Annotated in this window: 89 protein-coding genes and 4 tRNA genes (2 of these 93 only partly in view); 68 read left to right on the forward strand and 25 right to left on the reverse strand. The window is 65.8% G+C overall.

Features of this window, described 5'->3' with window-relative positions; genetic code table 11:
- The 12 genes from RXV79_RS16270 to RXV79_RS16325 all read right to left on the reverse strand — a co-directional run.
- Positions 1-366: the beginning of a terminase large subunit gene (locus tag RXV79_RS16270; protein WP_316698937.1), read on the reverse strand. It extends 1,167 nt beyond the left edge of the window; 366 of the gene's 1,533 nt are visible here — the first part of the coding sequence; it begins with the start codon at positions 364-366; the stop codon falls past the left edge of the window.
- The gene (locus RXV79_RS16275) at positions 359-994 is read right to left on the reverse strand and encodes a hypothetical protein (RefSeq protein WP_316698939.1); all 636 of its coding nucleotides are present in this window, start codon (positions 992-994) and stop codon (positions 359-361) included. Before RXV79_RS16275 ends, RXV79_RS16270 begins: the two co-directional genes overlap by 8 nt.
- Positions 991-1,173 carry a hypothetical protein gene (locus tag RXV79_RS16280; protein ID WP_316698941.1) on the reverse strand — a complete coding sequence of 61 codons (183 nt, stop codon included), beginning with the start codon at positions 1,171-1,173 and terminating at the stop codon, positions 991-993. The genes RXV79_RS16275 and RXV79_RS16280 overlap by 4 nt, the downstream gene beginning before the upstream one ends.
- Positions 1,173-1,568: a phage protein NinX family protein gene (locus RXV79_RS16285; RefSeq protein WP_316698942.1), complete on the reverse strand. Its 396-nt coding sequence runs from the start codon at positions 1,566-1,568 to the stop codon at positions 1,173-1,175. The genes RXV79_RS16280 and RXV79_RS16285 overlap by 1 nt, the downstream gene beginning before the upstream one ends.
- Positions 1,565-1,843: a hypothetical protein gene (locus RXV79_RS16290; protein WP_316698944.1), complete on the reverse strand. Its 279-nt coding sequence runs from the start codon at positions 1,841-1,843 to the stop codon at positions 1,565-1,567. The genes RXV79_RS16285 and RXV79_RS16290 overlap by 4 nt, the downstream gene beginning before the upstream one ends.
- On the reverse strand, positions 1,840-2,379 hold the full coding sequence (locus RXV79_RS16295; RefSeq protein WP_316698946.1) for a hypothetical protein: 540 nt from the start codon (positions 2,377-2,379) through the stop codon (positions 1,840-1,842). Before RXV79_RS16295 ends, RXV79_RS16290 begins: the two co-directional genes overlap by 4 nt.
- Positions 2,379-3,116, reverse strand: coding sequence for a DUF2829 domain-containing protein (locus tag RXV79_RS16300; protein WP_316698947.1), 738 nt, complete (start codon positions 3,114-3,116; stop codon positions 2,379-2,381). Before RXV79_RS16300 ends, RXV79_RS16295 begins: the two co-directional genes overlap by 1 nt.
- Entirely contained in the window at positions 3,113-3,496 is a 384-nt protein-coding gene (locus RXV79_RS16305; RefSeq protein ID WP_316698948.1) for a DUF1353 domain-containing protein, read from the reverse strand. The genes RXV79_RS16300 and RXV79_RS16305 overlap by 4 nt, the downstream gene beginning before the upstream one ends.
- Positions 3,497-3,548: 52 nt before the next feature.
- A complete protein-coding gene (locus RXV79_RS16310) occupies positions 3,549-3,770 on the reverse strand; it encodes a hypothetical protein (RefSeq protein ID WP_316698950.1) in 222 nt (73 codons plus the stop codon).
- Positions 3,767-4,147 (reverse strand): hypothetical protein, encoded by a 381-nt coding sequence (locus RXV79_RS16315; RefSeq protein WP_316698951.1) that lies wholly within the window; start codon positions 4,145-4,147, stop codon positions 3,767-3,769. The genes RXV79_RS16310 and RXV79_RS16315 overlap by 4 nt, the downstream gene beginning before the upstream one ends.
- Before the next feature lie 99 nt (positions 4,148-4,246).
- A complete protein-coding gene (locus RXV79_RS16320) occupies positions 4,247-4,732 on the reverse strand; it encodes a TIGR02594 family protein (RefSeq protein WP_316698952.1) in 486 nt (161 codons plus the stop codon).
- 2 nt (positions 4,733-4,734) lie between these two features.
- Positions 4,735-5,139, reverse strand: a complete 405-nt coding sequence (locus RXV79_RS16325; RefSeq protein WP_316698954.1) for a phage holin family protein — start codon at positions 5,137-5,139, stop codon at positions 4,735-4,737.
- A 701-nt stretch (positions 5,140-5,840) separates the two neighbouring features.
- Between RXV79_RS16325 and RXV79_RS16330 the strand changes: the two genes are divergently transcribed.
- The 32 genes from RXV79_RS16330 (at position 5,841) to RXV79_RS16485 (ending at position 21,285) form a co-directional block, all read left to right on the forward strand.
- Positions 5,841-6,284 carry a hypothetical protein gene (locus RXV79_RS16330; RefSeq protein WP_316698955.1) on the forward strand — a complete coding sequence of 148 codons (444 nt, stop codon included), beginning with the start codon at positions 5,841-5,843 and terminating at the stop codon, positions 6,282-6,284.
- A gap of 311 nt (positions 6,285-6,595) precedes the next feature.
- Entirely contained in the window at positions 6,596-7,024 is a 429-nt protein-coding gene (locus RXV79_RS16335; RefSeq protein ID WP_316698956.1) for a hypothetical protein, read from the forward strand.
- The gene (locus RXV79_RS16340; protein WP_316698957.1) at positions 7,021-7,851 is read left to right on the forward strand and encodes a phosphoadenosine phosphosulfate reductase domain-containing protein; all 831 of its coding nucleotides are present in this window, start codon (positions 7,021-7,023) and stop codon (positions 7,849-7,851) included. The genes RXV79_RS16335 and RXV79_RS16340 overlap by 4 nt, the downstream gene beginning before the upstream one ends.
- Positions 7,848-8,363, forward strand: coding sequence for a hypothetical protein (locus RXV79_RS16345; RefSeq protein WP_316698958.1), 516 nt, complete (start codon positions 7,848-7,850; stop codon positions 8,361-8,363). Before RXV79_RS16340 ends, RXV79_RS16345 begins: the two co-directional genes overlap by 4 nt.
- On the forward strand, positions 8,360-8,557 hold the full coding sequence (locus tag RXV79_RS16350) for a hypothetical protein (protein ID WP_316698959.1): 198 nt from the start codon (positions 8,360-8,362) through the stop codon (positions 8,555-8,557). Before RXV79_RS16345 ends, RXV79_RS16350 begins: the two co-directional genes overlap by 4 nt.
- Positions 8,554-8,760, forward strand: a complete 207-nt coding sequence (locus RXV79_RS16355; protein WP_316698960.1) for a hypothetical protein — start codon at positions 8,554-8,556, stop codon at positions 8,758-8,760. Before RXV79_RS16350 ends, RXV79_RS16355 begins: the two co-directional genes overlap by 4 nt.
- Entirely contained in the window at positions 8,757-9,086 is a 330-nt protein-coding gene (locus RXV79_RS16360; RefSeq protein ID WP_316698962.1) for a hypothetical protein, read from the forward strand. The genes RXV79_RS16355 and RXV79_RS16360 overlap by 4 nt, the downstream gene beginning before the upstream one ends.
- Positions 9,087-9,088: 2 nt before the next feature.
- Positions 9,089-9,340, forward strand: a complete 252-nt coding sequence (locus tag RXV79_RS16365) for a hypothetical protein (protein WP_316698963.1) — start codon at positions 9,089-9,091, stop codon at positions 9,338-9,340.
- Positions 9,337-9,879, forward strand: a complete 543-nt coding sequence (locus RXV79_RS16370; RefSeq protein ID WP_316698964.1) for an alpha-ketoglutarate-dependent dioxygenase AlkB — start codon at positions 9,337-9,339, stop codon at positions 9,877-9,879. The genes RXV79_RS16365 and RXV79_RS16370 overlap by 4 nt, the downstream gene beginning before the upstream one ends.
- The gene (locus RXV79_RS16375; RefSeq protein WP_316698965.1) at positions 9,876-10,142 is read left to right on the forward strand and encodes a hypothetical protein; all 267 of its coding nucleotides are present in this window, start codon (positions 9,876-9,878) and stop codon (positions 10,140-10,142) included. The genes RXV79_RS16370 and RXV79_RS16375 overlap by 4 nt, the downstream gene beginning before the upstream one ends.
- Complete coding sequence (locus tag RXV79_RS16380) at positions 10,139-10,630, forward strand: hypothetical protein (protein ID WP_316698966.1); 492 nt, start codon at positions 10,139-10,141, stop codon at positions 10,628-10,630. The genes RXV79_RS16375 and RXV79_RS16380 overlap by 4 nt, the downstream gene beginning before the upstream one ends.
- 32 nt (positions 10,631-10,662) lie before the next feature.
- Positions 10,663-12,225: a hypothetical protein gene (locus tag RXV79_RS16385; protein ID WP_316698967.1), complete on the forward strand. Its 1,563-nt coding sequence runs from the start codon at positions 10,663-10,665 to the stop codon at positions 12,223-12,225.
- A gap of 94 nt (positions 12,226-12,319) precedes the next feature.
- Positions 12,320-12,631 carry a hypothetical protein gene (locus RXV79_RS16390; protein WP_316698968.1) on the forward strand — a complete coding sequence of 104 codons (312 nt, stop codon included), beginning with the start codon at positions 12,320-12,322 and terminating at the stop codon, positions 12,629-12,631.
- Positions 12,632-12,701: 70 nt separating this feature from the next.
- Positions 12,702-13,058 carry a hypothetical protein gene (locus tag RXV79_RS16395; RefSeq protein WP_316698970.1) on the forward strand — a complete coding sequence of 119 codons (357 nt, stop codon included), beginning with the start codon at positions 12,702-12,704 and terminating at the stop codon, positions 13,056-13,058.
- Complete coding sequence (locus RXV79_RS16400; protein ID WP_316698971.1) at positions 13,055-13,264, forward strand: hypothetical protein; 210 nt, start codon at positions 13,055-13,057, stop codon at positions 13,262-13,264. Before RXV79_RS16395 ends, RXV79_RS16400 begins: the two co-directional genes overlap by 4 nt.
- On the forward strand, positions 13,261-13,494 hold the full coding sequence (locus tag RXV79_RS16405; protein ID WP_316698973.1) for a hypothetical protein: 234 nt from the start codon (positions 13,261-13,263) through the stop codon (positions 13,492-13,494). Before RXV79_RS16400 ends, RXV79_RS16405 begins: the two co-directional genes overlap by 4 nt.
- Positions 13,491-13,661, forward strand: coding sequence for a hypothetical protein (locus RXV79_RS16410; RefSeq protein WP_316698974.1), 171 nt, complete (start codon positions 13,491-13,493; stop codon positions 13,659-13,661). The genes RXV79_RS16405 and RXV79_RS16410 overlap by 4 nt, the downstream gene beginning before the upstream one ends.
- Positions 13,658-14,008: a hypothetical protein gene (locus tag RXV79_RS16415; protein WP_316698976.1), complete on the forward strand. Its 351-nt coding sequence runs from the start codon at positions 13,658-13,660 to the stop codon at positions 14,006-14,008. The genes RXV79_RS16410 and RXV79_RS16415 overlap by 4 nt, the downstream gene beginning before the upstream one ends.
- Positions 14,005-14,229, forward strand: coding sequence for a hypothetical protein (locus RXV79_RS16420; RefSeq protein ID WP_316698978.1), 225 nt, complete (start codon positions 14,005-14,007; stop codon positions 14,227-14,229). The genes RXV79_RS16415 and RXV79_RS16420 overlap by 4 nt, the downstream gene beginning before the upstream one ends.
- The gene (locus RXV79_RS16425) at positions 14,226-14,459 is read left to right on the forward strand and encodes a hypothetical protein (RefSeq protein ID WP_316698980.1); all 234 of its coding nucleotides are present in this window, start codon (positions 14,226-14,228) and stop codon (positions 14,457-14,459) included. Before RXV79_RS16420 ends, RXV79_RS16425 begins: the two co-directional genes overlap by 4 nt.
- Entirely contained in the window at positions 14,456-14,710 is a 255-nt protein-coding gene (locus RXV79_RS16430; RefSeq protein ID WP_316698982.1) for a hypothetical protein, read from the forward strand. Before RXV79_RS16425 ends, RXV79_RS16430 begins: the two co-directional genes overlap by 4 nt.
- On the forward strand, positions 14,707-14,919 hold the full coding sequence (locus tag RXV79_RS16435) for a hypothetical protein (RefSeq protein WP_316698984.1): 213 nt from the start codon (positions 14,707-14,709) through the stop codon (positions 14,917-14,919). Before RXV79_RS16430 ends, RXV79_RS16435 begins: the two co-directional genes overlap by 4 nt.
- A gap of 5 nt (positions 14,920-14,924) precedes the next feature.
- A complete protein-coding gene (locus RXV79_RS16440) occupies positions 14,925-15,251 on the forward strand; it encodes a hypothetical protein (RefSeq protein WP_316698986.1) in 327 nt (108 codons plus the stop codon).
- Complete coding sequence (locus tag RXV79_RS16445; RefSeq protein ID WP_316698988.1) at positions 15,248-16,108, forward strand: RNase H family protein; 861 nt, start codon at positions 15,248-15,250, stop codon at positions 16,106-16,108. Before RXV79_RS16440 ends, RXV79_RS16445 begins: the two co-directional genes overlap by 4 nt.
- A gap of 55 nt (positions 16,109-16,163) precedes the next feature.
- Complete coding sequence (locus RXV79_RS16450) at positions 16,164-16,673, forward strand: hypothetical protein (protein WP_316698990.1); 510 nt, start codon at positions 16,164-16,166, stop codon at positions 16,671-16,673.
- Positions 16,674-16,676: 3 nt separating this feature from the next.
- Positions 16,677-17,609, forward strand: coding sequence for a hypothetical protein (locus RXV79_RS16455; protein ID WP_316698992.1), 933 nt, complete (start codon positions 16,677-16,679; stop codon positions 17,607-17,609).
- A complete protein-coding gene (locus RXV79_RS16460) occupies positions 17,606-18,481 on the forward strand; it encodes a hypothetical protein (RefSeq protein WP_316698994.1) in 876 nt (291 codons plus the stop codon). The genes RXV79_RS16455 and RXV79_RS16460 overlap by 4 nt, the downstream gene beginning before the upstream one ends.
- Positions 18,478-18,819, forward strand: coding sequence for a hypothetical protein (locus tag RXV79_RS16465; protein WP_316698996.1), 342 nt, complete (start codon positions 18,478-18,480; stop codon positions 18,817-18,819). Before RXV79_RS16460 ends, RXV79_RS16465 begins: the two co-directional genes overlap by 4 nt.
- A 1-nt stretch (position 18,820) precedes the next feature.
- The gene (locus RXV79_RS16470; protein WP_316698997.1) at positions 18,821-20,206 is read left to right on the forward strand and encodes a hypothetical protein; all 1,386 of its coding nucleotides are present in this window, start codon (positions 18,821-18,823) and stop codon (positions 20,204-20,206) included.
- Positions 20,199-20,549, forward strand: a complete 351-nt coding sequence (locus RXV79_RS16475) for a hypothetical protein (protein ID WP_316698998.1) — start codon at positions 20,199-20,201, stop codon at positions 20,547-20,549. Before RXV79_RS16470 ends, RXV79_RS16475 begins: the two co-directional genes overlap by 8 nt.
- 10 nt (positions 20,550-20,559) lie before the next feature.
- The gene (locus tag RXV79_RS16480) at positions 20,560-20,796 is read left to right on the forward strand and encodes a hypothetical protein (protein ID WP_316698999.1); all 237 of its coding nucleotides are present in this window, start codon (positions 20,560-20,562) and stop codon (positions 20,794-20,796) included.
- Between the two features lie 165 nt (positions 20,797-20,961).
- The gene (locus RXV79_RS16485; protein WP_316699001.1) at positions 20,962-21,285 is read left to right on the forward strand and encodes a hypothetical protein; all 324 of its coding nucleotides are present in this window, start codon (positions 20,962-20,964) and stop codon (positions 21,283-21,285) included.
- Here the strand turns inward: RXV79_RS16485 and RXV79_RS16490 are convergent.
- From RXV79_RS16490 to RXV79_RS16550, 13 genes are all read right to left on the reverse strand, one after another.
- Positions 21,282-21,794 (reverse strand): nuclease domain-containing protein, encoded by a 513-nt coding sequence (locus RXV79_RS16490; protein ID WP_316699003.1) that lies wholly within the window; start codon positions 21,792-21,794, stop codon positions 21,282-21,284. The two genes, RXV79_RS16485 and RXV79_RS16490, sit on opposite strands and share 4 nt — an antisense overlap.
- Positions 21,794-22,225 (reverse strand): Ntn hydrolase family protein, encoded by a 432-nt coding sequence (locus RXV79_RS16495; RefSeq protein ID WP_316699005.1) that lies wholly within the window; start codon positions 22,223-22,225, stop codon positions 21,794-21,796. The genes RXV79_RS16490 and RXV79_RS16495 overlap by 1 nt, the downstream gene beginning before the upstream one ends.
- A complete protein-coding gene (locus RXV79_RS16500; protein ID WP_316699007.1) occupies positions 22,222-22,776 on the reverse strand; it encodes a hypothetical protein in 555 nt (184 codons plus the stop codon). Before RXV79_RS16500 ends, RXV79_RS16495 begins: the two co-directional genes overlap by 4 nt.
- On the reverse strand, positions 22,773-23,153 hold the full coding sequence (locus RXV79_RS16505) for a DUF1064 domain-containing protein (protein WP_316699009.1): 381 nt from the start codon (positions 23,151-23,153) through the stop codon (positions 22,773-22,775). Before RXV79_RS16505 ends, RXV79_RS16500 begins: the two co-directional genes overlap by 4 nt.
- Positions 23,150-23,293: a hypothetical protein gene (locus RXV79_RS16510; protein ID WP_316699010.1), complete on the reverse strand. Its 144-nt coding sequence runs from the start codon at positions 23,291-23,293 to the stop codon at positions 23,150-23,152. The genes RXV79_RS16505 and RXV79_RS16510 overlap by 4 nt, the downstream gene beginning before the upstream one ends.
- The gene (locus tag RXV79_RS16515) at positions 23,277-23,561 is read right to left on the reverse strand and encodes an HU family DNA-binding protein (protein ID WP_316699012.1); all 285 of its coding nucleotides are present in this window, start codon (positions 23,559-23,561) and stop codon (positions 23,277-23,279) included. The genes RXV79_RS16510 and RXV79_RS16515 overlap by 17 nt, the downstream gene beginning before the upstream one ends.
- Positions 23,562-23,625: 64 nt before the next feature.
- Complete coding sequence (locus RXV79_RS16520) at positions 23,626-24,099, reverse strand: DUF1367 family protein (protein ID WP_316699013.1); 474 nt, start codon at positions 24,097-24,099, stop codon at positions 23,626-23,628.
- Positions 24,099-24,419, reverse strand: a complete 321-nt coding sequence (locus RXV79_RS16525) for a hypothetical protein (protein ID WP_316699015.1) — start codon at positions 24,417-24,419, stop codon at positions 24,099-24,101. The genes RXV79_RS16520 and RXV79_RS16525 overlap by 1 nt, the downstream gene beginning before the upstream one ends.
- Complete coding sequence (locus tag RXV79_RS16530; RefSeq protein ID WP_316699016.1) at positions 24,419-25,336, reverse strand: ATP-binding protein; 918 nt, start codon at positions 25,334-25,336, stop codon at positions 24,419-24,421. Before RXV79_RS16530 ends, RXV79_RS16525 begins: the two co-directional genes overlap by 1 nt.
- On the reverse strand, positions 25,333-26,187 hold the full coding sequence (locus tag RXV79_RS16535) for a helix-turn-helix domain-containing protein (RefSeq protein ID WP_316699018.1): 855 nt from the start codon (positions 26,185-26,187) through the stop codon (positions 25,333-25,335). Before RXV79_RS16535 ends, RXV79_RS16530 begins: the two co-directional genes overlap by 4 nt.
- Complete coding sequence (locus tag RXV79_RS16540) at positions 26,184-26,654, reverse strand: GIY-YIG nuclease family protein (protein ID WP_316699019.1); 471 nt, start codon at positions 26,652-26,654, stop codon at positions 26,184-26,186. Before RXV79_RS16540 ends, RXV79_RS16535 begins: the two co-directional genes overlap by 4 nt.
- Before the next feature lie 146 nt (positions 26,655-26,800).
- Positions 26,801-27,367 carry a hypothetical protein gene (locus RXV79_RS16545; RefSeq protein ID WP_316699020.1) on the reverse strand — a complete coding sequence of 189 codons (567 nt, stop codon included), beginning with the start codon at positions 27,365-27,367 and terminating at the stop codon, positions 26,801-26,803.
- On the reverse strand, positions 27,364-27,705 hold the full coding sequence (locus RXV79_RS16550; RefSeq protein ID WP_316699022.1) for a hypothetical protein: 342 nt from the start codon (positions 27,703-27,705) through the stop codon (positions 27,364-27,366). The genes RXV79_RS16545 and RXV79_RS16550 overlap by 4 nt, the downstream gene beginning before the upstream one ends.
- Before the next feature lie 141 nt (positions 27,706-27,846).
- On the opposite strand from RXV79_RS16550, the gene RXV79_RS16555 reads away from it, so the two are divergent.
- The 36 genes from RXV79_RS16555 to RXV79_RS16730 all read left to right on the forward strand — a co-directional run.
- Positions 27,847-28,284 carry a helix-turn-helix transcriptional regulator gene (locus tag RXV79_RS16555; RefSeq protein ID WP_316699023.1) on the forward strand — a complete coding sequence of 146 codons (438 nt, stop codon included), beginning with the start codon at positions 27,847-27,849 and terminating at the stop codon, positions 28,282-28,284.
- Positions 28,285-28,849: 565 nt separating this feature from the next.
- Positions 28,850-28,924, forward strand: a tRNA-His gene (locus RXV79_RS16560).
- A 592-nt stretch (positions 28,925-29,516) separates the two neighbouring features.
- Positions 29,517-29,585: transfer RNA gene (locus RXV79_RS16565), tRNA-His, on the forward strand.
- Between the two features lie 95 nt (positions 29,586-29,680).
- Positions 29,681-29,756: transfer RNA gene (locus RXV79_RS16570), tRNA-Arg, on the forward strand.
- A gap of 46 nt (positions 29,757-29,802) precedes the next feature.
- A complete protein-coding gene (locus RXV79_RS16575) occupies positions 29,803-30,096 on the forward strand; it encodes a hypothetical protein (RefSeq protein WP_316699025.1) in 294 nt (97 codons plus the stop codon).
- Positions 30,093-30,548 carry a hypothetical protein gene (locus tag RXV79_RS16580; RefSeq protein ID WP_316699026.1) on the forward strand — a complete coding sequence of 152 codons (456 nt, stop codon included), beginning with the start codon at positions 30,093-30,095 and terminating at the stop codon, positions 30,546-30,548. Before RXV79_RS16575 ends, RXV79_RS16580 begins: the two co-directional genes overlap by 4 nt.
- Positions 30,545-30,955 carry a hypothetical protein gene (locus tag RXV79_RS16585; RefSeq protein ID WP_316699027.1) on the forward strand — a complete coding sequence of 137 codons (411 nt, stop codon included), beginning with the start codon at positions 30,545-30,547 and terminating at the stop codon, positions 30,953-30,955. Before RXV79_RS16580 ends, RXV79_RS16585 begins: the two co-directional genes overlap by 4 nt.
- Positions 30,956-30,975: 20 nt before the next feature.
- Complete coding sequence (locus RXV79_RS16590; RefSeq protein WP_316699029.1) at positions 30,976-31,368, forward strand: winged helix-turn-helix domain-containing protein; 393 nt, start codon at positions 30,976-30,978, stop codon at positions 31,366-31,368.
- Positions 31,369-31,391: 23 nt separating this feature from the next.
- Positions 31,392-32,288: a recombination-associated protein RdgC gene (locus tag RXV79_RS16595; protein WP_316699030.1), complete on the forward strand. Its 897-nt coding sequence runs from the start codon at positions 31,392-31,394 to the stop codon at positions 32,286-32,288.
- Between the two features lie 12 nt (positions 32,289-32,300).
- Complete coding sequence (locus RXV79_RS16600; protein ID WP_316699031.1) at positions 32,301-32,492, forward strand: hypothetical protein; 192 nt, start codon at positions 32,301-32,303, stop codon at positions 32,490-32,492.
- An 8-nt stretch (positions 32,493-32,500) separates the two neighbouring features.
- Entirely contained in the window at positions 32,501-33,316 is an 816-nt protein-coding gene (locus tag RXV79_RS16605) for an SPFH domain-containing protein (RefSeq protein ID WP_316699033.1), read from the forward strand.
- A 40-nt stretch (positions 33,317-33,356) separates the two neighbouring features.
- Positions 33,357-34,154, forward strand: a complete 798-nt coding sequence (locus tag RXV79_RS16610) for a hypothetical protein (RefSeq protein WP_316699035.1) — start codon at positions 33,357-33,359, stop codon at positions 34,152-34,154.
- Positions 34,151-34,444 carry a hypothetical protein gene (locus RXV79_RS16615; protein ID WP_316699037.1) on the forward strand — a complete coding sequence of 98 codons (294 nt, stop codon included), beginning with the start codon at positions 34,151-34,153 and terminating at the stop codon, positions 34,442-34,444. The genes RXV79_RS16610 and RXV79_RS16615 overlap by 4 nt, the downstream gene beginning before the upstream one ends.
- Positions 34,445-34,451: 7 nt before the next feature.
- Positions 34,452-34,862, forward strand: a complete 411-nt coding sequence (locus tag RXV79_RS16620; RefSeq protein ID WP_316699039.1) for a hypothetical protein — start codon at positions 34,452-34,454, stop codon at positions 34,860-34,862.
- The gene (locus RXV79_RS16625) at positions 34,859-35,434 is read left to right on the forward strand and encodes a hypothetical protein (protein ID WP_316699041.1); all 576 of its coding nucleotides are present in this window, start codon (positions 34,859-34,861) and stop codon (positions 35,432-35,434) included. The genes RXV79_RS16620 and RXV79_RS16625 overlap by 4 nt, the downstream gene beginning before the upstream one ends.
- On the forward strand, positions 35,431-35,712 hold the full coding sequence (locus tag RXV79_RS16630; RefSeq protein ID WP_316699043.1) for a hypothetical protein: 282 nt from the start codon (positions 35,431-35,433) through the stop codon (positions 35,710-35,712). The genes RXV79_RS16625 and RXV79_RS16630 overlap by 4 nt, the downstream gene beginning before the upstream one ends.
- On the forward strand, positions 35,709-35,945 hold the full coding sequence (locus tag RXV79_RS16635) for a hypothetical protein (protein WP_316699044.1): 237 nt from the start codon (positions 35,709-35,711) through the stop codon (positions 35,943-35,945). Before RXV79_RS16630 ends, RXV79_RS16635 begins: the two co-directional genes overlap by 4 nt.
- Before the next feature lie 68 nt (positions 35,946-36,013).
- Positions 36,014-37,420: a hypothetical protein gene (locus RXV79_RS16640; protein WP_316699045.1), complete on the forward strand. Its 1,407-nt coding sequence runs from the start codon at positions 36,014-36,016 to the stop codon at positions 37,418-37,420.
- Positions 37,417-38,388 carry a recombinase RecT gene (locus RXV79_RS16645; RefSeq protein ID WP_316699046.1) on the forward strand — a complete coding sequence of 324 codons (972 nt, stop codon included), beginning with the start codon at positions 37,417-37,419 and terminating at the stop codon, positions 38,386-38,388. Before RXV79_RS16640 ends, RXV79_RS16645 begins: the two co-directional genes overlap by 4 nt.
- Entirely contained in the window at positions 38,385-39,218 is an 834-nt protein-coding gene (locus RXV79_RS16650; protein WP_316699048.1) for a lambda exonuclease family protein, read from the forward strand. The genes RXV79_RS16645 and RXV79_RS16650 overlap by 4 nt, the downstream gene beginning before the upstream one ends.
- Positions 39,215-39,451, forward strand: coding sequence for a hypothetical protein (locus RXV79_RS16655; RefSeq protein ID WP_316699050.1), 237 nt, complete (start codon positions 39,215-39,217; stop codon positions 39,449-39,451). The genes RXV79_RS16650 and RXV79_RS16655 overlap by 4 nt, the downstream gene beginning before the upstream one ends.
- A 39-nt stretch (positions 39,452-39,490) precedes the next feature.
- Positions 39,491-40,147, forward strand: coding sequence for a single-stranded DNA-binding protein (ssb, locus tag RXV79_RS16660; protein ID WP_413816618.1), 657 nt, complete (start codon positions 39,491-39,493; stop codon positions 40,145-40,147).
- Complete coding sequence (locus tag RXV79_RS16665; protein ID WP_316699051.1) at positions 40,147-40,602, forward strand: HNH endonuclease signature motif containing protein; 456 nt, start codon at positions 40,147-40,149, stop codon at positions 40,600-40,602. The genes ssb and RXV79_RS16665 overlap by 1 nt, the downstream gene beginning before the upstream one ends.
- 57 nt (positions 40,603-40,659) lie before the next feature.
- Entirely contained in the window at positions 40,660-41,025 is a 366-nt protein-coding gene (locus tag RXV79_RS16670; protein ID WP_316699052.1) for a hypothetical protein, read from the forward strand.
- Positions 41,026-41,027: 2 nt separating this feature from the next.
- Positions 41,028-41,231, forward strand: coding sequence for a hypothetical protein (locus tag RXV79_RS16675; RefSeq protein WP_316699053.1), 204 nt, complete (start codon positions 41,028-41,030; stop codon positions 41,229-41,231).
- 8 nt (positions 41,232-41,239) lie between these two features.
- On the forward strand, positions 41,240-41,743 hold the full coding sequence (locus tag RXV79_RS16680) for a hypothetical protein (protein ID WP_316699054.1): 504 nt from the start codon (positions 41,240-41,242) through the stop codon (positions 41,741-41,743).
- A 298-nt stretch (positions 41,744-42,041) separates the two neighbouring features.
- Positions 42,042-42,392, forward strand: coding sequence for a hypothetical protein (locus RXV79_RS16685; protein WP_316699056.1), 351 nt, complete (start codon positions 42,042-42,044; stop codon positions 42,390-42,392).
- The gene (locus tag RXV79_RS16690) at positions 42,393-42,596 is read left to right on the forward strand and encodes a hypothetical protein (RefSeq protein ID WP_316699057.1); all 204 of its coding nucleotides are present in this window, start codon (positions 42,393-42,395) and stop codon (positions 42,594-42,596) included.
- Positions 42,589-43,821: an RtcB family protein gene (locus RXV79_RS16695; protein WP_316699060.1), complete on the forward strand. Its 1,233-nt coding sequence runs from the start codon at positions 42,589-42,591 to the stop codon at positions 43,819-43,821. The genes RXV79_RS16690 and RXV79_RS16695 overlap by 8 nt, the downstream gene beginning before the upstream one ends.
- A 2-nt stretch (positions 43,822-43,823) precedes the next feature.
- A complete protein-coding gene (locus RXV79_RS16700; protein ID WP_316699062.1) occupies positions 43,824-44,234 on the forward strand; it encodes a hypothetical protein in 411 nt (136 codons plus the stop codon).
- Positions 44,234-44,434: a hypothetical protein gene (locus tag RXV79_RS16705; RefSeq protein WP_316699063.1), complete on the forward strand. Its 201-nt coding sequence runs from the start codon at positions 44,234-44,236 to the stop codon at positions 44,432-44,434. The genes RXV79_RS16700 and RXV79_RS16705 overlap by 1 nt, the downstream gene beginning before the upstream one ends.
- A complete protein-coding gene (locus RXV79_RS16710; RefSeq protein ID WP_316699065.1) occupies positions 44,431-44,619 on the forward strand; it encodes a hypothetical protein in 189 nt (62 codons plus the stop codon). The genes RXV79_RS16705 and RXV79_RS16710 overlap by 4 nt, the downstream gene beginning before the upstream one ends.
- Positions 44,616-44,873, forward strand: a complete 258-nt coding sequence (locus RXV79_RS16715; protein ID WP_316699066.1) for a hypothetical protein — start codon at positions 44,616-44,618, stop codon at positions 44,871-44,873. Before RXV79_RS16710 ends, RXV79_RS16715 begins: the two co-directional genes overlap by 4 nt.
- A 246-nt stretch (positions 44,874-45,119) precedes the next feature.
- Positions 45,120-47,240, forward strand: a complete 2,121-nt coding sequence (locus RXV79_RS16720; protein WP_316699068.1) for a TonB-dependent siderophore receptor — start codon at positions 45,120-45,122, stop codon at positions 47,238-47,240.
- Positions 47,241-47,277: 37 nt separating this feature from the next.
- A tRNA-Asn gene (locus RXV79_RS16725) sits at positions 47,278-47,353 on the forward strand.
- Between the two features lie 348 nt (positions 47,354-47,701).
- Positions 47,702-48,209: the 5' portion of a response regulator gene (locus RXV79_RS16730; protein ID WP_316699069.1), read on the forward strand. It continues 8 nt past the right edge of the window; 508 of the gene's 516 nt are visible here — the first part of the coding sequence; it begins with the start codon at positions 47,702-47,704; its stop codon lies off the right edge, out of view.

The raw sequence follows: 48,209 nt of genomic DNA on the forward strand, positions 1-48,209 counted from the left end.
GGTGCTCGGCGCCAGGATGTTGTTGTCCTGGTAGCGCTTGACCATCGAGAACAGGTTGCTCGTGGCCTTGTCCTCGTGCGCCACGATGAACGCCCGGCGGCCGGTGCGCGTGCTGGTCTGGTGGTAGAAGCGCTCGCCGATGTACGTCGAGATGCCCTGCTGGCGACCCTTGAGGATCAGCGCTCGGATGTAGCCCAGGCGCTCGCGCTGCTCCTCCAGCTGGTTGTGCACATGGATCTGTGCCTTGTTGAAGATGAACGGGACAAGCCGGCCACGCTTGTCGAGGATCTTGGCGCAGTGCGCTGCATGAACCTCCAGGCTCTCGACGACGCGACGGAGAGCGGCCTCTTTCGCCTGGCTATCCACCCTTCGCGATCTTGGCCAGCAGCTTGTCCACTTCGCTGCCGCCGCCGTTGTCGTCGTCGATGCCGAACGCCTTGCGCTCCATGTTCACGAGCTTCTCCAGCATGTCGGTCAGCTCCTTGGCGCTCTTGATGTTGCTGGGTAGGCTCAGCACCTTCTCGAGCAGCTCGGCCATCCTGGCGGCGCGCTTCTCACCGCCCTGGTCGTTCGGGTCGTCGACCGGCTGGTGCACGACGGCGAACAGCTTGCCGATCAGGCTCTTGCCATCAGCGTCGACAGCAGTCTCGAGCTGGTCGAGCAGCGCCTGGAAGAGCTTGCGCGTCCGCTTGATGTCGGAGCGGTGCTCCATGCGGATCTGGTACTGCAGCTCGGCATTGGCCTCAACGACCTCTTGCTCGGTCACCTTGGTATCCGTGGATACTTCCCTGGATACCGCAGCCTTGGATACCTTGGCTTCCGCCTTGGCAACGATCTGAGCCTTCAGGTCGCGAGCCCAGCCATCCCGCTTGGCGCGCTTGTTGATCGCGCCGTGGGTGATGCCGTGCTCTTCGCCGATCTGGCGCAGCGGCTTGATGCCCGCGCGGTAGTCGGCTTCGATCTGGGCCCAGTTGGGCTCACGCTTCTCGGTCACAGCACATCCTTGCGGCCGTCGATGGTCTCGTCGAACCAGTCGGCGGCACTCTCTCGCGCGGCTGCCATCAGGCGCCACGACTTGAACTTCTCAGCAACCATCAGGGCGACCGGCACGACGAACAGCGCTGCGGTGACGATGACCTGAATGGAGAACACTGCCTCTGCGAGGGAGCGCATCAGAGCTCCACCTCTTCGCCGAGCTTGCTCGCCACGAAGGCGCGCATGGCAGCGATGAGGGGTGTCCGCCCGTACTGCGGCGAGCCAATGCCCGCCGTCTTGATCGATAAGGCTTCGCTGGTCGCGCCCCAGTCGAAGGGGTGAGGGTGTCGCGGCTCTCGCAGACCGATGCGCTCGCGCTCAATGATCGGGCCGGCATGCGCCCAGTCGGTCGATGGCTGGAAGCGCCAGCCGTTGACGAGCGTCGCCGGCCGATTCCAGTCTGTGATCTCGACGATGTCCGGCTCGCACATGCGGGCCCACTTCCACTCGTGGCCAAGCGCCTTGGCGACCGCTGCATCCAGCATCGCGCCCGTCAGATCGGCAACCTTGCACCTGGTGAGCAGCGTGGTCATGGCTTCAGCCGCCCCTCGCTGTCGGGCACCACGATCCAGTCGTCGGCCAGCTCGTCGTCCACGTCGGGGTCGAGCAGCACGCCGCTCCAGGCGCCCATGAACACGCGCACGGCGTCACCGCCTTCGGTGCGTGCGGTCATGAGGGCGTAGGGCTCGAAGCCCTCCCCCATGATCAGCGCACCCTCGACGCGACCGACCGGCTCGCTCACGCTCTGGCTGACCCGGCGCACGATGGCGCCGCCGCGCATGGCGGCTACTGCGTCTGCCCAGTTCATAGGCCGAGCGCCGCCTTCAGTGCGAGGTAGGCCTTCGTGCGCCGGCCGGGGGGCACCGGCCCGGCATCGAAGCCCTTGTCGCGCATCGAGCTCATGGAGCGCCTGAGGTCTTCGTCGACCTTCTTCTGCAGCTCCGGCGGCAGCGTGCTCTTGCCGTAGGAGTGAAAGGTGATGTCGGCCGTGACGTGTTGACCAGGCGACACATCGGGGATGTCGTACATCACGCTGGTGTCGATGTTCTCGACGACCAGGCGGCTGCCGTCCCAGTAGCTGCGAACACAGCCGTCGCCACGCGGCGAGCCCGGGTCGACCGTGACGGTGTAGGCGCCGGCTGCTGTGAGCGCGTCGATCAGCATGCGCTCGCACGGCCGGAGGTTGATCGTCTCGGCAAGGAGGCGATCCAGTTCGGCGCACTTCTGGCGCGTGAGCTCATCGAAGGCCTTCGCCCGCGGCTTGCCGGCTGGGCGACCCAGTGATGCGGCCTCGGCAGCGGACCAGGTGGCCGGGCCTGCCGCAACAGATCCGATCCAGCTCATCAGCGGCCCCGGTCTTCGGCGCTCTGCTCGGTGCCCGGCGGCGTGTACTTCCAGCGGACGGTCGCCTCCATGCCGCCAGGGCACTCTTCGGAGGTGAACACCACGCGGTTGCGGTACTCCACTGGGACGGCTGCCTTTGCGTCGCGAGTTGCGGCGGACATCAGATCGGCCACGTTGGGGTTGAGCCCCTTGTACTTCTGGAAGCCACTGAGCGGGACCGATGGGTCGAAGGCCGGCTGGGCTGCCACCTGGGGCAGCACCATCCAGTCATCGGCCAGCATGTCGGTCTGGCTGGCGAGCCAGCCGGTGACCGTGCTGCCGTCGGCTGCGTGCATGTTGATGTTGGGCATGCGGGTCACGGTGCCCGTGTCGCCTCGATCGAAGTGATCTTGGTTGACGCCGCCCACGAACGACGGGCTGGGGGTGTGCTCGTTCCAGGCGCGGCTGCCGCGCACCATGTACACGAACATGCCCTTGCCGTTCCAGCCGGCGCGAGCCACGCGGTGGCCGAGCTTCAGGAAGTGGATGGCGTCGCCGAAGGTCAGCGCTTGGCCATCGCCTTCGCAGCGGCGGTAGGCCTGCTCGAAGACTTCCTTGGGGCTCCAGCTGATGTAGCCGTCGGGGTACTTGACGGCGTAGCCGTCCTGAACCATCGCCTGGGTGTCGGCCGGATGCTTGACGTCGCGGGTCTGCGGCCAGGCAACGATCTCCTTCGTGCCGATGTACTTGTGCGTCATTCGAGTCCGTTCTCGTCGTTGAACTCGGCGAGCGCCTGGAGCGCACGTTCGCGCTGCTGGCCACGGGCTTGCGCCTGGGCATACGGGTCGCCGCCGAAGAGGCGCACTGCGGAGTACATGGCCCAGGCCTTCACGCGGCCCACACCCTGCTCCAGCATCGCCTCGTGGAACATCCGGTCTGCGTCAGCCTTCGGCTGGCCCACCACCTGGTAGGCCGCGTCGTGCGCGACGGCTGGCAGCCGGTACTTCCCCGTGAAGGGGGAGCCGATCAACGACCACAGGAAGCGAGGGATGCTCGCGCCGTCGGTCGTGAACAGCTCAGGAACAACCCAGCGCCGCCCCTTGCTGTCAGTGAAGACGATCTCGACGAGCGCGGTCATGAACCGGCCATCATCGCTCCACGCAAAGGTGACTGGGTTGCTGAAGGGCATGTCAGCCCGGCATCTCGTCGATGCGCGCCTTCAGCGTTGAGAGGCGGCCGTCGAGGGAGGTACGCGCGTCGTCGAGCTGCTCGACGGTGACGGAGTCTTCGCCGTTGGCGAGAGCTGCCTGCACCAGCGGGCCCAGCGTGTTGACCACCTGGGTGGCGATGATGGCGGCCTGGTTGGCGTCGTTGATCGCCGTGACGGCGTCGAGGAGGGTGATCTTCTTCATTTGGCAGCTCCGTCCTTCTTGGCGCGCAAGTCCGCCTCGAGCTGCAGCAACGCTTCAGACCCGAGGTTGAGCTTCTCCAGGTAGAGGGGGCACGGCAGCGTGAACTTGCACTCGCGCAGCGCGTTGTCGGCGATGACGATGTTGTTGCGGGCCTTCAGCGACTTCTGGTACGCGTCCTGGGCCTCGGCCCGGGTGATGCGGCCGCGCGTCACGGCGACGGTGAGCTGATCGACGAAGAGGTCGGCCGTCTTGTAGGCGGCGAGCACTGCGGTGCGAGGCTGCACCGGCTTGACTTCGCCTGGGTTCAAGGCGCAGCCGGCCAGCAGGCCGACCGCCATGGCAAGCATCGCGAAGATGCCCATGAAGGATCGTTTCATCTCTCTCTCCTGTTGAGCCGCACATGCGGCGAATGACAAGGGGCCCGCCGGCTTGCGCCAGAAGGCCCCTCGGTTCTTGCTGCTACCTGGGCAGCGAAGTCAGTCAGCTCGGCGCAGCATGGCCGCGGTGATCGGAGGCAGCGGCTCGACGGCCGGCAGCGGCACGCTTGCGGGCCACACGTAGCCGGCGATGTAGGCCTTGTCGTGCGTCGAGATCAGCACCTGGTCGCTCTCGTTGCCGCCGATGCCGGCGATGTTTCCGCCACCGTCGCGGCCGAGCACGAAGAAAACGTGGAAGCCACCGGGGCGCTTGCGCACGCCGATCGCGCCGACCGCCGGGTGGCTCAGCCTCACACCCCAGGTCAGGTAGTTCTTGGCGCCGTCAGTGCGCGCCGAGCGAATGCCTGCGCGCTCGAGGCATGCATTGATGAACGCGGCGCACCATGGCACCTCGTCGTTCTTGATGCCGCCGAGCTTGCTGTCCTTCCACATCTGGAGGATGCGTTGCTCGTGCACGGGGCCCTTGATCTCGTGAACCCCGAGCTCTTTGCGAGCTTCGACCAGCCAGGCGGGTTCGGTGCGCATGCTCAGCTCGGCTGCGACGGGTCTTTGACCGCCACCTCGGGGAAGCGCTTCTGCAGCAACTTCTCGATCGCGGTGATGGCCCGTGTGCCCATGTGACCTGCGACACCCACGACGGCGGCGGTCAACACAGGCACGAGGCCAAGGTACTCGCACAGGTAAAAGGCCAACAGGCCTGAGAAGGCCGACGTGGCCATCTCCCCGACGAGCGAACTCAGGTTGGCGATGTGCAGCTCGCCCTTACGCACCTTGGAGTACCAGGACACGATGCCTCCGAAGATGGCCAGGCCGAGCATCAGCCCGTACTGGCGCAGCGGAATGGCCAGCGGGTCTTTGACGGCGTCGGCTGCCATCGCGACCTGGGGCATCAAGAGGTAGATGCACAGCACGACCTGGATAAGCAGGCTCATGCGTTCGCCCCGGCGCGAGTGGTCTGGAAGTACTTCATAGGTTCGCCTCGCGTCGTGGCTGTTTGGGCTTATCGCCCGGCTGTTTGTGCAGGCGCCCGCCGCTGCCCAGGTGGAGAGTCCGGGTGCTTGTTCACTCGCGTCGCTGCCGCAGCCGGGGCGGAGGTAGCACGCCGGGGCCGGGCCTTCTCTGCTGCCGGTGTTTTCGCACCGCCGGCTGGCTATCCCGCTGGACCGTCGCCTGACGGCGGAACGGACTGCTTGGCCAGTCCGGGTCACGAGCGCGGGAGGTGGGGCTTGGGGGAGTGGGACAGGACTTGAACCCGCGACCTCCGGGAATTGCAGCCCGGCGCTCTAACCAACTGAGCTACCCACAACACATCTGGAGACAGCTCCGCCACAAGGTGTGGCGGCACTGCCGTGTTGTTCTTGCCTCCGGCTGTGCCGGCTGGGCCCTGGCTTCTGTTGTGGGCCCGCCCCTTGGAAGGGTTGGCGCGAATTCTACGAACTGTTTCGCCTAGCCGCAAACAGTTTGTTCAATGAAATCATGCACTTAGGGGGAGTCGAGCACTCGCTTTCCATTGAAATGACAAGCAAAATTCGAGTCAAACAACCATGTGCTTTTTGTTTGTGCTTGCAAGTTCCTGTTTGTTGCGTCACAATTACTTCCGGCAGCTACTTTTTGTTTGCATATCAGGAGAAACATGATGTCTCAGATCACCTTCCCCTCCGGCACTCAGTTCGCCAACCTGGCCGCCATCAAAGCCGCCATCAAGGAGGCGCGCGACCTGGCCCGCGCCGACGCGGTCGAGACCTGCGGCGGCGGCGTCATCCAGTCGCGCGGCTGCAGCCTGCGAGTCGTCGACGCCAAAGGCAACCTCTTGAAGGGCGAGGCCGAGAGCTGGATGTGGTCCGGCACCGGCAAGAGCCTGCTCGATGCGGTCATGGAGGCGCGCTACACGAAGGGCGCTTCCGAGCTCTCCATCTCCGGCGGCTTCAACTACGCCGAAACCCCGCGCGCCCTGGCTGATGGGGATTACGACCCCTGGGTCACCGACTGGGAAGTGGTCATCTGGAAGCGCGAGCCGGAGAAGCAGGCCAGCGCATCGACCCTCATCGGCCTCACGCCCCACCCCGCCGCCGCCTAACGACATCCGCTGCGGTCGCAGCGGCAAGCCCAGGCGGCTTGCCAGTGCGACCACCGCACGTACGCCTCACTCAATCACCAGAAAGGACATCCAAATGAAGCGCTTCTTGATCAAGGTCGTCGGCTACGCACTCCACACCATGCACGTCTGGCTGCCCTTTGCCGTCTGTGGCGGCATCTGGCTCATCTACGCGAAGCGGCACCTGGGCTGGTAGCCCCAGCTAGAAATCGCCTCGCCCCGCAGGCGGGGCATTTTTTCGCCTCAACCCAACCACTTTGTTTCCCGTCAAACAGTTCATTCAGGAGAACCAGATGACCACCACCCGTCGCAAGCCCGCCGCGCTCGAAGCGCTCGCCAAGATCACCGCCGGCATCAACGCGTACAGCGATGCCGGCTCGGCCCGCAAGCGCGCACTGCACGCCAAGGGCAAGGTCTGGCTGCACAAGCTGGCCTGCGACCTTGGGCTCGACACGTCCGAGTACGACGTGCGCAACAACCTGGGCGGCATCGCCGTGTCGGGCGAGGTGACGCTCCACAGTGACACCCTTTACGTGCAGCTGTCCGAGCACTGCTTCGGTGGCCGCGCCGGCGTCAGCGTGCTCTATCGCACCTGCAGCGGTCGCAAGGACTACTGCGGTCACCAGAACAACACCACCACCATGAGCGCGGTGGCGGCCGACTACGAGGGCTTCGTGGCGCGCCTGCGCCGCATGGCCGAGACAGTCGGGAGCGCAGCATGATCCCGCAGGCCATTCGTGACCTGGTCGCCCGCGGCGCCCTCTTCGTCGCGAACCACAGCGGCGGCAAGGACAGCCAGGCCATGTACCTGATGCTGCGCGACCTCGTGCCGCGCGAGCAGCTCGTCATCGTGCACGCCGACCTCGGCGCCGTGGAGTGGGCCGGCGCCGTCGGCCACATCCTCGCCACCACTGCCGGCGAGCGGTTCGTGACGTGCCAGGCGCGCCGCAACCTGCTACAGATGATCGACGACCGGGGCATGTTCCCGTCGCCTGAGATGCGCCAGTGCACCAGCGACCTCAAGCGCGGCCCGATCGAGAAGGTCATCCGTGGCATCACTCGTGAGCGCCAGGCGCTCGGCATCAAGGAGTGGGGCCTGGTCGTCAACTGCATGGGCATGCGCGCCCAGGAGAGCAGCGGCCGCAAGAAGCTGCCCGTGTTCAAGCTCAGCGCGCGCAACAGCAAGGCCGGCCGCGAGTGGTACGACTGGCTGCCCATTCACGGGATGCTCGAGGACGAGGTGTTCGCGACCATCGCCGCCGCCGGCCAGCAGCCGCACATCGTCTACCAGCTCGGCATGCGGCGCTTCAGTTGTGTGTTCTGCATCATGGCCAGCGAGGAGGATCTCAAGACCGCCGCGCGCCTGGCCACCGAGCGCCCCGAGCTGCTCAACGACCCGCACCTCTACGCGAAGTACGTGAGCCTCGAGCGCACCACCGGCCAGGTGATGCTGATGCCGAAGTCGCGCAAGGGCCAGGAGCCGCTGAAGCGCACGCTGGAGGACATCACCGGCGTGAAGGCTGACCTCTCTGTGCTGGAGGTCGCATGAAAGGGCTCGGCTGCAACTACGAGGCGCCGACCTTCGGCGCGCGCTACCCGGACGGCACCTGCATCGACGGGTACATGTGGGATCTCGACAGCTGCGACGAGCCGGGTGGCCCGCTCTATGGCGGCGGCGACGAACCGTGCCCATGGTGCAACACGCTGTCGTTCATCGAGTGGCGCGGCGACACCGCATCCGGCAACGCGCACCAACGCCGCGTCGCACGGCGCGCCATGGTCGCGAAGGTCAGGGCGTGGGCTGAGGAGCGCTCGTCCTTCCCGCCCGCGCCCAGACCTGCGCCACCGGCGCCGCCAACCCCGACTCCGAGGCAGGTGCGCGTGCGGCTGACCGATGAGGCGGAGGAGGAGTCGCTCGACTTCTACCGCCGCTACGGCGAAGGCAACTGCTCATGTCACCTCAGCCCGCCCTGCGGGTCGTGCACCCACCCGGGCAACCCGCTCAACCAGGCCGAGGACGACAGCGCCTGGGTCATGGGCAACGAAGGAGAAGAGTCGTGACCGCTGCGAAGCATCCATCCACGATGACCGACGCCGAGCTGCGCGCGGCCGCCGATGACTTGGCGCTGCGCGTCGCCCGCGGCACAACCACCATGAGCGACGTCGCCATCGTGAACACGCTTTCCGCTCGCCTGGCCAACAAGGCGCCTGCGATGCACGACCAGCTGCGCGAACTCGACGGGGTCATGCCATGAGCTACGGCTGCATGTGTGGCGCCCTCGACTGCCCGTCCTGCGGCCGCGCCCAGGGCCGCGACGTCGAGAAGTACTGGCGCAAAGGCCGCGCCATCTACCTGTGCCCCGAAGACGTCGAGCCCGGCGACGTCAGCGAGGCGGACATCCAAGAGGCGATGCGCGAGCACGCTTGGAACGAACGTAAGGAAGGAATGCACCCATGAAGACCACGTACCTCATCGTCCCCGCCCTCACCGACCAGGCTGGCCAGTGCCGCATCGTGCGCACGTTCACGCAGCTCGGGGCCTGCGACCCGCTCACGCACTACCGCCGCTGGCCTGAGGACTGGGGCGAGGTCGGCCTCATGAACAGCAGCGGCAAGCTGATCTGCTTCGACGGCCCGCAATCGGTCTGCGAAGAGATCGAGTCGTGCCAGCCCCTCATGGCAGGCCTGGTGTTCACCTATGAGGTGCCGCCTGCGCCCATCGACCCCTACATCGTGGGCGTGCTGAAGCAGCTGGGCTTCCCGCAACGCGCCGCAGGAGGCTGACCATGCGCAAGCACAAGCCCCGCATCGCCAAGAACCCTGGCTGCGTCTACACCGGGCAGGTCGGCAGGCGCATGAGTCCGCCCAAACACCGCCTGCCATCGAAGAAGGTCGAGCGCGTCAGCAAATACCTGGTGGGCGGGCCGCTCGATGGCTGCACCGTGAGGCTCGACCGCACCGGCGGCCTCAACACCCTGCCGATCCTCTTGCGCGGGCAGGCCGGGCGCTACGTCGCATGCAAATGGGTGCCGGCATGAAGGCGCCCATCACCTACGTGCCAGGCTTCGTGTCGAGCGCGACGGCCGCCACAGCACTCGCTCTGCTGCGCGAAGACCTCGACTGGGTCCAGGCGCCGCTGGTGCCTCGTCGCGAGTACTACGTGGGCAAGCTGCCGTACGCATACGGACGCGGGTCCGGCCGACGCACCTATCTGCCACAGCCGATGCATCCGAGCATCGAGACCCTGTGGCACCTCGCTGAGGAGCGCGCCGGCTGCAAGTTCGACGTCTGCTTCCTCAACAGCTACGAGCACTCGCGTGACCACCTCGGGTGGCACGCCGACGACTCGCCCGAGATGGATGACGCCCGACCGATCGCCATCGTGAGCCTGGGCGCCGAGCGCGAGATCTGGTTCAGGGAGAACGGCATCGAGCACGTCGACCGCCTACTGCTCCAGAGCGGGAGCCTGTGCCTCATGCCGCCCGGCATGCAGGACACCCACCAGCACCGCATCCCGAAGGCGAGCAACGTGGTCGGGCCGCGCATCTCGCTCACGCTTCGAGGCTACGCGCCATGACCCGCTCTCTTCGCGCCGACGTGCGCAACCCCCTGCTGCAGCTGCCGGCCGCCAAGCGCCTGGCCGAGCTGCCACCAGAAGCCCAGGAGGCTCTCAAGGCTCTCCTGGTCGACATCCGCAACGACTGCCGAGTGCGCGCCGAGGAGTGCTGGCGCAAGCACAAGGCACCGATGGCCGCCTACTGGAAGGCCACCGGCGTCTATGCGAACCACGCGCAGCGCCTGCTCAAGGGTGCTGCATCAACCACAAGAGGAACCACATGAGCAAGACCAACGCAAAGACGACCAAGGCCGCGCCGGCGCCCGCCGCTGACCCGACCGAGACCACCAGCCAGGTGGCCGCGCAGACCGACGGCCAGCCGCAGAACGACGGCGCAACGCAGCCCGGCGATCAGCAGCAGGATCAGGCCGCCGGCACCACGAGCGCCAGCTCCGAAGGCGGCGGCGACGACAAGGGCGGCGAATCGACCACCGACACCGTCACCGACCAGACCAGCGACGGCGCAGCTGCAGAGACGCCCGCACGCACCACGCGGCGCTACGTCACGCGCTCGCAGTACCGCACGGCTGATGGCGAGGAACTGGTGCGCGTCTCCGTCGACGACGAGAAGACCGGCGAGTCGCTCTTCGCTTCGACCTGGGTGAAGGTCGGCCTGCCCGGCCTGGTGGCCGAGCAGCAGGCCAAGGCCGACGCCTGGCTGGCCAGCAACTACCCCGAGCACGCCGACGTCAACGCCTACTGGGCGGACTGACCAGGCGACTTCCACAACAAACAGGAGCACCCATGCTCGCAGCAACCGCACACCAGGCGCTGGAGGACGTCGAGTACGACGCCTTCGCCCTGGCGCTACGCCAGCGCTTCGCCAACATCGTCGGCGCCGGCCGCCCCATCTTCACCACCTCGGCCGCCGGCCTGTTCGAGGCCTACCTCAGGAACCTGCCGGCAGTCGACCGCCAGGTGCACAACTGCAACACCTGCCGCCGGTTCATCGAGGCCTACGGCGGCCTTGTCGTGATCGACACCAGCGGCAACGTTGAGCCGGCGATGTGGGACGCGGCCGGCATCCCGCCGACCTACCGCGCGGCCGTCGAGACAATGCGCGAGCTGGTGCTCTGCTCACGGGTGACTGGCGCCTTCTTCTCGGCCGACAAGGCATGGGGCGTCGCGAAGACTGGCGACTGGCGCCACCTTCACGTCGTGCCGCCGGAGGGAATGGTGCACAAGCGCCGCGACCTCACGGCCGAACAGCTGATGGCAGAGAAGCGAGAGGATCACCGCATCCTCTGCCAGGCGCTCGACGACTTCACGGAGCAGCATCTCGAGGTCGCGGTCACGCTCCTGAAGTCCGAGGCGCTGTATCGCTCCGAGAAGGTGCTCGGTGTTGCCGAGTACCTGCTGGCCCTCAGCCGCGCCCGCAAGGCCGCCAAGGGCTACGCGCGAATCGCAGGCACCTGGCTCGCCGCGACCACCGCGCCGACCGGGTGGTGCCATGTCCGCACGACGATGATCGGCAGCCTGCTGGAAGACATCGCGTCCGGTCTCCCGCTCGAAGACGTCAAGCGCAAGTTCGCCGCCAAGATGCGACCCGACCTCTACCAGCGCCCGCAGGCGGCGCCGGCGGCCGGCAACATCGCGCAGGCCGAGAAGCTGGTCGAGAAGATGGGCATCGCGCTCTCGCTGAAGCGGCGCATGGCGCGCCTCGACGACCTGGTTCTGGAGTGGCGGCCCCGCACCTCTGAGCAGGCCGCTGGCGCCGGCGTCTTTGCGGGCATCAAGTCCAAGCAGGACGCATCTCCGGCCGCGCGCGAAACGGTCGCCCCGAACATGACCTGGTCGAAGTTCGCGGCGACGCTGCTGCCTGTGGCTGAGCGCCTCCAGGCGCTGGCTCCGGTTGTTGGCTCGTACTGCGGCATCCTGACGGCGGCCGATCCGTCGGCGCCACCCATCTTGCAGTGGGACCGGGAGGGTCGCCGCAACCCGCTGTCGACGTACACCTACACCCGCCCCAGCTCGGCGCACAACTGGAACGTCGCGGCAGGGTGGGTGGATGTGATCGGCATCCACCTGGCTCCACACATGCACAGCGGCGGCCTGCCGAATCACAAGCCGAGCGCGATGGCTCTGCTGCGCGACGCGCGCGACCTCAACCTGCAAGGCAGCTGCCTGTTCCCCGAAGACCTCAAGGCGGAGCTCCATCCCGTTCGATCGACGATCGAGGCCTACAGCAACAGCACGCCGATCCAGACGGACCCGGAGGCTGTGGCAGGCCTCCCGGTCATCGGCATCACGCTGCGCGTCTACACCGGTGCGGTGATCACGCGCGTGACGATCGACCGCTGGGACTGACCAGCCTGACCCCATAGCCACCACGTCGCGGGCACGCTGGGCCAGGCCCCGGCTTGCCCGCGACACCAAGAAACCGTTTGTACTGGAGAAAACTGTGCGCAAGCTGCCACCCCAGGACTTCGCCGTCAGCACCGATGTCGGCGGCTCCACCCTCGCCTTCACCTGCGACATGTCGATCGGCCCGAACGGCAACGTGCGCGCCATGCTGCCGCCGCACGTCGCCGCCAATGCGGGCTTCATGAAGCGCCTTGCCAAGGCCGTCGAGGAGGCGCGCAACGACCGCGACAACCCCGCCCGTTTGCAGATCCAGGTGCTGCGCAAGAACACCTACGTCAGCTGCACCACCCGAGGCCCCGTGGTGGACGTCATTTCCAAGGTGGTGCAGTCGTACGCCCGCAAGAGCTAGTTTTCGTTCGCTTGACAACCAACTGTTTGTTGCATAACAATCGGTTTGTCTACTTCAGGAGGACGCCCAGATGACCCCCAAGATCTTCACCGTGATGGTGTTCCAGATGGTCGACAGCATTCGCCGCCTCGACGTGCACCACGTCGCCGGCATGACCAGCGATGACGCCGAGCAGCGCATCAAGCTGCGCAACGCGGACCACCTCGGCGGCCAGTGCTTCATCACCACCGACAAGCACGAGGCCGAGCGCGGCGACGGCTGCAAGCTCTACACCACCCGCTGGCGCAACGCGGAGTCCGTCAGCGACGAGGAGTTCCGGGCCTGGCTGCGCCGCGCCACGCACGACAGCGTCGAAGACGGCGACAGCCACCCGGCCGCGTTCCGTCGCTTCCATGTTCAGCCCGCCGTTGTGAGGCTTGCAGCATGAGCGCGCAGCACACGCCGGGGCCCCTGCCCGAGTCGGTCGCCGTGGAGTGGGAAGCCACCGCGCGCAGCTTGCGCATCGAAGCACGGCGCGCCCGCAACTACGAGTCGCGCCAGATTCACCTGCGCGATGCCGCCGACGCCGAAGCGTTTGCAGCCCGTATCCGCGCCGCCCGCGCCGCCATCGCCAAGGCCGGGGGTGCGTCGTGAGCCGCCCTCGCAACTTCGACGTGCCGTCAAAAGAGGTGCATGCCTACGGGCCGCAAGAGCACTCTCTGTGCGGCCTCGCGCCAGAAGCCTACGAGTCTGGTGACCATCACGAGACGGTCGTATTCGCTGAGCCCGGGCAAGTCGTCAACTGCGAGCTGTGCCGACAGTTCATCGATCATGTGCGTGACAGCTTCAAGGGCTACCGCGCCAAGGCCGGGGGTGCGTCGTGAAGCAGCACCGCCCCGCCACCCGCGCTCCGCATGGCTCGCCCCAGTACCCCGAGCGCATCGCCGCCCACGTCACCAAGAAGCAGCGCCGCGCCTTCGAGCGCATGGGCGGCAGTGGCTGGTTGCGCGGGCTGATCGACCGTGAGCTGAAGAAAGGCAGGAAGGCATGAGCGCGCAGCACACGCCGGGGCCGCACATCCTGCGCAATCCGCTCAACGGTCTGATCTGGTCCAGGCACAACGACCACCCCGTCAGCGAGCTGGCTGGTGACTACACCGTCTACTCGTCGGCGCACCATGCAACCCAAGCCTTGCGTCGCAATCGCAAGCTGCTCGATGCCGGCTTCGTGGTCGAGCCCGAACCCGCACATCAGCGCGGCGAGTACGTCGCAAAGCTGCGCGCCTTTCAGTCGGGATACGGAAGGTTGGGAGGCAACTGCGCAGACGCTGAATGGAACGCGTTTTCAGAGGGGTGGGACTTCCGCGCCGCCATCGCCAAGGCCGGGGGTGCATCGTGACCGAGTCCACCACCTACCCCATCGGCACCAAGTTCGCCCGCCGCGTCAGTGCCAAGCGCACCGACGTTTGCACGGTGGTCGACATCCACCGCACCTACAACAACGCAGGCGAGCTCGTTAAGACGCGCTACGTGGCGACGCACGAGTTCCTTGGCCAGGTCGTCACCGACCACGACGTCGTCGCCGTGACGATCGCCCGCAATCTGATTGAGAAGACATGAGCGCCATCACCATCCGCCGCGAGAACGGGCAACGCAACGCGTACCTGGGCGGCAAGTTCATCGCGTCGATCCACGACTTTCGGGCGGCCGCCAAGACCAACAGCAAGGTCGACCGCTTCTCCACCATTCAAGACAACTGGGGCGTGGCCTGGACGTCCGGCCGCTACGACTGGCACGGCACCTATGGCGAGGCGCGCGACAACGTGCTGAAGGGCCCGGCAACGCGATGAGCTACATCCTCTTCAGCATGACCGAGCGCAAGGCAGCGAAGCGACACCGCTGCATCTGGTGCGGCGAGCACATCGAGCCTGGCGACACCTACAGCGACGAGCGAAGCGTCTACGACGGCGAGATCCAGCGCATGCGTTGGCACCCGGAGTGCCGCGCCGACGCCGAGGACGGCTGGAAGAACGGGGCAGACGAGGAGTTCATGCCCCATTGCGCCGAGCGCCCCGAGCCTTTGCCGAAGGCGCCGGCATGACCGACGAGGCCGCCCGCCGGCGCAGCTTTGCTGTGCAGCTGCTCGCCTGCAAGGGCGACACGCCGGCAGATCGCGAGGCCGCCGCGCGTGCCGCCGTCAAGGCGATGAAGCCGGAGGAGCGCCAGCGGCTGGGCGAGCGCCTCGATGGGCTCATCGAGTGGGTGGCCGAGTACGAGGCCGAAGAAGAGCGAATCGCGAGAGGAATCTGACCACCATGCAACCACGTCACCACCCACATTTCCGCCGCCTGTGCATCGAGATGCTCGGTCGCCTGGGCGCCAAGGAATCGAAGCTCACCTGGTACGAGCTGCAGCTCGACACGCGCATCGGCCCGCTGCTACTCAACCCGCTCGACGGTTGGCTCGCGGCGCGTTTCGATGACATCCAGCGCGCGGCCGCACTGCTCAACCCGGGCGGCAACTGGACGAGCCGCCTCAACCCTCACAGCGGCAAGTGGAACTTCCACTTCGACGACACCGTCACGCCGGAGATCGCGGTCGAGTTCATCGAGCGCAACATCCGCCAGGTGCTGCCAGCATGACCTCGCCAATCTGCCCCGGCTGCAGCCAGCCGGCGAAGCTGCTCACCGGCGGCCAGCTCTACCCCCACCTGGCGCACAACGCCAACCTGCGGGCCAAGTACTTCTGGCGCTGCGACCCGTGCGATGCGACCGTGGGCTGCCACCCAAAGAGCGGCGGCAACGGCGACGGCACCAAGCCACTCGGCACGCTCGCCGGGCCCGAGCTCCGGCGCCGTCGGCACGTCGTGCACGGCATGCTGGACCCGCTCTGGCAGCGGCACGGCCGCGCGCGCAATGAGGTCTACGCCACCCTGGCCAACGCCATGGGCATCAGCAAGGAGCAGTGCCACGTCGGGATGTTCACGCTCGAGCAGTGTGACAAGGCAATCAAGGTGCTGAAGGACATCACATCGGTCAAGCGCGTCGCCACGCCCAGCTGCATCGAGATCTACACCGACGGCAGCTCGACCGGCAAGGTCGGGCCGGGCGGCTGGGGCTTTGTTGCGCGCGACCCTGACGGCGACGACGTCGAGCAGTTCGGCGGCGCCAACGACACCACCAACAACCGCATGGAGATGATGGCCATCATCAAGGCGATGGAGTGGGCGGCCGGCCGGCGCTGCCGCATCTTCAGCGACAGCCAGTTGTGCGTGAACACGCTGACTACCTGGGCGGCCGGCTGGAAGCGGCGCGGCTGGCGCAAGGCCGACGGCGGCGAGGTGCTCAACCTCGACCTGGTCAAGCAGGCGCACGAGCTCTACCAGCGCGGCAACGTCACGGCCCTGTGGGTGCGCGGGCACGCCGGCAACGAGCTGAACGAGCGCGCCGATCGCCTGGCGAACCGCGGCCGCGCCGAGGTTGCAGAACAGCTTGTTTGACACCAAACAGTTTGTGACGTAACATTCGCTTCGCCATCAGCAATCAGGAGGCAACATGGCAAAGCAAACGTACACCGTCGTCGAAGTCCCGGGCTCGAAGCGCTCGAGCGAGCGCCCCTACTCTCACGCCGTGATCGGCCGCCGCAGCGGCAAGATCAGCGCCATCACGGCCGAGGCGCACCACAAGGCAACCGCCGCGCAAACCAAGCGCTGGGACACCAAGAGCTGGAATGACTGGAAGCGCGCCTCCGAGGCCACGGTCGGTCAGCTCTACCGCAACCACAACAACGTGATGGTCGTGGCTCGCGACTACGAGGTGGAGATCGGCCAGAAGTTCATGGCCGAGAACCCGACGCTCGAGGGGTATCTCGAGAAGCTGGAGGCGTCTCGCGCCAAGCACATCGCCGACCTCAAGGCATCGCCCGACGGTGAGCTCTGCGTGCTCCAGTGGTCGATGTCCCACAAGAATGCCTTCAAGGCGCTCGGCACCTTTGCCAAGCACCACATCGATCTCCAGGTTGTGCCGTGCGTCGTCGTGGCCAAGAAGTCCAAGCTGGCGGCCTGACCGATGTCGCTCTACCAGATCAACCACGACATCAATCGCAAGCTCTGGTGCGGCCCGGGCGCCATCGCCCTGGTCACCGGCCTGCCGACGAGCCTGATCTACGCGCACGCTGATGCCGAGCGCCGCTCGCGCGGCGGCAAGCGCGGCGTGCAGGGCATGTACAACTCGGAGCTCTGGGCGGTGCTCCGGGCCTGCGGCTTCCGCGTGACCGAGGTCTACAACTCCCGCGGCGAGCAGCCCACGCTCAAGCAGTTCGCTCGCGACAAGGCCAGCCTCTTCGCCGCCCGGCCGATCATCGTCCACGTCGGCGATCACTATGGCGTGCTGATTGGGCGCCGCTATGCCGACAACCAGACGCGCGACCCCATCTACGTGGGCGACTGCACCTATCTGCGGTCACGGGTATGTGCCGCCTGGGCCGTCGAGCGCATCGGCAAACCGCTGCCGGCGCCTGAAAAGCCAGCCCCGAAGCCTCGCGACACGACGTCTGCCCGCGCGCGCAGCAAGGCGCAGGCACTGGCCAAGAAGCACGGCATCGAGATCGAGCGCGAAGCCAAGGACGCCTTCTGGGTCACCTGCCCTGCGCTGGCTGACGACGACCCGCTCGAGGGGTCGCACTTCGCGTTTGACTGGGTGGAGATCCTGAGGAAGGTCGAAGCCTACGTCGAGCACCTGACCAACGGCTACCTCGAGGCGGTCACCGCGCCGCCCGCGCCGCCGCCTCCCGCCTGCCCCGCAACCACCGCCGCTGCTGTCGCCTTCGTGCTCGAGCAGGACGGCGCCCAGTCCCCGATGGACATCGCGTGCGACCTGTCCATCCGCTACGGCGTGCCCGTCACAGAGAAGCAGGTGCGCGGCGCGGCCATCTCCCTCATCCAGCGCGGCGCTGCTCGCTGGTTCCGCAACAAGCTCAAGCCAACCGAGGCCCACGCATGACCAACCCCGAAAACCCCCACGTCGGCCTGCTGTTCTCCGCGCGCCACGCCATAGCCGAGAAGCTCGGCGTCACCATGGACGAGACGTTCAACGCAATCGTGCGCGAGACGTGCCATGCCATTTGCAGTCAGGACTCCCTGCAGCAGCGCGTCCAGCCGTGGCTGATGGAGTGCTTCGGTCCCATGATCGCGGGCGACCGCGAGGAGCGCAACCACCGCTTCCTCGAGGAGGCCATCGAGCTCGTTCAGGCGTGCGGTTGCAGCGCTAGCGAGGCGCACCAGCTGGTCGACTACGTGTATGGTCGGCCGGTCGGTGAGCCAGACCAGGAGGTCGGTGGCGTGATGATCACGTTGGCCGCGCTGTGCCTGGCCAACGGACTGGACATGCACGACGCCGGCGAGCGCGAGCTGGCGCGCATCTGGACGATGGTCGAGAAGATCCGCGCCAAGCAGGCCTCGAAGCCTAAGCACTCGCCCTTGCCCGCGGCGCCAGCAGCAAGCGGCCTGCGGTTTCCCACCATGCTGCGCAAGATGTGGAGCGGCGCCGAGGTGCAGGCCTGGCTCGATGAGCAGGGCGAGCTGATCCGCTTGCGCGACATCCCCGAGGGCTGCACGCCGACCGATGCGCGCGTGCTGCGCGAGGCGAACCACAAGCTGGCCGAACAGCAGCATCAGCCCGCCTACGACAGCGGCAAGCCCACGAAGACTGGCGTCTATGCCGTGCGCGTGGATGACCCGATGGGGTCGGGCCTGATGAAGGACATGTTCCTCATGTGGATCGAGGGGCGCTGGGGCTACCTTGGCAGCGATCAGTTCTTCCGCGGCGCCGTGCACGGCTGGATCGGCCCGCTTCCACGCAAGGTGTCGGCATGACGCGCGCACAGCAATGCAACGTGCCGCCGCCAGGCTGGCGCTGCACACGGCAGGCGGGCCACGATGGCCCGTGCGCCGCGATCGAGGCGCTGCCATGGTGGAGGCCGCCCTTCCCCGCCATCGAGGCAGCCAAGGTGCGCTTCGCCGACGTGTGGGACGCGCTCTTCGGCAAGCTCGAGGTCTTCTTCAAGGTCGAGTACGACGGCTCGTGGTTCATCTGCGAGGCTCGCGACGTGCGCGACTGGGTCTGCGAAGGCGGCCCCGCCATCTACACCGTCACCGAGGTGCGCATGACGCGCCGCCAGTTCAACAACCTTCCTGAATTCGCTGGGTTCTGACATGACCACCGATCGCAACTCCAAGACCTGCGCACTCCCGACGCCCGAAGAGCGGGCGGTGGGCACCTTCCTGCCCTTCGATGACCAGCCGACACACTGCTGGCGCTGCGGCGACCCCAAGACCAGCCACGGCCAGGCCGGCGAGTGCATGCCGTACCGCCGCCGCCCCACCACACCGAGCGCAGAGGCGCTGGCAGTCTGGCGCATCGAATACAGCAACGAAACCGGCCCTGATGACGGTGGATTTTGGGAATGGTGGACAGTCACCAATGGCGCGATGTCGTTCAAGGCCGACACAGAGGATGAGGCAAAGTTTCTTGTTGCCACACTCGCCTCCTCCGGGCAGGCCGCCCCGAACAATGAGGCGCTGGCAGTTCGCCTTCGTGACGCATGCTCCAAGCTGCGCACCTCCAGCATGCCGCTGGCAGACATGATCCCGCTGATGCAGCAGGCAGCTGACGCACTCGCCTCCTCCGGGCAGGCCGCCTCTGCGGTGCCAGAGGTGGAAGTCTGGTTCGGCTCAATGCCAGAGTCGAATGGCCGCGAGAACTGGACGGTGACACTGCGCAGGAAGGAGCGCCCCGACAACGTCAGCAAGCACGACCTGCACCGGCTCATGAGCGGCGTGTCTGTCTATCGCTCGGAGTACAAGGATCGTGCTCGCTACGAAGCCGACCGGCTGCGCTTCCTGCTCGGCGAGATCGACACGCCTCCCGACATCCTGGCCTACGACGCCGACCTGCACAGCGGTTTCGTCGAACCGACCTCCACCACACAGCCGGAGGGGGAAGTCGTCGTTACGAAGAACGAGGCCGGCGCGATCGTGGCGGTCACACGGCAAGACGACGAGGGTCGCATCCTGAGCGTTATTGCAGAGGCCACCCCGCCACGAGAGGCGCTGGCACAAGCGGCCGAGACGCTACAGATTCGCTCTTGGCTGGACACTGCAATCGAAGCGCTGACGGATGGCGGGGCAGGCGCCAAGGCACTCGCGGTCAAGAACATTCGGAAGGCCCGCGATGCTTTGGCTGAAGCGCGCGAGACGGCCGAGCCGGTGGCTTCATTGCGAGACCGCCTGCAGCAGAAGTGCTCCGACTGGGTGGTGTATTGGCGTGCGCCCGATGCGCACGGAGTCGAACTGAGCCATGAGCAAGCGCTCGAATTGCTGAGAGATGCGCTCGGCGTGGAAGTTGAGATCGCCGCCCCCGTGTCTCACGACGCCGCGCTGCAGGCCGAGCGCGAGCGCCTTTGCGCCGCCATCAAAGAGGCCGATGACAAGGCCGGCGTCGAGGCCGACTACATGCTCGACAGCAACGACTGCATCAGCGTTATTCGCGGCACATGGAATCCCGACGGCGCCCGCGCCGAGGGGAAGATCGATGCCTAAGCGCGCCGCCGTCCTCTACACCTACGACCTGCAGCCCATCACGGTCGTCGGCCTGAGCAACTTCCTGTGGGACATGCTGCACCGAGGCGACATGGTGCAGCTGGTCGTGCCGGAGCCGTTCAAGTTCGAGGCGCCAGACCCGACTCAGCAGATGCGCCTCGTGCGCATTCGTGCCGAGCATTTCCGATTCCGAGGCCACGACTCCATGATGCTCTTTACCGAGGATGAGGAGTACGCCCTGGCGCTGCAGGCCGCCTTCCTGCCAGGCCAGCATGGCGAAGTTCAGCGGCGCGAGCGCCGCGCATTTATCAACGGTTTCCTCACGGCGCTGGACGCGCTTTGACCCACATCACATGACCAAAGCAACAAAGCAATCCACCGCCGGCAAGCCCGGCCGCAAGGCAGTCGACGGGGCCACCGGTGTCGTGCGCGCGACGGTGTCCCTCCTGCCGCACCACAGGGACCACGACCTCCCACTTCTGGGTGGGTCGGCGTTCCTGCGCAAGGCCATCGACGACGCCATGGCAGAGCTGCGGCGCAGTGGAAAAGTACTCAAGAAATCAGGCGCGGCGGAGACTCGTTCCGGCTAGAGTCCCGCCCGCGGCAAGAAGCAAGAATTCACACGCACCAGCATCACCCGAATGGATGAGGCTCACTCAATGAGCCAGTGGCTTGGGACCATATGCGCAATGGAACAACGGGCTGAGGAGGGCCCTCGTTCCACCCAACGAAACAAAGAATCTTCGAGAGCTTCCATGCCGATCCGACTGCTTCCTTTTCCACCGACTCGAGTCAACAATCTTTTTCTTCATGGCCCGCGCTTCCACTTCGAGCGCATCACCGCAGATCAGTTGAAGAGCCTGGGGCTCAGTGAGGGCGACAAGGCAGAAGGCGCCACGGTGCGCCGCCTGCGCGACGGTCGCTACAACGCCATCATCGACAGCGTGAGGCTCGCCAAGAGCGACGACAAGTTCGCCGGGTTCATGAGCCGCGTCACAGCGCCGCACGAGCTCCCTGTGCGACATGACCTTGACAGCGAGTTCAGTGAGACGGGGAGCGTGGGCCTGGACGAGGTCTAGCCACCCATCCTGGCTAGCGCCCACTGCGCCGCCTCTCGGTCGCGCGGCCGGCCGCTGGCTGCGATCACCTCGATCTGCCGGCGCATCTCCACCATCGCAGCTGAAAAGCGCTCCCGCCGCTCCTCCCGGGTCGGCGTCTTGTCTTGGTCGAGCCAGAAGTGGCAGCCGAAGCAGGCCCAGACCCCAGCATGGTCGTGGGCCTTCATGCCCTTGCCCTTGTTGTCCGAGAGGGAGTTCGAGTGCGCCAGCACGGTCGTCGACCAGTCGCCGTTGCACACGCCAGGCACACGCAGGAGGCACGGCTTGCCGGCGGCCATTGCGCGGTAGCGCGGGTTCTCCTCGCGCGGCTGCTTCGGCACAGGCCGCACCTCGTTGGCGGCCTCGTCGGCGCGCCGCATCACCGCGACCTGGCCAACAGATTGTTTCACGGGGAACAGCTTGGGGCGCTCGCGCGGCGGCAGCTGCGGCCGCTTGAAACCCTTGCCGCGCTGCAGCGGCTTGCTTCGCATCACAGCTCGAGGACGTCGACGCCGTTGCCGGTGCCTGGCTCCAGGCGTGACGCGAGCTCGATCGCCTGGCGCGCAGTCAGACCCATGTGCAGGGCCGCCATAGCGTAGTCGCTGCCGCTCCCGGTGGTGAAGAACTCGTCCTCCACCTTGAAGGCGTGCGGCCCCTCATAGCGGAAGACCTCCGCGTCGCGCGTGACCCGCACCAGGTAGGCGTCGTCGTCCCCCTTCGAAGGGGACGGGAACTCCTTTGCGACGTAGCCGGCACGCGCCCAATCGAGCAGCGCCATGCCGTGTGCCAGGTTGCCGGAGATGCCGACCAGGTCGGAGCCGATCCGATGGATCTTGGTGACCGTCCTCACCACCGTGCCAGAGGTGGCGCGCTTGTCTGCCGCGAGGGTCTTGCGGCGACCATCCCAGGCGATCGTGGTCACTTGCGCTTCCCCTTGATGGCCCCGATCGACGCCCCGTTGGCCAGGCGCTTCACCGTGCCGACGGTCGAGCCGTCGATCTGGCTGAGCATCTCGATCACGTCGCGGATGTGGTTGTGGTGCTTGCGCTGGATGCGACGCTCGCCGGTGCCGCCGCACGGCTGGCACGGCGTGGCGCTGAGGTGGGGCGTGCCTGGCACCAGTTGGAACTTGCGACCGTCGCATGCCGGGCACACCGGAAAGATGTGGTGCGCAAGCGCGAGCTCGCCCACAGCCTGGCAGCTGGGCCCAGATAGGCGCCAGTTGCGCTCCGCGTTCAGTCGCTTGGTCAGCTCCACCGTGCCCTTGCGCGCCGCCTTGTAGTCGGCCTGGCGGCCGTCGATGGTGATGCGCAGCAGGGAGCCCGACACGCGAGGGTTGCTCTGGCCGGCCAGGCCGAGGGCGATGAGGTAGTCGGCGTCGCCGCGGGTGCGCTCATCGATCGAGAGATCGGAGCTCTGGAAGGCGCCAACCAGGCGCTCGCGCGCGCCAGGACGATCAGCGGCTGTGGTCATGAACGGATCTCCTGCACCTCGATGCCGTGCACCGACTTCATGAGGTGGCGCTTGATGCGGTAGGTGGGCGTGACCATGCCCTTGACGTCTTCGACGATCTGCTTGCCAGCCTCGTCGAGGTAGACGAAGTCGGCGAAGTAGCGCAGTGCCGGCTTGCGGTGGCCGTCCAGCGTCACGCCGCGCGCGAGCTCGAACTTCACCTGCAGCCGGAGGCCGGTGATCCGCCCTGCCCGCTCAAGCGTGCGCAGCCAACGGTAGCGCGCGCACTCGGCCTTGCTGTCGAAGGTGTGACCATCGAACACCACACGCTCGGCGTTGTGCTTGTTCTTGCGCTTCTTGCTCGTCTCGAGCAGCGCCAGCAGCTCGTCTTTCTTCATTCGTTGGCGGCCTGGCCCAGGCTGATGCGAACGATGAAGCGGGCGGCAATGCCGAGGGGTTGGCCAGGTGCGCCGAACGCCGCGAGCATGCGCGCCCGCTGCAGCATGGGGGACGGGCCGTCCTTAGTCGAGCTTGACATTGGCGGCAGCCTTCATCGAGTCGCTCGGGCGGAACAGCACGACGTTGCGCTCGGGCACCATCACCTGCTCGTGCTTGTGCATGTCGCGTGCCGGCCGCGGCTTGCGGCGCTTCACGGTGAGCTTGCCCACGCCGAAGAGGAACACAGGGTTGTGCTTCTCGATGGCGGCGCGCACGACCTCGGTGGCGGCATCGAGGATCTCTCGCACCAGGGCCTTGGGCTTACCCGAGGCCTCCGCCACCGCTCCGATCAGTTCTGCCTTCTTCATGTGCTAAACAAAGTGTTTGTGTCAAAACACTTTCTAGCACAGGCGAATCTGAGCGCAAGGGGTTTTAGCCGTCGAACGTCATGAGGTAGTCGATGTGCTCGCGCACCTCATCCGCCGTGAGCTTCGGGTCGCTGAGCACCTTCCCGATAATGACATCGATGGTCTTGGAGTACAGCGATTCGAATGTCTCGTTGTCCATGCTGGCGAACGAGATCGAGTCGGCCTCCCAGCGGATCTCGAGGTTGACGCCGACAACCATGTGGCGGTAGCCCGTGAGGATGGTCACGTCCTTGCGGAACTTCTCGAAGTTCGGCTGGATGGGCTGTCCCCTATGCGTCGGCATCTCAGCGGTCTCCGACCAGATGTCGTAGGCCCAGTTCACGAGCTTGAACCAGCGGCGATGGAAGGCGGCATTGCGGGCCTGCGCGATGTTGGCTCGGATCACGCCGCCCGGCTTGAACTTCCTGATCTTCTCGGCCTGCTCGTCGTCGAGCGGGATCAGCGCGCCGCCAGGCGCCTTGGTGAGCAGGATCTCCATCAGCCCGGCAGCAGGTAGGAGCACTCGTTCGTGCCAACACGCGGCAGAGCCATCTTCTTGATGGTCACCACCACCTCGGCCGGCAGCTCCAGCTGGCGATCGAGATCCAGCTGCTGGAAGCGGCGGCAGTGCTGGCGCTGCGGACAGATGGTCGGGTGGTACTTGTTGTCGGTGCCGCCGCAGCGGGCCTCTTTGATGCTCAGGTTTTTCATCGAGTTGTGGTGTGGCTGATGGTGGTTGAGGGCCGGGCGTGCGGCGTTACAAGCGAGGCGCCAATGAATGAGCGCGAGCGCTTCGGGAAGGCTTGGCCAGAAGAACATCAGGCCCCTCCCTTGCGCAGCGTCGAGCGGTAGCTCTCCCAGGTGAACGGCACCCAGCGGGCCACCTCGACCAGGCGGTCGAAGATGCGGTCGCCCACCAGGGTCTCGAACTCCTTGCGGCTGAGGTTGGTGATGAGGATCGTGGGGCGGCGCGCCAGATAGCGGCGGTCGAGCACCTCGAACAGCAGGTTCTTCTCGGCGTCGGTGCCGCTCTGCACACCCACTTCGTCGATGACCAGTAGGTCGATGCGCTCCAGGTCGGCCATGACCTGGCTCTCGGTGCGGTCGCAGTCCTTGCGCCAGGTATCGCGGATCATCAGCAGCAGGCCGGCCACCTTGGTGTAGAGGCAGGTGTGCTCTGGCATGAGCTCCTGCATCGCGGCCGCGGCAAGGTGGCTCTTGCCGGTGCCCACGCCACCCGCCAGGATCAGCGACTGGCCGCGCTTGCGCAGCTCTGGGAACTTCTCGGCGTAGGACTTGACGATGGCCAGGGCTGTCTTCTGCTCCTCGGTCTCGGCGACGTAGGTGTCGAAGGTGCGGCCGATGAAGCGAGCCGGCAACGCCGACTGCTGCAGGGAGGCGGTGATGCGCTCGAGGCGTGCCGCTGCCTCCGCAGCCAGGCGATCCCGCTCGGCCGCCGCGGTGGCGTCGGCAACGCAGGCCTGGCACCCGGTCCAGATCTCGCGCTTGTGCTCGAGGCCCAGGCGTGTGCCGTGCGACAGGTAGGCGCCGTGGGTCTCGCACACCAGCTCCTTCTCGCCCAGGCGCTCGACAGCGCGCTGGAGAGCGTTGCCGAGGCTGGCCATGGCCGCGGGCTGAGGCGCGGCAGCGGGCGTGTCGCGCACCGCCGGCGGCGCCAGCAGCGGATCTTCCTCAGCGCGTTCGCGCCAGGGCTTTGGCATGGGCAGGCCGGTCATGCGAGGGCTCCGTCCTTGGCCACGCCTGCGGTGTAGTCCTTGCCGCTCAGGTCGTGGGAGCTCTGACGTGGAGCGCCGGCGCGCGGATTCGTTTCTCGGAGAAGCCAGGCCGTCTCGATGCCCTGCCACCCACGGTAGATCGCCTTCGTGACAGCGTCGTCAAGCGACCAGCCGGCAGCCGCGACGTTCTTCTTGATCGCGCCCCACGCGAGCGGCGTCAACTTGCCGCCAGACTTGAGCCGGTGTGCCAACCATTCGGTTGCGACGACCTCCGACAGGCCGTCAGCCATGAGCTCTTCGAGCGTGAGGTTGGGGATGACAGGCTTAGCCGGCTTCTTGGGCTTGCCCGTAATCTCTTTCTTCTCTTCTGATGGATCAGTGGTGGATTGGGTGACATGGGTGTCACCCGTCTCTGTCGCTGGTGTCACCCGTACGGGTGACAGGATGACGCCCGTCGGCCGATTCACGGGTGTCGCCTTGTCACCCGCTTCCGCGGGAAGGGGTGACACCGTGTCACCCGTGTTGGTCTGGGCCAGGGGTGACGCCTTGGCACCCGTCGCCTGGCGGGCCATCTCGCGCAGCGCCGGCACCTTGATCCCATAGTGGCGCGTCATGCCGGGCTTGCCGCCGGCCGCGTTCCCTGTCACCGCCAGCAGGCCAATCTCCTCGAGCTCGCGCAGCGTGCGCTGCACCTGTCGTTCGGAAACCGACGAGCGGCGACTGATGTACTCGATCGACGGCCAGAGGCTGCCGCCCTCCTCGTCTGCGCGATCACACATGACCAACAGCACCATCTTCGGCGTCGTAGCCAAGGCCGTCTTCCAGGCAAGGGTCATAAGCTCGATGCTCATTGAGCGATCCTCCGGCGACCCAGTGGCCCTGCATAGAAGCCATCGAAAGCAGCTGCCAGGGCCTTGTCCATTTCCTCGCCGGGGCGCCACCGCTCGACGGCCTTCATGGCTGAAGGATCATTACCAAGCGACGCGGCCATCTCGGGTGCGGAATCGAAGTCGACCAGCCCGCAACACCCGTATTCCTGCGCGTAGTAGCGCATCGCCGCATACAGGTGGGCTGGGTGCAGACTGAAAAACTCGCGCTGCTGGTTGATGCGGTGCGGCGCGAGCTGACGGTGAATGGCCTGCTCAACGAGGCGCGAATCGTCGGCCTCGAAATAGCAGGCAACATCAAACGGAACCGGCACGCCACTGGAGGTTGAAAGCTCCCTTGCTCGTTCGCGCGGGCTGCGATCGGTAAATCCGATCTTGTAGACACAGGGCATGACGCTGCTGGACAGCGCATAAACAAAGCCAAATGGCACTTCTTCACCTTGAAGTTCACCGAGTTAAACGGGCGCCCGGCGCGTGCCGGTGGTGAGTCGGCACTGGCGGATCAGGCCTGCCGGGCGCTTCTGCAAAGCTGGATGCTGCCGCACTTAAAGTTCTGCAGCAAACAGTTTGTTTGTGTTCAGGCGAAAGAAATCGCCTGCGATCTGCCGGCCTCAGTGAGCGCCCAGATGCGCCCGCCTGAAGTGCCGTTGCCGCGCTTGCGGGGGCACGACCCGATCTGCGTGATCAAGCCCTTGCGCGCCAGGCCGGCGACGATGGGGCCGAAGGAGCGGTCGTCATGCGGAACATGGCCGCGGGCCTTGGCCATCGACACCAGATCCTCAGAGCTCAGCCCCTTGGAGCTCCATAGGCTCAGGTCGCGCAGCATGCAGGCGCGCACGGCGTCAGCGTTGAAGTCGTCGCCACTGGTGGCCTTGGCCAGACATGCGTCACCCTCGGCCTCGCCGACGGCTCGCGCTTCACTGGCGGCTCGCCGGCTCGTAGGCGGAGGCGTCCAGCCGAGGCGGATGAGCGCCTCGCGGACGACCGCATCGCGGGTCTCAAAGATCTGCCTGGTGTGCCGCTCGATGATTTTGCCGACAGGGTTGGGCTCCACGAATGGGCCACCCTCGAACTCGTCGATCGTGATTCGGCCACTCGCCAGGTCAACCTGCGGCTCGGCCCGATAGCTGAGGGTGTTGTTCATTCGGCCTTGCCCTTCGCAATCGGCACGACCTGCACCACCTTCCAGCCCTGCCTCTCCAGCATGGCCTTGAAGAGCTCGGCCGCGTCGTGGATGACGTAGGGCTTCTTGCTGGCGCGCACCGGCTTGTTGGTGCGCATGAAGGTGACCTCGTCGAACGGCTTGCCGTCGGTGCTGACGTACTTGGCGCGCGCCTCGGCCAGCTGCTCAGGGCTGAAGCCGACCACCTTCCAGCCCTTGTGGTAGCTGTCGGGCGTGGCCTTCGACTTCTTGGCGGCAACATGCCCACCACCGAGGGAGCCAGCAGCTATGGGCTGGCCGTGGATGTTGACGAACTGCATGGAGAAACTCCTGTCAGGAGGCGGGCTGTATAAAAAATCAGCCCCGCAGATGGGTGTGCAAAACAGATTCTATTTATCAAAAGGTTCATTTGCAAACAGTTTGTTTGTGGGCATACTGCATAGCACTAGGAGCTAACCCTGATGAAGATCAAAGACCAGATCCGATCCCGACGCGAGGCGTTGGGCATGACCATGAAGGAGCTTGCCGACCGCGTCGGCACGAGCGAGCAGGCCGTCCGGCAGTGGGAAACGCGAGGGTCCATCCCCCGGCAGAAGACGCTTCGGCTGGTCGAGCAGGCCCTCTCCTTCCAGATCGACTTCACCGAAGGCCTGGCCCCGCCGGGCGGCGGCAAGACCGCGGCCGCCTACATCGAGCAAAGCGACATCGACCTGGTGCTGATCATCGGTCGCCTCCCGCTGCATGCGAAAACCGTCATCGGCGAGATGGCCCGCATGCACCTGGAGGCAGTCGAGGCAGCCCGCGCCGCCGAGTCGAAGAATCCACCGGCGCCGCCGCCGCCCACGATTCAGGCATCCACGTCGCGACGCACTTCGGCGAAAAAAACCACAGCTCGCTGACGTAAACTTCTTGTGCAATCTCAAAGTTTCTGTACACTGCAGATTCCCGTGAGACGCACATGGGCCTCCTGACCGGTGAGCTGCAGTCGGAAAGCGTCGAGCAGATGACCACCCCGGGAAAGCAGCGGGGCATCGAACACCTGTAGAGCGAGAACGCGGGAGGCCGCCGGGCCTGACGATCCGAGCGGTAACGTGAAGCCAGCTGAGCACCACCTGAACCGACAGGGGCTGGGGAGGACGGAGTGTGAGGGGTTGGCTGTCACCCGCCCCGCCTGAAGCCGGCGCAAGCCGGGCCTTCAGGTTCGTCGACCTCTTTCGTGCCCACTGCAACAACGGCGCGGATAACCGGGGTCCAGCGCAGAGCGTCGACGAACCTGAGGGTTAGCTCAGTGGACAGCGCCGGTGGTGCACCGCCGGCGCTTGAGGCGAAGCGATGAGGTCTTGCACGACTGGAGCGACGGTTCCAGCGAGGCAAGGAGTAGTCGCCAAGCCAAGAGAGCAGCGGCCTAATAAGTCGTGCGTCGGTGGTTCGAATCCGCCACCCTCTACCAACGAGCGCTTCGGTGTGGCCGTCAGCAAGCGGTTAAGCCCCGGGAATGTGACTCCCGTATCGTGAGTTCGAATCTCACCGGCCACCCCAAAGCGTTTTACTCGGCAAGCGCCAGCACTATGCATGGCCGGTGCTTAGCCACAGCTGCCGGTCGGTCTGACCTGGCGCTTGCCGAGTGGGGCGGTTACTGGTTTCCGTGCGACTCATGAACGCAGATGAAACCAGCGGAGATGGCGGACGACAAGCGGCCCGTCCAGGTGAAACGCCTGGCCCATCAGGTGTGCCGGTTCGACTCCGGCTCGCTCGCCTAGACTGTGGAGATAACTTTCCGGTAGCCACTCCGGCGAGTGAGCAAGGGGCGTGGAGTGCCAGCGCAAGCAGGCACACCTGATGGTAAGACAGGCGAAAGCATCACCGCGTGGCCCGTGCGGTGGAAGTCCTGCGGCGATGGTCAACGGTAGCGCCGCCATCAACTATCACGGCTGCCGACCTGGGGTCATGCCCGGCGCTCGAGGAGCATGCAAGCGAAGCCGCATGTGGTCGGCAGCCGTGATGGGAAGTGGCCTGGTGCATAGTGCCAGTGGACCCTCGCCTTACCTGCCTCTAACGCTCGCCGCTGTCGCACCAGCTGAGCGCCACGGGTGACGCTGGCGATGGAGGTTGCTGGAGGTATTGGCTGGCCGCCTTAGCTCAGCGGTAGAGCGCGAGGTTGTGCAACCTCGAGGTGCGCTGGTTCGACTCCAGCGAGGCCCCGTCTTCATCTTTGGGCCGCAAGCGCGTAAGTCGTCCGAGGGATCGGCCGCGTCGAAAACGTAGGGGGTGAGAGGCCTCCAGGCCACGCCACCAGCGCCGGTAGCTCAGCGGACAGAGCGCCGATTTCCTAGGTCGAGGGTCTCAGGTTCGAATCCTGATCGGCGCGCCATAAAGTTTCTGTTGACACACCAACTTTTTGTTTGCATGATGCTCGCATGCAGAGCGTCACCTCACACCTCGCCTCTACCGCAAGGGCCTTGGCCAGGCTGGCCGCCGACGGCGTGCGCATTGTGCGCGCCAGGCGGACCAAGTTCCGCGCCGCCCTCGCCCACAACCGCGTGCACACGTTTCGTCACGTCGAGCAGCCGAGCTGGATGTGCCCGAAGTGCAACCGTGTCCACAACTCGCTGGGGCGCGAGCCCTTCATCGGGCCCATCTACCCGGCATGCTGCGGCTTCAAAGCTGGCAGCCGCCTCGAGAGCCACTACGCCACGGGGTCGCGCCGATGAGGAAGCGCTGCAAACGCAAAGTTTGGTCGACGCACGGCACGCCCGTTACCTTCGGCCTACGCCGCGAGGAGTTGGCTGGGCCCAGCCTCATCGCGCGCCACTGCCTGGACGAGGTGCTGAAACACACTGGCACGCCGGATCACGTCGCCGCGATCGGCTCGGTCGCAAAGTATTGCGTCGCCATCGTGGAGCGCCTGATCAAGGATGACAGCATCCCCGCCGAGCAACACGGGCCGGCGCGCGCTGTGGCGGCTGACGGCGCAGAGGCCATCGCTGCCGTGCAGGCGCGCTACACCCGCGAAGGCAAGGTCGGATGCAGCGGCGAGGAGCGGCAGCAGCTGGCCGCGCTGCTGGATCTCAACGACGAGATCGACAAGGTGGCGACGCGGCGCCAGAGCCGCGACGTCGTGCGCCAGGTCATGGGCGATCTGCTCGCTGGTGGCGCGTCATGAGCGCGAACAAGATCAACGCCATCTCGGCCGCGCTGCGCAAGCTCATCGTCGCCTCCGGCGAGCGTGGCGTGTCGGCTGCGGAGGTCACTGGCCACACGGCCCAGATGATCCAGAAGGCCTCGGCAAAGCTGCTCGACGAAGGGGTCGTGTTTCGCGGGCGCCTCGGTCACCGCACCGTGCGCTTCTTTGCGAAGCAGGAGTGGGCCACGGCCTACGAGACCACAAAGCAGACCGCCGCCACCAAGGCTCTCTCTCGCGCCAAAGCTCGCGCGCCCTGGCCGGCTGACGCCCCGATCCATTACCCGAAGGACGAGCGCGGCAATCCCCTCTACAAGCACACGGTCGTGCCGGCGCCCGAGCGCGACCCGCACATGCCAATCCGCACGGTGAACTACCAGCCATGGTGACAAAGCGAAGCGCATACGGCGTGACCGTCAGCAAGATCATCTCCGCCCTGGAAAGGTGTGGGCAGATGAGCCAGGCAGAGCTCCGCAAGGAGACGGGCCTGGGGCAGAACTCCGTGAACTCGACGATCGGCCGCCTTCATTCGTACAACTGGCGAGACGACGTCGAGTACAGCGTGCACATCGCCGATTGGACGCATGAGGCCGAGGGCACCGATCGAAAGTATCCGCGCGCCGTCTACAAGCTCGGCCACGGCATTGACAAGCCGAAGCCCAAGCCGCCCAGCAAGCAGCAGGTGTGGCGCGACTGGCGCGCTCGGCAGAAGGCCAAGGCGGCATCGGTGTTCGTGGCCGGCATTGGCCACCGCCGTCGCGCCTCGACCATGAAGGCAGGTGCGGAAGCCGCTTCCGCCTGAAAACACCCACCCACAGGAGCAACATGTTCAAGAATCTTCTCGTCTACGCGCTGCGCTGGGATCGCAGCATCACCGCCGAGCACGCCGAGCGCGCCGCCTCTGCTGCCTTCGTGCCGTGCACCCCCACCCAGCAGGAGTCCGCTGGCTGGGTGCCGCCGCGCGGCGAGAAGCACGGCGAGTTCATCGAGTGGATCGATGGCCAGGCCATCATGAAGCTGTGCATCGAGAAGCGCAGCGTGCCCTCGGCCGCTGTGAAGGAGGAGCTCGAGAAGCGCCTCGACAAGATCGAGGCCGACACCGGTCGCCGCCCGAAGGGCAAGAAGGCGAAGGAGATCAAAGAGGAGGTGGTGCACGAGCTGCTGCCCCGCGCCTTTGCGAAGCGCTCCAACGTGCCGGTGTGGATCAACCAGCGCGCGGGCCTGGTGATGATCGGCGCCGGCAGCACGGTTGCGGCCGACCGTGTCGCCTCGATGCTCGTCGACTTGCTGGGCGGCGCCATCCTGACGCTGCTGCAGACTGATATTGCGCCGGCGACTGCCATGTCCATCTGGCTGAAGACGCAGACGGCCCCGCCCTTCTTCAGCATCGACCGCGAGTGCGAGCTCAGGCAGCCGGACGGCGAGAAGTCCGTAGTCCGCTACAACCGCCACACGCTCGACATCGAAGAGGTGCGCGAGCACATCGAGCAGGGCAAGTTGCCCACCCAGGTTGCGATGACCTGGAACGGCCGCGCGTCGTTCGTGCTCACCGAGGCCGGCGCGCTGAAGAAGATCCAGCTGCTCGACGTTGCGCTCGAGGGCAAGGGTGACGACACCACCGGCTTCGATGCCGACGTTGCCATCTTTACCGGCGAGTTCAAGCAGCTGCTGGTGGATCTGATCGACGCACTGGGCGGCCTGCTCCAGCCCGCCGCAGCATAAGAACAGGAAGCCATGAAGCACCTTCTGATCCTGCTCGCCATCATCTTCATCTGCTACTTCGTCTGGCAGATCACGAGCCCCAAGAAGCGCCGCAAAGGCCTTCGCCTCATCACTCGCCATGCCATCCGGCTTGGCGCTTTGATCGTCGTCGCACTGGTGTTGTTTGCCATCGCGTACTACGCCCCATCCACTTCCATCATCTGAGGATAGACATGAGAACCCGCACCCTCCTCCTGGCCGCATTCGCGGCGCTGCTTGGCGCATGCACGCAGATCGACACCGGCAACGTCGGCGTCGAGTCATCGCTTGGCCAGGTCAAAGAGCAAACACTCCCGCCCGGCATGTACGGCACCGTCTTCAAGACCGTGACCGAGGTCTGCGCCAAAGAGCTGCCGCTCTCGATCTCCGACCTGCGCCCGCAGACCAGCGACAAGATCACGCTGTCCGACCTGGACATCGACGTGTACGTGCAGATCGACGCGGCCAAGGCGGCTGTCATCGCCACCAAGTGGGCCGGCGACCGCACCGACGTTGCTGAAGGTGGCTGCGTCGCGCTGGGCATGAACTATGTGACCCGCCAAGCGCGAGAAGCGGTCTACGACGTTGCATCGAAGTTCGGTTCGGCGACCATCCACACCGAGCGCACCAAGATCGCGGCCGATACCGTGAAGGCTCTGCAGGCTAGCCTCGACAACGAGGCTGGCAAGGGCATGTTCTTCGTTCGAAGCGCGAACATCCGAAACCTTGTGACCGACCCAGCCCTGGAGAAGAACATCAAGGACGCGGCCAACGCTCAGTTCCAGCTGCAGGCCGAGCGCAATCAACTCGAGGTCACCAAGGTGACTGCCGAGCGCCAGCGCGTGGCCGCACAGGGTGAGGCGGACGCAATTCGCATCAAGGCCGAAGCCGTGTCGAAGAACGGCGGCGCCGAGTATGTCCAGCTGAAGTGGATCGAGAAGTGGAACGGCCAGCAGCCGACCACGCAGCTCGGCGCCGGCGCCACCCCGATGGTGCACGTCGGCAAGTGATGCATGCGGGCGCGACGCCCGCTTAACGATCAGGAACCACATGGACATCAAGATTGAGGACATCACGCCCTCGAAGGCCGAGGCGTGGCTGAACCAGAACAAGTCGAACCGCAAGATGCGGGACGGCGTCGCCGAGAAGTACGCCGACGACATGAAGAACGGCCGCTGGACAAACTGCCCGGAGCCGATCTCCTTCTACGTCGACGGCGACCTGGCTGACGGGCAGCACCGCCTGTGGGCCATCCTCGAGAGCGGAACCACGCAGCGCATGCCGGTGGCCCGCGGCCTCGAGCGCGAGGATGGCCTCAACTTGAACACCGGGCTGGGCCGCTCGTTGATCGACAACGCCCGCATCAGCGGCGTCGACACGGGCATCTCTGCGGCGATGATCAGCGCGGCGCGCGCCATCGCTGACGGCGCCGCGCCTGTCGGCTCGCGCTCGAACGCCGCGAAGCTGGCCGTCGTCGAGGAGCACCGCGAGGCCGCAACGTGGGCGTCGTCGAACGTGAAGCGCGTGAAGCTGCTCAGCAATTCGGTCGTGCTTGGGGCAGTCGGCCGCGCCTGGTATCACGAGGCCGACAAGGACAAGCTGCGCCGCTTCTGCGACGTGCTCGGCTCCGGCTTCTCTGATGGCGCGAGCGAGTCGGCAGCCATCGCGATCCGCAACTACATCCTCGCGAAGGGCGCGCAGGCGTCGAGCAGCGCGCTGTGGCGCGACTCGTTCCTCAAGGTGCAGAACGCGATCCACTACTTCATGCAGGGCAAGAAGCTGTCGGTCATCAAGGGTGTGGCGGACGAGGCCTACCCGCTGAAGGCAAGGCGCCGTCGATCAGCATGAGTGCTGCGAAGCGCGTTCGCATCCCGACGGCGAAGCCGGGCGAGCTGCTCGTTTGCTACGGCAGGCCCGCCCGCGGCGAAGACCCCGACGTCTGCATCTGCTGGGGCGAAGGGGTCAGCAAGCGCGACGGCAACCTGGCGCACTACCACCTTGCCACTGAGCGGCCGCACTTCGGCAAGCCACAGGTCAGCCCCAGCTTCATCGAGGAGCTGCACGCCCGCGGCTACGACATCACCACGCTGAAGCTGAGCGTGCGCAAGAGGCAACCACCGCCAGACCAAACCCTATAGGCATCACATGAGCAAGATCGAACAGAAGCCGACCATCGCCGTCGAGTGCACGTTGCGCCTCACCGAGAGTGAGATGCGTGCGCTCGAGGCGATCTCTGGCTACAGCCACCAGGCCGTTCTCAACTGCCTGCTGCAGCACCTGGGGAAAGCCTACCTTGGCCCATATGGCGATGGCCTCCTCTCGCTCCTCGCTTCGGTGCGCGAACTGGTGCCGCCGATCTTGCGTCGCGCGGATGAGGCGCGCGCCACCTTCAATGGCACCGCAGACATCAGGCTGGCCGCGGACCTGCTCGTGAAGCAGGCCGAACGCCAGGGGAAGGTGCTCACGATCGAGCAGCGCCCTCGCCTCCCGCTCGCCATGGGCAACTACGACACCGTCGCCAGCGTGCGACCCGCAAGAGAGCAAGCCTCGACATGACCAATCCAACGAAAGAGCTGGCCCGCGCCATCCTCATGAACGCACAGGCCTTCGAGTGGTCGCTGCAGGGCATGGGCATGCTGCGCCTCCACATGGGCAACAACACCAGGCTGCACATCTGGAACGACGACTTCGCCGCGCCAGGCGTCAGCATGATCCACGACCACCTGCAGTGGGGACTCGAATCGACCATCGTCGCCGGACGCCTGGCGAACCTGCGCTACGCGCGGCACGCCACCGAGGTGATGGGCTCCAGGCCATTCATGATGGCAGTGCTCAAGCCGGGCTATGGCTGCTACTTCAAGGCCGAGCCGGCGCAAGTCTTTCTGCGCCCGAAGACGCCGGAGTGGTACGGCCCAGGCGACACCTACCGGCAGGAACCAGACGAGATCCACGAGACCAGCGCTTCGAATGGCACCGTCACGGTGATGCACAAGACACCCACCAATGACGAGTCAGCGTGCGTCTTCTGGCCCGTCGGCAGCGAGTGGGGTAGCGCTGAGCCGCGGCCCGCTAAGCCTGGCGAGGTCGAGGCGATCGTGAAGCACTCGCTTGAGCGGTGGTTCAAATGAGCGGTGGCATTCATGTGATGGTCTCAAGCCACCAGGGCGGCAGCCTGTTCTCGGCCGAGATGGAGGCCGTACCCCGCGTTGGTGAGTTCATCAGCTACAGCCACGAGGCGCACGACCCCGAGAAGTGGAACGAGGACTCGCTGAGTCACAGCAGGCAGCTCAATGGCTGGCGATGGCGAGTGGTGGAGGTGCACCACTCGACCAGGCGCATGAGCGTGATGAACGCCACAACGACGATTCACCTCGTGGTCGAAGCAGTCAAAGGCCGCAAGAAATGAGCTTTGCCGAAGTGATCCGCGTCTACCTCCCCTGGCTGCTATCGGGCATCACCATCTGGATGAACGTGCTCGCCGGCAACATGCACCCGCGCGCGTGGGTGGTGGGCTTGGTGGGCCAGGCGCTCTGGACGGTCTGGACAATCGCCGACCAGGCCTGGGGCCTGCTGCCGCTCAATGCCGCGCTCTGGGTCGTCTATGCCCGCAACCACCTCAAATGGCGGGGTCATCGCTGACAACACAAACTTTCTGTTGACACGATAAGTTTTTGTACCTAGGATGGAGTCTCACTTCAGGAGATTCCATGACCACCGACACGCAAGAAGCGCCATCCGGCGCGCCCGAGGTTGCCGACGAACTCGTCGACGCCGCACCCAAGTCGAACGCCGTCGCGCTGTTCGACCCGCTGCAGAAGATCAAGGCCGGCCTCGACCAGCTGAAGGCCGACCACGAGGCGGCCGACTGGGACATCGAGACCACCGCTGGCGACGATGCAGCCCGCAAGTTCCGCAAGCGCTGCGTGAGCATCCGCGCCTCGGCCGACGCGGTCTATGAGCAGTGCAACCAGCCACTGCTCAAAGCCCAGCGAGATGCCCGCGCGCTCCGCGACGAGATCAAGGCATTCGTCGAGCCGATCGAGCTTGCCTGGGACGCCAAGATCGTCGCCAAAGAGCAGCGCAAGGCCGCCGAGAAGAAGGCTCGCGAAGAGGCCGAGGTCGCTCGTGTGAAGGCCATTCGCGCCACGATCGCGTCGTTCGGCGAGTTGGTCGTCTCGGTGGCCGCCGCGTCCGCCAGCAAGGTGTCCGATGCGCTGGACAGCATCGTCGGCCGTCAGATCGCCGAAGAAGAGTTCGCCGAGTTCATCGACGAGGCGGTCGCTTCGTGGACGAAGGCGGTGCGCGACCTGCAGTCGCTGCTTCAGGCGGCGGAAGAGCGCGAAGCCGAAGCTCGCCGCCTCGAAGAGCAGCGCGAGCAGCTGCGCCTCGCCGAGGAAGCCGCCGAGCGCGAGCGCCAGGCTGCCGCGAAGCGCGCCACGGAACGCTCGCACATGCTGGGCTTGATCACCATGGCCGCGGTATCGGCGGTCGGCAAGTCTTCAGAGCACATCTCCGCCGCCATCACCGGCCTCGAGCAGTACAGGCCAGTGACCGACGCCTTTGCCGACGCTGACGTGTCCGACGCGCTCGAGCGGACCATCTCGCAGCTGGAAGCGATGCGGCAGTCCACCGCCGAAAGCGAGCGCCTGCGCGCCGAGTACAACGAGCGCGTCCGCCGCCAGAACGAAGAGGCGGCCGAGCAGTTCAAGAAGCTGCAGAAACAGAAGGACGACCAGGCAGCCGAGGCGGTGGAACTCAAGCGCCAACAGGACGCATTCGAAGCTGAGCGCCTCGCTGCAATCGAGCAGGCTAACGCTCAGAAGGCCGAGGTCAAGGAGGGCGCCGCGGCCGAGCTGGACGCGCTCGAAGCCGCGGCGCCGGCGCCCGAGCCCGAGGCGCCCGCCGCCCAAGTGGATGCGGCAAACGAGCCCGCGGCCGAGCCGCTGGTCGAGCAGCCGCCCCCGGCCGACGACCAGCCCGCCGTTGCGCCAGCGCGCCGCCCGGCCGAAGCGCAGATCGTGGCCGTGCTGGCCAACGCATTCAATGCCACCGAGGAAGACGTGATCACCTGGATCGCGACCTTCAACATCGCCTACAAGGAGATCGCAGCATGAGCCTCGAACTTGTCGTCAACGACATCTACAACGCGCGCGAAAGTTTCGACGCGGCCATTGCGCCCGGCCTGAGCATCAACTTCGAGTCCGAGGCTTCCTTCGCGGTACAGATCGTGACCGCGAACGAGTACCTGCTCAAGGTCGCGAAGAACGCCCGGCAGTCGATGCACAACGCCATCGTCAACGTGGCGGCGATCGGCCTCACCCTGAATCCCGCCAAGAAGCAGGCTTACCTGGTGCCGCGCAAGGTCGGCAAGCAAGGCGTTGTCGTGTGCCTCGACGTGGGTTGGGGTGGCCTGATCGATCTGGCTGTCGAGGCCGGCGCCATCATGTGGGCCAAGGCGCACGAGGTCTACGCGAACGACGAGTTCCAGCGCACCAACGATGGCACGCCGCCTCACCACAAGTTCAAGGAGTTCACCGACCGCGGCGACCTCGTGGCCATCTACGTCGTCAGCAAGCTCCCGAACGGGGACTTCCTGACCGAGGTCATGACCGTCGGCGAGATCAACGACATCCGCGACCGCAGCGAGGCGTTCAAGGCCTACCAGGAAAACAAGATCTCGAAGACGCCATGGGTGGACGACTGGCTCGAGATGGCCAAGAAGACGGTCGTGCGTCGCGCCAGCAAGTGGTGGCGCGGCCGCGGCAACACCGCCCGCCTGGAGCGCGCGATCCACATGCTCGACACCCAGGGTGACGGCATGGCACACCCGCTGGAGAACGTGCCGGTCGGCGATGAGCCGGAAGAGAGGTTCGACTCCGAGTACTGGATCAAGCGCGTCAAGGCGGCCACGACCGACGAGGCGGTGATGCGCGTGTACCACGAGGGCGTCGCGCTGATCACCAAGCTGCGCGACATGGCCAACGGCGCCATCTTCAAGCGCGCCGTGGTCGACCGCCGCAAGCAACTGGCCGCCAAGGACGGCGCCGAAGACGCAACCTACACCAACCGGAAGGCAGCATGAACACCGCACCAATTTTCATCGCCTGCGAGCAGGGCACCGACGAGTGGCACCAGGCACGCTGCGGCGTGCCCACCGCCAGCGTATTCGCCGAGGCGCTCTCGCTGGTCGGCACGCTCGACGAGAAGCAGCAGAAGTACGTCGACGCGATGCTCGCCGGCAAGCCTGAGCCGGAGGCCCTGGCCCTCGCCGGCTACAAGGCCAAGCCCACCTCCGAGACCGTGAAGAAGGCCCTGGCCGGCCTGCCGGTCGGCGAGCCCAGCGAGGCTTCGAACAAGCTCGCGATTAAGTACGCCATCGAGCGCATCAGCGGCAAGCCCTACGGCAACACGCAGGGCAGCTTCTTCGCGACTGAGCGCGGCCACGAGGGCGAGTTCTTCGCGCGCATGAAGTACGAGGAACGCAACAAGCTGATGGTGGACGAGGCGGGCCTTGTGCTCACCTACGACCGCATGTTCGGCTACAGCACCGACGGCTTCGTTGGCGACGACGGGATGATCGAGGTGAAGACGCCGCTCGACACCATCAAGATCCTGCGGATCATCCAGACCGGCGACATCAGCGAGTACATGCACCAGATGCAGGGCGGCCTGTGGATCACCGGCCGCAAGTGGTGCGACTTCCTGATGGCCATCCCCGACCTGGCCGCGCTCAACAACGGCAACGATCTCTACGTGAAGCGCGTGTATCGCGACGAGGAGTTCATCGACAAGATGGCACTCGACCTGCTCGCCTTCAACAACCGCGTCGAGCGCTTCAAGGCCATCCTGAGCGCGCCGTTCAACAAGGCCGCGAACGACGAGGCCGCCAGCCAGGAGCTCGCTGCAGCATGACCAACGCGAAGAAGGCGAAGGCTCTGCGCCGACTGGCACGAGAAGAGCTGGCCGGCGAGAAGCACATCGACCGCGAGCTCGTGGTCAAGAGCGAGACCGTGCGCCGCAACGAGAGCGGCAAGGTGGTCGCGGTGATGGTCACCTCGGTCAACGACCCGTTCAGCACCCGCGGCCTCTACCGTGGGCTCAAGAAATCCCTGGCGGAATCCGTCAAGGCCAAACCGCAGCGCTGAGCTGCACCATCCCAAACCACCACGAAAGACTAGATAGACATGGCATCCGTAAACAAGACGATCACCATCGGCAACCTCGGCAAAGACCCCGAGGTTCGCTACATGCCCAACGGTGACGCCACCTGCACCATCAGCCTAGCTACCACGCGCAAGTGGAAGGACAAGAGCAGCGGGGAAATGGTCGAAGAGACCGAGTGGCACCGCGTGGTGTTCTTCGGCCGCATGGCGGAGATCGTCGGCGAGTACACGAAGAAGGGCCACCCGCTCTACGTCGAGGGCCGCCTGAAGACCCGCAAGTGGACCGACAAGGACGGCGTCGAGAAGTACACCACCGAGATCATCGGCGAGAACATCCAGCTGCTGGGCAGCCGCGAGCGCAGCGAAGGCGGCGGCCAGGGCGATGACGGCGGCGCTCCGCGCGGCCGCAGCCAGGGTGGCGCGCCGGCTTCGCGCGGCGGCCAGCAGGGCGGCCAGCAGGGCGGCGGCAACGGCGGCGGGTATGGCTCGCATCGCGGCGGCGGCCAGCAGCGCCAGCAACCGAAGTCGAACACCGGCTTCGATGACATGGACGACGACATCCCGTTCGCCTTCAACATGACGGAGATGCGCGACACCGCTGGCACATCGAAGGCGCTTCTGCGCACCAAGTATGGCCGCGGCCTGTCGGTTCTCCAGGCGAATCGCACGGAGTTCTGATGGATCCTGTTCAGGCGGAAGAGTGGTGTCGAGTGCCCAGCGTTCCGGCGCTGATGGTGTCGAGTGCCGGCCGCATCATGGTTGCGCCCTACCTGGCGCCTATGCCCAAAGGCGGGGTCCGCTCGTACGGCGGCTTCGCCGGGCATGGCCAGTGGGACGGCGAGAGGCTTATCTACGTGCACAAGGGCAAAACGTACAAGGTGCACCGCTTGGTGTGCGAGGCGTTCCACGGCCCCGCCCCCGTACTGCCGCCCGGCGAGACTGGGCGCATTGTCTGCATGCACCTCGACGAAAACTCGCGCAACAACCGTGCGAGCAATCTGTCGTGGGGCACGCAGAAGGAAAACCTGAATGCACCCGGCTTCTTGGCGTACTGCGCTACCAGGACCGCAGCCAACAACCCACGCGTGAAGGGCTTGGCCGCGAAGGCGAACGGCCAATATTTTTTCGCCTGAACACAAACTTTCTGTTCTAATTCCATCACTTTGTTTGCAACCCACCAGGAGATCACCTTGTTCGCCCAACAGATCCACAGCATGCAATTCAAGAGCCTCGACGACATGCTGTCTGCCGTCTTCCCCGGCATCCAATTCCCGCCCAGGGAAGGCTCGGGTGACGAGCGCTTCATCCCCGCCATCGGCGAAGCGTTCTACATCACCTCGCTGGAAGTCGAGCACCCGTACGAGCACCTGCCTCACCGCTTGCACGCCCGCGACGACATGATGCTGGTGGCCTCGCCGATCCAGGGTGGCGCCGAGGTCGCGATCAACAACCTGCTCCGCATCGACTCCTTCCGCTTCACCCCCATGGGCGCCGAAGTCGCAGCCCGCCTGGGCATCGAGCGCCAGGTCGCCGTCGCCCAGCAGCCCAAGGCCTGATCTTGGAACTCGTCTGGCCCCTGCTGTTCGTGCTGGCCCTGGTTGTGTCCATCTGCAGGTGGTTCACCTGGCAAGAGTGGTGCACGGCGGGCCGGCTCGTGCGCAGGGGCCTTCCGACAGCCATCGTGCTGCTGACCACCCTCCTCGCAATGCTCGCCTTCGCGAGCAGCACGGGCGCCCTCGAGGTGCTCGCCCAAACCCTATAGGGACCGCCATGACCACAAACTTCGAACGCACCGCCAACTGGCTCAAGGCCTGCGGCAAGTTCCCCCGCATCGTCCCGCCGGCTGACATGCCCAGCGCCGAGGACGGGACCGCCCCGAACGAGGCAGGCCTCAGCGTGCAGATCGGCTGCCAGCTCGAGGAGTTCGCCGAGTACCTCAAGACGCTGAACGTCATGAGCCCGACCGGCGCGACCAGCAACGCGACCCAGGAGGTCGCCGCGATCCTCGACGCCATCGGCTACAACCTGAAGAAGGGGCACGCCACCGCGGTGATCTACGACCGCGAGCAGGCGCTCGACGCCCTGTGCGACATCGAGGTCACCGGCAACGGCGTGGCCTACATGGCCGCCATGAACAAGCCCGCGGCCGACCTGGTGGTTCTCCAGTCGAACGACGACAAGCTCAACGAGGACGGCACGCCCGTGATCCTCGAGGGCGGCAAGATCGGCAAGCGCCCCGGCTGGACCCCGCCGGATCTTTCGCCCTTCGTCTGACCGCCATGACCGCCACAGCAGTACTGGCGAACGAGTCCCCGCCCCCGAACGGGGGCGCGCCAACAACCCCCGGCTGCGATCGATGCAAGAAGCCGGTCGACCCGTTCAAGGCGATCGAGGTGGTGCCTGGGCGCTGGCGCTGCTCGAAGTGCTGGCGCCTGCCGGTGATCGCGAGGGCGTCGCGCGCAAGGCATCGGTAGTTTTTTCACGCTCAGGCGCAAACTTTCTGTTGATATTGCAACCAGAAAGTTTGACAATCCAGTTACCGCAACGACGCGGTCGCCAGAAAAGGTAGCAGATGAGCGTTCAGGTATCGGAGGAGCTGGTGTCGGCAGGAATCGATGCCATCTTCGATGAGGCGAAGAAGAAGTTTGGAGAGGTCTTCGTGCACGCCGTTTCGGCAATCTTCGACGTGCTGCAGCTGAATGAGACGGTGGCCCTGCTGGCCGCGCGCACCGAGGGCGCCGGGATCGGTGCTCACGAGATCTCGATGGCTGCGGCCACAACGATGGGCGCGGTGGTGGCCCATGTGCTCGAGATGCTGCCGGCGGACCAGCGGAAGGCCGCCCACGACGCCGCCAAGAGCCTCATGCATGTGCGCAGCCAAGTCTTCATAGCTGCGTCGATGAAAGCGACACAGGAGCATTGAATGGACATCATCACCAAGGACGCCTGGAAGCGGCGCTACGCCGCACACATGGCGAAGGTGGCCGACGTCTCCGAGGAGATCGGCCTGCAAGCCGCTGACGCCTCGCTCGAGGCCGGCTCGGCCGAAGAGTTTGCAACGCCCGAGGAGGCCGCCGACGCGGAGATCTCGTGCTGGGCTGACAGCGAAGGAGCGACCTGTGACTGATGCAGCCTACGAGTACTTCGAAGGCGCAAAGGTGCCTATCAAGGCATGGACGCGCGGCGTTCAGATCGAGGACGCGGCCATGGCCCAGCTGCAGAACCTGGCCACCCTGCCATTCATCCACAAGCACATCGCCGCGATGCCTGACGTGCACTGGGGCATGGGCGCAACGGTCGGCAGCGTGATTGCCACCAAGGGCGCGGTGATCCCCGCGGCCGTCGGCGTCGACATCGGCTGCGGCATGATGGCCAAGCGCACGACGCTGACCGCCAGCGACCTGCCGGACAACCTGTTCGGCCTGCGCTCGGCGATCGAGGCGCGCATCCCTCACGGCCGCACGGCCAACGGCGACCCTCGCTCCGACCGCGGCGCCTTCGGCCAGGTGAGCGACGAGACGTACAAGCGCCTGCAGCCCCACGTCGACCGCTTCCCCGTCTCGCTCGACAAGTACAAGCGCCTGCAGCGGCCGCTGGCCAACTGCGCGCACCACCTGGGCACGCTCGGCACCGGCAACCACTTCGTCGAGGTGTGCCTCGACGAAGAGCAGCGCGTGTGGGTCATGCTGCACAGCGGCTCTCGCGGCGTGGGCAATGCCATCGGGTCGGTCTTCATCGAGGCCGCGAAGGAGGACATGCGCCGCTGGTTCATCAACCTGCCTGACGCCGACCTGGCCTACATCCCCGATGGCTCCGAGCTCTTCAAGGACTACGTCGCGGCGGTCGAGTGGGCGCAGCAGTTCGCCATGATGAACCGCGAGGCCATGATGGAAGAGTCGATGGCCGCGCTCTATGCCGCTGTCGGCCGCCCGTTCGGGTGCGATTGCATGGCGGTGAACTGCCACCACAACTACGTGAGCCGCGAGCGCCACTTCGGCGACGACGTGATCGTCACCCGCAAGGGCGCCGTCAGCGCGCAGCGCGACCAGCTCGGCATCATCCCCGGTTCGATGGGCGCCAAGTCGTTCATCGTGCGCGGCAAGGGCAACCGCGAGTCGTTCTGCTCGTGCTCGCACGGCGCCGGCCGGTCGATGAGCCGCACCGAGGCGAAGCGCCGGTTCACGCTGGCCGACCATGCTGCGGCCACGGCCGGCGTCGAGTGCCGCAAGGATGAGGACGTCATCGACGAGACGCCGGGCGCCTACAAGGACATCGACGCGGTGATGGCCGCTCAGGCTGACCTGGTCGACGTGGTGCACACACTGCGCCAGGTCGTTTGCGTGAAGGGCTGACCATGGATCACTTCGGCATTGGTGCCGCAATGAAAGGCATGGCGCTCGCTTACTTCCAGGCCGCCAGGCAGTCGGGCCGCACGACGTCCATGATCGAGAGCATGAGGGACGGGGACCGCGCGGTCTTCGTCGACTCGCGCCAGGCGGACATTGTGCGCAGGCGGGCCAAGGAGATGGGGCGCAACATCGAGTGCATCGTGGTCGAACCCAAGCAGCCGCGGGAGCAGCTTGAGCGCCTCAAGCCAGCACCGGGCAGAACCATCTTCGACCACGTCTGGGTGGAGGCCTTCTATCTCGGCGAGCTGCAGCGCTCGACCCACTTCATCGACGAGGCGCAGCGCATGCTGTCAACCGAGCCAGACCGGCCGAATTCCCGCCACCTCGAACTCCAGCTGGTGAAGTGGAGGATCTGATGGTTCTCTATCACTACTGCTGCATGCACCTCGTCGATGGCATCCGGGTGATCAATGGCGGCTCCATGACCCTCGACAAGGCCATCGAAACGCCCGAGGAATACGAGCGCGCAAGACAGTGCATCTCCGCTCACGTAGCGCCAACCCACCCGGGCGGCGTTGTCCTCTTGACGTTGAACAAACTGGGTGGCGCCGAATGACGCCACTCAAAACACGCGGCCCCTACCAGCGCGCCATCTTTCTCGGCAGACAGCTGATCGCCACGCCGATCGACATGCGCGACGCCTTGCCGGAATACTCATTCCGCCGATATGGCCGCACCATTCGGATCAAGGCCGGCGCCAGCCGCCAGACCCTCAAGATCAAGTTCGGGAGGACGCCATGATCGGCGACCAGATCATCGGCCGCGTGGCGGGCGTCGTCGTCAGCTCAGTGGCTCACGTCGGGCTCACCGTCACCGTCAACGGGCGGCCGGCCAGGCTGGCCATCGTGGCGGAGGATGGGCGCGTCGTGGCCTCTGGCGACGACGTGGCCAAGGAGGTCGAGGCGGTGGCTGTCAACTCCTACCGCAACCTCATCAAGGGCCAGGGGCACCTGCGCGTCTTCAGCAACGAGATCGCGCAGGACGCCGCAGCCTGACCTGCCACACCCCTCTTCCTGGGCCCGCCTCGTGCGGGCCTTTTCATTGGCACAATGGGCTTTCGCTAGGGGTGCTGGCTTCGGCCGGCTGAGACAGTCCCTTTGAACCTGATGGCTGAGGCGGCTCGCCGCCACACGCCGGGTCGCGCATGTTTATGTGCGCGATTCGAGGCAATCCTCGCGCAGGGAAGCAAGCACCCGACCAGACGGTGCCCGCCGACCTGCCATCGCTTACGGACACACACGATGGCCTCCCTTCGACCTCTTCGCACACCCGCCGCAGCTGCCGCCTCGCTGCTGTGCAGCTGGGCCTTCGGACAGACACAAGCCTCCGCCACGCTGCCGGCCGTCACGGTGACCGGCCGCAGCGACCCGGTGGTGTCAGTCTCCGGCTGGGGCACCACGCTCTTGTCAGAGACACCGCTGCAGGCGAGCGTCTTCACGACTGCGCAGATGAAAGACCGCGGCATGCAACGCCTCGCCGACGTGGTGAAGGCAGACGCCAGCGTCAGCGACGCCTACAACTCCGAGGGCTACTGGGACTCGCTCACCGTGCGCGGCTTTGCGCTCGACAACCGCTTCAACTACCGCCGAGACGGCCTGCCGATCAACGCCGAGACGTCGATCCCACTCGACAACAAGGAGCGCGTCGAGATCCTCAAGGGCACCAGCGGGATGCAGAGCGGCACCAGTGCTCCCGGCGGGCTCGCCAACATCGTGGTCAAGCGGCCTCTGGCACAAGCCTCGTACAACGCCACGCTCGGCTGGCGTGAACGCAACTCGACCCTGGCGGCCGCGGACCTGAGCCAGCGTTTCGGCGGCGATGCGTTCGGTGCTCGCCTCAACCTCGCCTATGAGGATCTCGACCCTCAACTGCGCCGTGCTCAAGGCAAACGCCACCTGGCCGCACTGGCGGCCGACTGGCGCCTCACGCCTGCCACCCTCCTTGAAGTGGAAGGCGAGACGAGCCGCCGGTCACAGCCGAGCCAACCCGGATTCAGTCTGCTTGGCGACCGTCTGCCCCCGCCGAGCGACCCACGCATCAACCTGAACAACCAATCGTGGTCGCAACCCGTCGTGATGGATGCCAACACGGCATCGCTGCGCGTGACCCACAAGTTCGACAGCTGGCGTCTGAGCCTGCACGGCGTCACGCAACGCCTGCGCACCGATGACCGGCTCGCCTTCCCTTACGGCTGCTATCCGGTCGGTGATCGCTACTGCAACAACGGGACCTACGATCTCTACGACTACCGCAGTGAGAACGAACGCCGCCGCAGCGATTCGCTGGAAGCGGCAGCGCATGGTGAGTTGAAGATCGCTGACATGCAGCACCACTGGTCGGCGGGCCTGCTGCAAACGCGGGTGAAGAACCGCTTCGGCGCACAGAGTTTCGACCTCGCCGGCACCGGCAATGTCGAGGGCACCCTCGGCACGCCTCCGAACGATCCGCGCACCAGCCCAAACACCGACCGCGACGAGCGCAGCAGCGAACTCTTCGTGCGGGACATGGTCAAGCTCAACGAGCACCTCGGTCTGTGGCTTGGGTTGCGCCACACGAGGCTGAAGCGTTCGTCGATCACGACCGACGGCAACGACCCCACGAGCTTCGAGCAAGCGTTCAACTCACCCTTCGTGGCCACGAGCTACACCTTCGCCCCCAACCAGATGGTCTACGCCAGCTGGGGGCGTGGCACCGAGAGCGACGCCGCGCCGGGCCGGCTCGAATACACCAACCACGGCCAAGCCCTGCCCGCCGCGCGCAGCCGTCAGCTCGAAGCCGGGCTGAAGGTCGGCACGGCGAATGCGGCTTGGGGCTTCGCCCTGTTCGACATCAAGCGACCCGTGTGGGCCGACACCGGCGCTTGCGATGGCACCGATGACAGCTGCACCACGGTGCTCGATGGCTTCGCTCATCACGAGGGGCTGGAAGGCAACGCTGCGTGGCGCACTGGTGCCTGGAATTTCCTAGGCAGCCTCCAAGCTCTGCGCGCACACCGTCATGACAGCACTACCGACCCCGCCGTGAACGGCAAGCGGCCGACCAACGTGCCCCTGCGCACCGCCAAGTTCCAGGTGCGCTATGACGTGCCGCAAATCGCAGGTTTCAGCACCCAGGTCGACGTGCTGGCCGTCGGCGACCGCGCGGTGCTCCCCGACAACAGCGTGAAGATTCCAGGCTACGCCGTGACCGATCTCTCGCTCAGGTACGCACAGCGAGGCGCAACAGCCCTCACTTGGCGCCTCGGTGTCGACAACGTGTTCGACCGCCGCGTGTGGCGCGAGTCGCCCTACCAGTACGGCCATGTCTACCTGTACCCGCAGGCGGCACGCACCTTCCGCGCATCGGTTGAGGTGAGCCTTTAAGCGAGCCAAAAACTATGGCTATAATGCGCGGCTCTGTTCCTCGATAGCTCAGTCGGTAGAGCGCCGGACTGTTAATCCGTAGGTCCCTGGTTCGAGCCCAGGTCGAGGAGCCAACAATTGAAGAGCCGCCCCATCTCCGGATGAGGCGGCTCTTTTCATTTGCCGAGCCCCCTCGGAAGACAGCGTAGGAGCTGTCCGACACCAGCTGGGGGCTTGTTGCCATTCCAGCAAAGCGCGACTCCCCAGCATCATGCCGGCCATGATCAAACGCGGACGTGTTGCCAGTCCTCTCAAGTGGCCAGCTGCGCCGGGAGATGTTCCACAAGTCGTACCGCCCGGTGAATATTGGGTGCTGGAGCGTCTCTCATGGGTGCTGTCGACGCGGCGTGCGGCCACCGCGCCCACACAGCTCAAGTTGCCGCTGCGCGACTACCACCATCACGTGGGTCGGGGAGGCATCCATGTCGTCGCAACCCGGTGAAGTTGTGCTCTCGCCGGCGCCGCTCAACGAGATGGCACCGACGAGAAGGCGAGACCTGAGCCGCATGCCGATTCGGGCGCTGGTGGTCGACGACCATGTCGACGTGGCCAGCACCACGTGCGAGCTGCTTCAGATGCTCGGCTGCAAGACCGCGGCGGCGTTCGGCGGCATCACCGGGGCCCGCCTGGCGGAGCTCTTCCGGCCGGACATCGTGTTCCTCGACCTTGGCATGCCCGACCTGGACGGGGAAGCCGCCCTCACCCGCATCCGCGAGGCGGGCCGTGTCGACGCCCTGTTCGTCTGCATGACCGGACGGGACGACCCCGCGCTTCGGGAGCGAAGCATCCAGGCGGGCTTCGATCACTTCCTGACCAAACCCGTCGAACCGGAAGTCTTCGAAAGGCTGGTCAACCAGGTGCGTGACTCGCGGCGCGCGACCCACGCGCCGGCTCACTTCATCAACAACTCTCGGCCCGCGCGACAAGAGA

The organism is Piscinibacter gummiphilus, from assembly GCF_032681285.1.
Taxonomy (GTDB): Bacteria; Pseudomonadota; Gammaproteobacteria; order Burkholderiales; family Burkholderiaceae_C; genus Rhizobacter; species Rhizobacter gummiphilus_A.

Bases quoted from the DNA above. Each gene is read 5' to 3' on its own strand.
- RXV79_RS16645 (WP_316699046.1), top strand. From the start codon at position 37,417: ATGAGCCTCGAACTTGTCGTCAACGACATCTACAACGCGCGCGAAAGT.
- RXV79_RS16445 (WP_316698988.1), top strand. From the start codon at position 15,248: ATGACCTCGCCAATCTGCCCCGGCTGCAGCCAGCCGGCGAAGCTGCTC.
- RXV79_RS16715 (WP_316699066.1), top strand. From the start codon at position 44,616: ATGATCGGCGACCAGATCATCGGCCGCGTGGCGGGCGTCGTCGTCAGC.
- RXV79_RS16345 (WP_316698958.1), top strand. From the start codon at position 7,848: ATGAAAGGGCTCGGCTGCAACTACGAGGCGCCGACCTTCGGCGCGCGC.
- RXV79_RS16355 (WP_316698960.1), top strand. From the start codon at position 8,554: ATGAGCTACGGCTGCATGTGTGGCGCCCTCGACTGCCCGTCCTGCGGC.
- RXV79_RS16705 (WP_316699063.1), top strand. From the start codon at position 44,234: ATGGTTCTCTATCACTACTGCTGCATGCACCTCGTCGATGGCATCCGG.
- RXV79_RS16430 (WP_316698982.1), top strand. From the start codon at position 14,456: ATGAGCTACATCCTCTTCAGCATGACCGAGCGCAAGGCAGCGAAGCGA.
- RXV79_RS16440 (WP_316698986.1), top strand. From the start codon at position 14,925: ATGCAACCACGTCACCACCCACATTTCCGCCGCCTGTGCATCGAGATG.
- RXV79_RS16360 (WP_316698962.1), top strand. From the start codon at position 8,757: ATGAAGACCACGTACCTCATCGTCCCCGCCCTCACCGACCAGGCTGGC.
- RXV79_RS16525 (WP_316699015.1), bottom strand. From the start codon at position 24,419: ATGTTCTTCTGGCCAAGCCTTCCCGAAGCGCTCGCGCTCATTCATTGG.
- RXV79_RS16305 (WP_316698948.1), bottom strand. From the start codon at position 3,496: ATGACCGCGCTCGTCGAGATCGTCTTCACTGACAGCAAGGGGCGGCGC.
- RXV79_RS16505 (WP_316699009.1), bottom strand. From the start codon at position 23,153: ATGAAGAAAGACGAGCTGCTGGCGCTGCTCGAGACGAGCAAGAAGCGC.
- RXV79_RS16710 (WP_316699065.1), top strand. From the start codon at position 44,431: ATGACGCCACTCAAAACACGCGGCCCCTACCAGCGCGCCATCTTTCTC.
- RXV79_RS16680 (WP_316699054.1), top strand. From the start codon at position 41,240: ATGACCACAAACTTCGAACGCACCGCCAACTGGCTCAAGGCCTGCGGC.
- RXV79_RS16480 (WP_316698999.1), top strand. From the start codon at position 20,560: ATGACCAAAGCAACAAAGCAATCCACCGCCGGCAAGCCCGGCCGCAAG.
- RXV79_RS16475 (WP_316698998.1), top strand. From the start codon at position 20,199: ATGCCTAAGCGCGCCGCCGTCCTCTACACCTACGACCTGCAGCCCATC.
- RXV79_RS16535 (WP_316699018.1), bottom strand. From the start codon at position 26,187: ATGAGCATCGAGCTTATGACCCTTGCCTGGAAGACGGCCTTGGCTACG.
- RXV79_RS16370 (WP_316698964.1), top strand. From the start codon at position 9,337: ATGAAGGCGCCCATCACCTACGTGCCAGGCTTCGTGTCGAGCGCGACG.
- RXV79_RS16455 (WP_316698992.1), top strand. From the start codon at position 16,677: ATGTCGCTCTACCAGATCAACCACGACATCAATCGCAAGCTCTGGTGC.
- RXV79_RS16385 (WP_316698967.1), top strand. From the start codon at position 10,663: ATGCTCGCAGCAACCGCACACCAGGCGCTGGAGGACGTCGAGTACGAC.
- RXV79_RS16530 (WP_316699016.1), bottom strand. From the start codon at position 25,336: ATGACCGGCCTGCCCATGCCAAAGCCCTGGCGCGAACGCGCTGAGGAA.
- RXV79_RS16340 (WP_316698957.1), top strand. From the start codon at position 7,021: ATGATCCCGCAGGCCATTCGTGACCTGGTCGCCCGCGGCGCCCTCTTC.
- RXV79_RS16605 (WP_316699033.1), top strand. From the start codon at position 32,501: ATGAGAACCCGCACCCTCCTCCTGGCCGCATTCGCGGCGCTGCTTGGC.
- RXV79_RS16470 (WP_316698997.1), top strand. From the start codon at position 18,821: ATGACCACCGATCGCAACTCCAAGACCTGCGCACTCCCGACGCCCGAA.
- RXV79_RS16550 (WP_316699022.1), bottom strand. From the start codon at position 27,705: ATGCAGTTCGTCAACATCCACGGCCAGCCCATAGCTGCTGGCTCCCTC.
- RXV79_RS16515 (WP_316699012.1), bottom strand. From the start codon at position 23,561: ATGAAGAAGGCAGAACTGATCGGAGCGGTGGCGGAGGCCTCGGGTAAG.
- RXV79_RS16435 (WP_316698984.1), top strand. From the start codon at position 14,707: ATGACCGACGAGGCCGCCCGCCGGCGCAGCTTTGCTGTGCAGCTGCTC.
- RXV79_RS16575 (WP_316699025.1), top strand. From the start codon at position 29,803: ATGCAGAGCGTCACCTCACACCTCGCCTCTACCGCAAGGGCCTTGGCC.
- RXV79_RS16490 (WP_316699003.1), bottom strand. From the start codon at position 21,794: ATGCGAAGCAAGCCGCTGCAGCGCGGCAAGGGTTTCAAGCGGCCGCAG.
- RXV79_RS16600 (WP_316699031.1), top strand. From the start codon at position 32,301: ATGAAGCACCTTCTGATCCTGCTCGCCATCATCTTCATCTGCTACTTC.
- RXV79_RS16620 (WP_316699039.1), top strand. From the start codon at position 34,452: ATGAGCAAGATCGAACAGAAGCCGACCATCGCCGTCGAGTGCACGTTG.
- RXV79_RS16290 (WP_316698944.1), bottom strand. From the start codon at position 1,843: ATGAACTGGGCAGACGCAGTAGCCGCCATGCGCGGCGGCGCCATCGTG.
- RXV79_RS16425 (WP_316698980.1), top strand. From the start codon at position 14,226: ATGAGCGCCATCACCATCCGCCGCGAGAACGGGCAACGCAACGCGTAC.
- RXV79_RS16415 (WP_316698976.1), top strand. From the start codon at position 13,658: ATGAGCGCGCAGCACACGCCGGGGCCGCACATCCTGCGCAATCCGCTC.
- RXV79_RS16635 (WP_316699044.1), top strand. From the start codon at position 35,709: ATGAGCTTTGCCGAAGTGATCCGCGTCTACCTCCCCTGGCTGCTATCG.
- RXV79_RS16545 (WP_316699020.1), bottom strand. From the start codon at position 27,367: ATGAACAACACCCTCAGCTATCGGGCCGAGCCGCAGGTTGACCTGGCG.
- RXV79_RS16580 (WP_316699026.1), top strand. From the start codon at position 30,093: ATGAGGAAGCGCTGCAAACGCAAAGTTTGGTCGACGCACGGCACGCCC.
- RXV79_RS16450 (WP_316698990.1), top strand. From the start codon at position 16,164: ATGGCAAAGCAAACGTACACCGTCGTCGAAGTCCCGGGCTCGAAGCGC.
- RXV79_RS16585 (WP_316699027.1), top strand. From the start codon at position 30,545: ATGAGCGCGAACAAGATCAACGCCATCTCGGCCGCGCTGCGCAAGCTC.
- RXV79_RS16700 (WP_316699062.1), top strand. From the start codon at position 43,824: ATGGATCACTTCGGCATTGGTGCCGCAATGAAAGGCATGGCGCTCGCT.
- RXV79_RS16655 (WP_316699050.1), top strand. From the start codon at position 39,215: ATGACCAACGCGAAGAAGGCGAAGGCTCTGCGCCGACTGGCACGAGAA.
- RXV79_RS16295 (WP_316698946.1), bottom strand. From the start codon at position 2,379: ATGAGCTGGATCGGATCTGTTGCGGCAGGCCCGGCCACCTGGTCCGCT.
- RXV79_RS16685 (WP_316699056.1), top strand. From the start codon at position 42,042: ATGAGCGTTCAGGTATCGGAGGAGCTGGTGTCGGCAGGAATCGATGCC.
- RXV79_RS16460 (WP_316698994.1), top strand. From the start codon at position 17,606: ATGACCAACCCCGAAAACCCCCACGTCGGCCTGCTGTTCTCCGCGCGC.
- RXV79_RS16465 (WP_316698996.1), top strand. From the start codon at position 18,478: ATGACGCGCGCACAGCAATGCAACGTGCCGCCGCCAGGCTGGCGCTGC.
- RXV79_RS16665 (WP_316699051.1), top strand. From the start codon at position 40,147: ATGGATCCTGTTCAGGCGGAAGAGTGGTGTCGAGTGCCCAGCGTTCCG.
- RXV79_RS16650 (WP_316699048.1), top strand. From the start codon at position 38,385: ATGAACACCGCACCAATTTTCATCGCCTGCGAGCAGGGCACCGACGAG.
- RXV79_RS16335 (WP_316698956.1), top strand. From the start codon at position 6,596: ATGACCACCACCCGTCGCAAGCCCGCCGCGCTCGAAGCGCTCGCCAAG.
- RXV79_RS16375 (WP_316698965.1), top strand. From the start codon at position 9,876: ATGACCCGCTCTCTTCGCGCCGACGTGCGCAACCCCCTGCTGCAGCTG.
- RXV79_RS16625 (WP_316699041.1), top strand. From the start codon at position 34,859: ATGACCAATCCAACGAAAGAGCTGGCCCGCGCCATCCTCATGAACGCA.
- RXV79_RS16610 (WP_316699035.1), top strand. From the start codon at position 33,357: ATGGACATCAAGATTGAGGACATCACGCCCTCGAAGGCCGAGGCGTGG.
- ssb (WP_413816618.1), top strand. From the start codon at position 39,491: ATGGCATCCGTAAACAAGACGATCACCATCGGCAACCTCGGCAAAGAC.
- RXV79_RS16285 (WP_316698942.1), bottom strand. From the start codon at position 1,568: ATGACCACGCTGCTCACCAGGTGCAAGGTTGCCGATCTGACGGGCGCG.
- RXV79_RS16630 (WP_316699043.1), top strand. From the start codon at position 35,431: ATGAGCGGTGGCATTCATGTGATGGTCTCAAGCCACCAGGGCGGCAGC.
- RXV79_RS16690 (WP_316699057.1), top strand. From the start codon at position 42,393: ATGGACATCATCACCAAGGACGCCTGGAAGCGGCGCTACGCCGCACAC.
- RXV79_RS16520 (WP_316699013.1), bottom strand. From the start codon at position 24,099: ATGGAGATCCTGCTCACCAAGGCGCCTGGCGGCGCGCTGATCCCGCTC.
- RXV79_RS16320 (WP_316698952.1), bottom strand. From the start codon at position 4,732: ATGCGCACCGAACCCGCCTGGCTGGTCGAAGCTCGCAAAGAGCTCGGG.
- RXV79_RS16310 (WP_316698950.1), bottom strand. From the start codon at position 3,770: ATGAAGAAGATCACCCTCCTCGACGCCGTCACGGCGATCAACGACGCC.
- RXV79_RS16280 (WP_316698941.1), bottom strand. From the start codon at position 1,173: ATGCGCTCCCTCGCAGAGGCAGTGTTCTCCATTCAGGTCATCGTCACC.
- RXV79_RS16330 (WP_316698955.1), top strand. From the start codon at position 5,841: ATGATGTCTCAGATCACCTTCCCCTCCGGCACTCAGTTCGCCAACCTG.
- RXV79_RS16720 (WP_316699068.1), top strand. From the start codon at position 45,120: ATGGCCTCCCTTCGACCTCTTCGCACACCCGCCGCAGCTGCCGCCTCG.
- RXV79_RS16510 (WP_316699010.1), bottom strand. From the start codon at position 23,293: ATGTCAAGCTCGACTAAGGACGGCCCGTCCCCCATGCTGCAGCGGGCG.
- RXV79_RS16365 (WP_316698963.1), top strand. From the start codon at position 9,089: ATGCGCAAGCACAAGCCCCGCATCGCCAAGAACCCTGGCTGCGTCTAC.
- RXV79_RS16400 (WP_316698971.1), top strand. From the start codon at position 13,055: ATGAGCGCGCAGCACACGCCGGGGCCCCTGCCCGAGTCGGTCGCCGTG.
- RXV79_RS16640 (WP_316699045.1), top strand. From the start codon at position 36,014: ATGACCACCGACACGCAAGAAGCGCCATCCGGCGCGCCCGAGGTTGCC.
- RXV79_RS16595 (WP_316699030.1), top strand. From the start codon at position 31,392: ATGTTCAAGAATCTTCTCGTCTACGCGCTGCGCTGGGATCGCAGCATC.
- RXV79_RS16325 (WP_316698954.1), bottom strand. From the start codon at position 5,139: ATGAGCCTGCTTATCCAGGTCGTGCTGTGCATCTACCTCTTGATGCCC.
- RXV79_RS16315 (WP_316698951.1), bottom strand. From the start codon at position 4,147: ATGAAACGATCCTTCATGGGCATCTTCGCGATGCTTGCCATGGCGGTC.
- RXV79_RS16485 (WP_316699001.1), top strand. From the start codon at position 20,962: ATGCCGATCCGACTGCTTCCTTTTCCACCGACTCGAGTCAACAATCTT.
- RXV79_RS16300 (WP_316698947.1), bottom strand. From the start codon at position 3,116: ATGACGCACAAGTACATCGGCACGAAGGAGATCGTTGCCTGGCCGCAG.
- RXV79_RS16380 (WP_316698966.1), top strand. From the start codon at position 10,139: ATGAGCAAGACCAACGCAAAGACGACCAAGGCCGCGCCGGCGCCCGCC.
- RXV79_RS16615 (WP_316699037.1), top strand. From the start codon at position 34,151: ATGAGTGCTGCGAAGCGCGTTCGCATCCCGACGGCGAAGCCGGGCGAG.
- RXV79_RS16395 (WP_316698970.1), top strand. From the start codon at position 12,702: ATGACCCCCAAGATCTTCACCGTGATGGTGTTCCAGATGGTCGACAGC.
- RXV79_RS16500 (WP_316699007.1), bottom strand. From the start codon at position 22,776: ATGACCACAGCCGCTGATCGTCCTGGCGCGCGCGAGCGCCTGGTTGGC.
- RXV79_RS16555 (WP_316699023.1), top strand. From the start codon at position 27,847: ATGAAGATCAAAGACCAGATCCGATCCCGACGCGAGGCGTTGGGCATG.